Source organism: Aliidiomarina quisquiliarum, assembly GCF_023922585.1.
Lineage (GTDB): Bacteria > Pseudomonadota > Gammaproteobacteria > Enterobacterales > Alteromonadaceae > Aliidiomarina > Aliidiomarina quisquiliarum.
Map to the genome: position 1 here is coordinate 285,925 of NZ_JAMFTN010000014.1, position 57,671 is coordinate 343,595.

General features: G+C 44.2%; 50 protein-coding genes, 1 tRNA gene and 3 pseudogenes (2 of these 54 only partly in view). 20 read left to right on the top strand and 34 right to left on the bottom strand.

The window, feature by feature from the left end; translation table 11 throughout:
* The 6 genes from M1L23_RS04050 to ccoN all read right to left on the bottom strand — a co-directional run.
* Positions 1-2,249, bottom strand: the 5' portion of a protein-coding gene (locus M1L23_RS04050) for a heavy metal translocating P-type ATPase (RefSeq protein WP_252625839.1). It extends 154 nt beyond the left edge of the window; only the first 2,249 of its 2,403 coding nucleotides appear in the window; it begins with the start codon at positions 2,247-2,249; its stop codon lies off the left edge, out of view.
* Positions 2,250-2,261: 12 nt separating this feature from the next.
* Positions 2,262-2,774, bottom strand: coding sequence for a FixH family protein (locus M1L23_RS04055; protein WP_252625840.1), 513 nt, complete (start codon positions 2,772-2,774; stop codon positions 2,262-2,264).
* A gap of 78 nt (positions 2,775-2,852) precedes the next feature.
* Complete coding sequence (gene ccoP, locus M1L23_RS04060) at positions 2,853-3,803, bottom strand: cytochrome-c oxidase, cbb3-type subunit III (protein ID WP_252625841.1); 951 nt, start codon at positions 3,801-3,803, stop codon at positions 2,853-2,855.
* A complete protein-coding gene (locus tag M1L23_RS04065) occupies positions 3,796-3,990 on the bottom strand; it encodes a cbb3-type cytochrome oxidase subunit 3 (RefSeq protein ID WP_252625842.1) in 195 nt (64 codons plus the stop codon). Before M1L23_RS04065 ends, ccoP begins: the two co-directional genes overlap by 8 nt.
* 12 nt (positions 3,991-4,002) lie before the next feature.
* Positions 4,003-4,611, bottom strand: coding sequence for a cytochrome-c oxidase, cbb3-type subunit II (ccoO, locus tag M1L23_RS04070; protein WP_252625843.1), 609 nt, complete (start codon positions 4,609-4,611; stop codon positions 4,003-4,005).
* Positions 4,612-4,625: 14 nt separating this feature from the next.
* A complete protein-coding gene (ccoN, locus tag M1L23_RS04075) occupies positions 4,626-6,062 on the bottom strand; it encodes a cytochrome-c oxidase, cbb3-type subunit I (protein ID WP_252625844.1) in 1,437 nt (478 codons plus the stop codon).
* 196 nt (positions 6,063-6,258) lie between these two features.
* Here ccoN and M1L23_RS04080 point away from each other — a divergent pair, with 196 nt between their 5' ends.
* Positions 6,259-6,705: a hypothetical protein gene (locus tag M1L23_RS04080; protein WP_252625845.1), complete on the top strand. Its 447-nt coding sequence runs from the start codon at positions 6,259-6,261 to the stop codon at positions 6,703-6,705.
* An 11-nt stretch (positions 6,706-6,716) separates the two neighbouring features.
* Here the strand turns inward: M1L23_RS04080 and M1L23_RS04085 are convergent, their stop codons facing one another.
* Positions 6,717-8,354 (bottom strand): methyl-accepting chemotaxis protein, encoded by a 1,638-nt coding sequence (locus M1L23_RS04085; protein WP_252625846.1) that lies wholly within the window; start codon positions 8,352-8,354, stop codon positions 6,717-6,719.
* A gap of 164 nt (positions 8,355-8,518) precedes the next feature.
* On the opposite strand from M1L23_RS04085, the gene M1L23_RS04090 reads away from it, so the two are divergent.
* The 4 genes from M1L23_RS04090 to M1L23_RS04105 are packed head-to-tail and all read left to right on the top strand — an operon-like array spanning position 8,519 to position 11,301.
* Positions 8,519-9,424, top strand: coding sequence for a MaoC/PaaZ C-terminal domain-containing protein (locus M1L23_RS04090; RefSeq protein WP_252625847.1), 906 nt, complete (start codon positions 8,519-8,521; stop codon positions 9,422-9,424).
* Between the two features lies 1 nt (position 9,425).
* Positions 9,426-9,869, top strand: coding sequence for an NfeD family protein (locus tag M1L23_RS04095; protein WP_252625848.1), 444 nt, complete (start codon positions 9,426-9,428; stop codon positions 9,867-9,869).
* Between the two features lie 26 nt (positions 9,870-9,895).
* Positions 9,896-10,819: an SPFH domain-containing protein gene (locus M1L23_RS04100; RefSeq protein ID WP_252625849.1), complete on the top strand. Its 924-nt coding sequence runs from the start codon at positions 9,896-9,898 to the stop codon at positions 10,817-10,819.
* A complete protein-coding gene (locus tag M1L23_RS04105; RefSeq protein WP_252625850.1) occupies positions 10,816-11,301 on the top strand; it encodes an LEA type 2 family protein in 486 nt (161 codons plus the stop codon). The genes M1L23_RS04100 and M1L23_RS04105 overlap by 4 nt, the downstream gene beginning before the upstream one ends.
* A 372-nt stretch (positions 11,302-11,673) precedes the next feature.
* Here M1L23_RS04105 and M1L23_RS04110 read toward each other — a convergent pair whose 3' ends face one another.
* Positions 11,674-12,480 carry a MipA/OmpV family protein gene (locus tag M1L23_RS04110; protein ID WP_252625851.1) on the bottom strand — a complete coding sequence of 269 codons (807 nt, stop codon included), beginning with the start codon at positions 12,478-12,480 and terminating at the stop codon, positions 11,674-11,676.
* A 184-nt stretch (positions 12,481-12,664) separates the two neighbouring features.
* Here M1L23_RS04110 and M1L23_RS04115 point away from each other — a divergent pair, with 184 nt between their 5' ends.
* Together M1L23_RS04115 and fabA are read left to right on the top strand one after the other, a co-directional pair.
* Positions 12,665-14,683, top strand: a complete 2,019-nt coding sequence (locus M1L23_RS04115) for an AAA family ATPase (protein WP_252625852.1) — start codon at positions 12,665-12,667, stop codon at positions 14,681-14,683.
* 82 nt (positions 14,684-14,765) lie between these two features.
* Entirely contained in the window at positions 14,766-15,275 is a 510-nt protein-coding gene (fabA, locus tag M1L23_RS04120; protein WP_252625853.1) for a 3-hydroxyacyl-[acyl-carrier-protein] dehydratase FabA, read from the top strand.
* A 106-nt stretch (positions 15,276-15,381) separates the two neighbouring features.
* On the opposite strand, the gene rmf is transcribed toward fabA, so the two are convergent.
* The 5 genes from rmf to rlmKL form a co-directional block, all read right to left on the bottom strand.
* On the bottom strand, positions 15,382-15,558 hold the full coding sequence (rmf, locus tag M1L23_RS04125) for a ribosome modulation factor (protein WP_252626157.1): 177 nt from the start codon (positions 15,556-15,558) through the stop codon (positions 15,382-15,384).
* Positions 15,559-15,727: 169 nt separating this feature from the next.
* Entirely contained in the window at positions 15,728-17,419 is a 1,692-nt protein-coding gene (locus M1L23_RS04130; protein ID WP_252625854.1) for a DUF3466 family protein, read from the bottom strand.
* Positions 17,419-19,347 carry an ATP-binding cassette ATPase Uup gene (gene uup / locus M1L23_RS04135; protein WP_252625855.1) on the bottom strand — a complete coding sequence of 643 codons (1,929 nt, stop codon included), beginning with the start codon at positions 19,345-19,347 and terminating at the stop codon, positions 17,419-17,421. The genes M1L23_RS04130 and uup overlap by 1 nt, the downstream gene beginning before the upstream one ends.
* Positions 19,344-19,583 carry a glutaredoxin family protein gene (locus M1L23_RS04140; RefSeq protein ID WP_252625856.1) on the bottom strand — a complete coding sequence of 80 codons (240 nt, stop codon included), beginning with the start codon at positions 19,581-19,583 and terminating at the stop codon, positions 19,344-19,346. The genes uup and M1L23_RS04140 overlap by 4 nt, the downstream gene beginning before the upstream one ends.
* Positions 19,576-21,711, bottom strand: a complete 2,136-nt coding sequence (rlmKL, locus tag M1L23_RS04145; protein ID WP_252625857.1) for a bifunctional 23S rRNA (guanine(2069)-N(7))-methyltransferase RlmK/23S rRNA (guanine(2445)-N(2))-methyltransferase RlmL — start codon at positions 21,709-21,711, stop codon at positions 19,576-19,578. The genes M1L23_RS04140 and rlmKL overlap by 8 nt, the downstream gene beginning before the upstream one ends.
* A gap of 183 nt (positions 21,712-21,894) precedes the next feature.
* Here rlmKL and M1L23_RS04150 point away from each other — a divergent pair.
* A tRNA-Met gene (locus M1L23_RS04150) sits at positions 21,895-21,971 on the top strand.
* A gap of 349 nt (positions 21,972-22,320) precedes the next feature.
* Here M1L23_RS04150 and M1L23_RS04155 read toward each other — a convergent pair.
* Positions 22,321-22,548: a helix-turn-helix domain-containing protein gene (locus M1L23_RS04155; RefSeq protein ID WP_252625858.1), complete on the bottom strand. Its 228-nt coding sequence runs from the start codon at positions 22,546-22,548 to the stop codon at positions 22,321-22,323.
* Between the two features lie 147 nt (positions 22,549-22,695).
* Between M1L23_RS04155 and M1L23_RS04160 the strand changes: the two genes are divergently transcribed.
* The 5 genes from M1L23_RS04160 to M1L23_RS04180 all read left to right on the top strand — a co-directional run bounded on the left by M1L23_RS04160 (position 22,696) and on the right by M1L23_RS04180 (position 25,962).
* Positions 22,696-22,929 (top strand): hypothetical protein, encoded by a 234-nt coding sequence (locus M1L23_RS04160; RefSeq protein WP_252625859.1) that lies wholly within the window; start codon positions 22,696-22,698, stop codon positions 22,927-22,929.
* Positions 22,922-24,145: a site-specific integrase gene (locus tag M1L23_RS04165; RefSeq protein WP_252625860.1), complete on the top strand. Its 1,224-nt coding sequence runs from the start codon at positions 22,922-22,924 to the stop codon at positions 24,143-24,145. Before M1L23_RS04160 ends, M1L23_RS04165 begins: the two co-directional genes overlap by 8 nt.
* 2 nt (positions 24,146-24,147) lie before the next feature.
* Positions 24,148-24,408 (top strand): hypothetical protein, encoded by a 261-nt coding sequence (locus M1L23_RS04170; protein ID WP_252625861.1) that lies wholly within the window; start codon positions 24,148-24,150, stop codon positions 24,406-24,408.
* A 484-nt stretch (positions 24,409-24,892) separates the two neighbouring features.
* A complete protein-coding gene (locus M1L23_RS04175) occupies positions 24,893-25,165 on the top strand; it encodes a hypothetical protein (RefSeq protein ID WP_252625862.1) in 273 nt (90 codons plus the stop codon).
* A 2-nt stretch (positions 25,166-25,167) separates the two neighbouring features.
* Positions 25,168-25,962 carry a ubiquinol-cytochrome C chaperone family protein gene (locus M1L23_RS04180; protein ID WP_252625863.1) on the top strand — a complete coding sequence of 265 codons (795 nt, stop codon included), beginning with the start codon at positions 25,168-25,170 and terminating at the stop codon, positions 25,960-25,962.
* Positions 25,963-26,150: 188 nt separating this feature from the next.
* Here M1L23_RS04180 and M1L23_RS04185 read toward each other — a convergent pair.
* Positions 26,151-27,224, bottom strand: a pseudogene (locus M1L23_RS04185) (IS3 family transposase).
* A 284-nt stretch (positions 27,225-27,508) separates the two neighbouring features.
* Between M1L23_RS04185 and M1L23_RS04190 the strand changes: the two are divergent.
* Positions 27,509-28,481, top strand: a pseudogene (locus M1L23_RS04190) (IS30 family transposase).
* A gap of 160 nt (positions 28,482-28,641) precedes the next feature.
* On the opposite strand, the gene M1L23_RS04195 reads toward M1L23_RS04190, so the two are convergent.
* From M1L23_RS04195 to M1L23_RS04245, 11 genes are all read right to left on the bottom strand, one after another.
* Entirely contained in the window at positions 28,642-28,785 is a 144-nt protein-coding gene (locus tag M1L23_RS04195) for a hypothetical protein (protein ID WP_252625864.1), read from the bottom strand.
* 143 nt (positions 28,786-28,928) lie between these two features.
* Positions 28,929-30,455, bottom strand: a complete 1,527-nt coding sequence (locus tag M1L23_RS04200; RefSeq protein ID WP_252625865.1) for a hypothetical protein — start codon at positions 30,453-30,455, stop codon at positions 28,929-28,931.
* A 69-nt stretch (positions 30,456-30,524) separates the two neighbouring features.
* A complete protein-coding gene (locus M1L23_RS04205; RefSeq protein WP_252625866.1) occupies positions 30,525-33,680 on the bottom strand; it encodes a type I restriction endonuclease subunit R in 3,156 nt (1,051 codons plus the stop codon).
* A gap of 11 nt (positions 33,681-33,691) precedes the next feature.
* Positions 33,692-33,841, bottom strand: a complete 150-nt coding sequence (locus tag M1L23_RS04210; protein WP_252625867.1) for a hypothetical protein — start codon at positions 33,839-33,841, stop codon at positions 33,692-33,694.
* Entirely contained in the window at positions 33,810-34,301 is a 492-nt protein-coding gene (locus M1L23_RS04215) for a virulence RhuM family protein (protein WP_252625868.1), read from the bottom strand. Before M1L23_RS04215 ends, M1L23_RS04210 begins: the two co-directional genes overlap by 32 nt.
* Positions 34,302-34,315: 14 nt before the next feature.
* Entirely contained in the window at positions 34,316-35,254 is a 939-nt protein-coding gene (locus tag M1L23_RS04220; protein WP_252625869.1) for a COG2958 family protein, read from the bottom strand.
* Positions 35,251-36,669: a restriction endonuclease subunit S gene (locus M1L23_RS04225; protein ID WP_252625870.1), complete on the bottom strand. Its 1,419-nt coding sequence runs from the start codon at positions 36,667-36,669 to the stop codon at positions 35,251-35,253. Before M1L23_RS04225 ends, M1L23_RS04220 begins: the two co-directional genes overlap by 4 nt.
* Complete coding sequence (locus M1L23_RS04230; protein ID WP_252625871.1) at positions 36,659-38,374, bottom strand: class I SAM-dependent DNA methyltransferase; 1,716 nt, start codon at positions 38,372-38,374, stop codon at positions 36,659-36,661. The genes M1L23_RS04225 and M1L23_RS04230 overlap by 11 nt, the downstream gene beginning before the upstream one ends.
* A 538-nt stretch (positions 38,375-38,912) precedes the next feature.
* Positions 38,913-39,524, bottom strand: a complete 612-nt coding sequence (locus tag M1L23_RS04235; protein WP_252625872.1) for a hypothetical protein — start codon at positions 39,522-39,524, stop codon at positions 38,913-38,915.
* 233 nt (positions 39,525-39,757) lie between these two features.
* Complete coding sequence (locus M1L23_RS04240) at positions 39,758-41,254, bottom strand: SIR2 family protein (protein ID WP_252625873.1); 1,497 nt, start codon at positions 41,252-41,254, stop codon at positions 39,758-39,760.
* 135 nt (positions 41,255-41,389) lie between these two features.
* Positions 41,390-41,731: a hypothetical protein gene (locus M1L23_RS04245; RefSeq protein WP_252625874.1), complete on the bottom strand. Its 342-nt coding sequence runs from the start codon at positions 41,729-41,731 to the stop codon at positions 41,390-41,392.
* Between the two features lie 716 nt (positions 41,732-42,447).
* On the opposite strand from M1L23_RS04245, the pseudogene ltrA reads away from it, so the two are divergent.
* Positions 42,448-43,620, top strand: a pseudogene (gene ltrA / locus M1L23_RS04255) (group II intron reverse transcriptase/maturase).
* A gap of 46 nt (positions 43,621-43,666) precedes the next feature.
* On the opposite strand, the gene M1L23_RS04260 reads toward ltrA, so the two are convergent.
* Entirely contained in the window at positions 43,667-44,308 is a 642-nt protein-coding gene (locus M1L23_RS04260) for a hypothetical protein (protein ID WP_252625877.1), read from the bottom strand.
* A 432-nt stretch (positions 44,309-44,740) separates the two neighbouring features.
* Here M1L23_RS04260 and M1L23_RS04265 point away from each other — a divergent pair, with 432 nt between their 5' ends.
* A complete protein-coding gene (locus M1L23_RS04265) occupies positions 44,741-45,580 on the top strand; it encodes an MreC domain-containing protein (RefSeq protein ID WP_252625878.1) in 840 nt (279 codons plus the stop codon).
* A 10-nt stretch (positions 45,581-45,590) separates the two neighbouring features.
* On the opposite strand, the gene M1L23_RS04270 is transcribed toward M1L23_RS04265, so the two are convergent.
* The 3 genes from M1L23_RS04270 to M1L23_RS04280 form a co-directional block, all read right to left on the bottom strand.
* Complete coding sequence (locus tag M1L23_RS04270; RefSeq protein ID WP_252625879.1) at positions 45,591-50,924, bottom strand: tyrosine-type recombinase/integrase; 5,334 nt, start codon at positions 50,922-50,924, stop codon at positions 45,591-45,593.
* Positions 50,925-51,465: 541 nt separating this feature from the next.
* Positions 51,466-51,636, bottom strand: coding sequence for a hypothetical protein (locus M1L23_RS04275; protein ID WP_252625880.1), 171 nt, complete (start codon positions 51,634-51,636; stop codon positions 51,466-51,468).
* Positions 51,637-51,812: 176 nt separating this feature from the next.
* Positions 51,813-52,094 carry a hypothetical protein gene (locus M1L23_RS04280; RefSeq protein ID WP_252625881.1) on the bottom strand — a complete coding sequence of 94 codons (282 nt, stop codon included), beginning with the start codon at positions 52,092-52,094 and terminating at the stop codon, positions 51,813-51,815.
* A 369-nt stretch (positions 52,095-52,463) separates the two neighbouring features.
* Between M1L23_RS04280 and M1L23_RS04285 the strand changes: the two genes are divergently transcribed.
* Complete coding sequence (locus M1L23_RS04285) at positions 52,464-52,793, top strand: hypothetical protein (RefSeq protein WP_252625882.1); 330 nt, start codon at positions 52,464-52,466, stop codon at positions 52,791-52,793.
* 200 nt (positions 52,794-52,993) lie between these two features.
* On the opposite strand, the gene M1L23_RS04290 is transcribed toward M1L23_RS04285, so the two are convergent.
* Positions 52,994-53,284 (bottom strand): hypothetical protein, encoded by a 291-nt coding sequence (locus M1L23_RS04290; RefSeq protein WP_252625883.1) that lies wholly within the window; start codon positions 53,282-53,284, stop codon positions 52,994-52,996.
* A 317-nt stretch (positions 53,285-53,601) separates the two neighbouring features.
* On the opposite strand from M1L23_RS04290, the gene M1L23_RS04295 reads away from it, so the two are divergent.
* Both M1L23_RS04295 and M1L23_RS04300 read left to right on the top strand, forming a co-directional pair.
* A complete protein-coding gene (locus M1L23_RS04295; RefSeq protein ID WP_252625884.1) occupies positions 53,602-53,883 on the top strand; it encodes a type II toxin-antitoxin system RelB/DinJ family antitoxin in 282 nt (93 codons plus the stop codon).
* Positions 53,883-54,161 carry a type II toxin-antitoxin system RelE/ParE family toxin gene (locus M1L23_RS04300; RefSeq protein WP_252625885.1) on the top strand — a complete coding sequence of 93 codons (279 nt, stop codon included), beginning with the start codon at positions 53,883-53,885 and terminating at the stop codon, positions 54,159-54,161. The genes M1L23_RS04295 and M1L23_RS04300 overlap by 1 nt, the downstream gene beginning before the upstream one ends.
* Positions 54,162-54,266: 105 nt before the next feature.
* On the opposite strand, the gene M1L23_RS04305 is transcribed toward M1L23_RS04300, so the two are convergent.
* Positions 54,267-55,351 (bottom strand): IS3 family transposase gene (locus tag M1L23_RS04305; protein WP_420840622.1). Its coding sequence is split into 2 segments (ribosomal slippage): positions 54,267-55,090 and positions 55,090-55,351, totalling 1,086 coding nucleotides; the frame shifts between segments, so codons are not numbered across the junction.
* Between the two features lie 142 nt (positions 55,352-55,493).
* On the bottom strand, positions 55,494-56,513 hold the full coding sequence (locus M1L23_RS04310) for a DUF2157 domain-containing protein (protein WP_252625887.1): 1,020 nt from the start codon (positions 56,511-56,513) through the stop codon (positions 55,494-55,496).
* Between M1L23_RS04310 and M1L23_RS04315 the strand changes: the two genes are divergently transcribed.
* Complete coding sequence (locus M1L23_RS04315; RefSeq protein WP_252625888.1) at positions 56,499-56,813, top strand: hypothetical protein; 315 nt, start codon at positions 56,499-56,501, stop codon at positions 56,811-56,813. The genes M1L23_RS04310 and M1L23_RS04315 overlap by 15 nt on opposite strands.
* A 116-nt stretch (positions 56,814-56,929) precedes the next feature.
* Here M1L23_RS04315 and M1L23_RS04320 read toward each other — a convergent pair whose 3' ends face one another.
* Positions 56,930-57,671, bottom strand: partial view of a choice-of-anchor U domain-containing protein gene (locus tag M1L23_RS04320; RefSeq protein WP_252625889.1) — the end only. The gene runs 1,019 nt beyond the window's last position; the window shows 742 of its 1,761 coding nt (coding positions 1,020-1,761); its start codon lies off the right edge, out of view; its stop codon occupies positions 56,930-56,932.

A 57,671-nucleotide genomic window follows, 5' to 3' on the forward strand; every position in this document is an offset into this window, starting at 1 on the left:
TGCCGAATTACTTTGCGCACTTGGGTAGCCGTGTCGAATAAACGCCGAATGGCCAATAATTCACCATTTAAAATCACCACGTCGGAACCCGCCTGAGCAAGATCAGAGCCCGAAGCAAAGGTGAACGACGCATTCGCTTGTGCCAATACCGGCGCGTCGTTAATACCGTCGCCAACCATAAGCACCGGACCATGCTGTTGCAGGGTGCGTAATAATTCTAACTTGTCGGTGGGTTTTAATTGCGCATGCACGTTGTCGAGGCCAAGCTGGTTACCAATAAACTGGGCCCGTTCGTGGTTGTCGCCTGTAAGCATAATGGTACGAAACCCTTGTGCATGACACCACTGAATGGTTTCTTCAGCATCGCGGCGCAGCTCATCGTCTACTCGCCAGGCAGCAATTAAGCCTTCTTTGCTGGCTAAAAACACATTAGCTTGTGGTAATGGACTTTCTATTTCGCCTAGCAACTGCTGAATAAACTCTAGGCTGCCAATACGGTATTGCTCGCTGCCAACACTACCTACTACGCCTAAGCCAGGTATGTTGGTGACTTCATTTAGCTGTGCAGGCTGGGCTAAGCGCCGAAAAGGCTGAGCAATAGGGTGTTCCGAGGCAAATTCAAGTGCAGCTGCTATGGCTTCGTTCTCGGCTTGCTGGGCTGGGTACAAACTCCAATGGTTTAATATGCTAAAGCGACCTTCTGTGAGTGTGCCGGTTTTATCAAAACAAATGGTTTTAATTGGCGGTAGCGCAGCTAACACGTTGGCTTGCTTCAGTAGTATACCACTTTGGTTTAACCGGCTTACAGCGCCGCTCATGGCGGTTGGTGCCGCTAACGACAGGGCACAGGGGCAGGTTGCTACTAATACGGCGAGCACAGTCCAAAAGGCTTTTTCTGGGGCGACAAAATACCAACCGATGTAAGTGCCAGTAGCAATAATAAGTGTGGCCAACACGAAATACTTACTAACCCGATCGGCCAGCTGCACTACGCGGGGCTTTTGTCCTAAGGCTTCGTCTTGTAAATGAATAATACCCGCTAACAGCGTGTTTTGATGGGTATGGGTTACTTCAATGCGAATGGGGTTTTCTTGATTAATACTCCCCGCATAAATAATATCGCCGGCCCGTTTAGCAATAGGCCGACTTTCACCAGTAAGCTGAGCTTCGTCGCACCAGCCTTGATCAGACAGTAACAGGCCGTCGACGGGAATGGCTTCGCCTGGGCGAATTTGAATAATATCGTTAGGCTGTAAATGCTTCACCATTACTTTTTGCCAGCCTTCGGTGGTTTGTTTTTCAGCAATGGCGGGAATTAATTTCATTAAGTTGGCGGCATTGGTAATGGCTTTTTGCCGCGCGAGTAATTCAAGGTAACGCCCCGACAGTAAGAAAAAAGCAAACATGGTGACACATTCGTAATACACTTGGCCGGTGTCGGTTATGGTGGCGTAAAAGCTTGCAAAAAAAGCAAAAATAATGGCTAGGCTAACGGGCACGTCCATATTCAACGACTTCGACCGCAGTGCACGCCAAGCGTTTTTAAAGAAGGGTTGGCAGCTATACACAAATACGGGCGCAGTAAATAACAACGACACCCACCAAAAATACAGCCGGGTGGTGGAATCGATGTCGTCGTAATACAAGCCAACGGCCACCATCATGGTTTGCATAGAGGCAATGCCAGCTACGCCTAAGCGGCGAATATAACTGCGCCGTTGGCGTTCGTATTGCTCTTCAATGTCAGCTTGCTGAAAGGGTAAGGCTTTGTAGCCCACCCGATGAATCGATTTCAAAATAGCGCTTAAAGTGGTGTTTTCAGATTCCCAAGTAACATGTACACGGTCGGTGGTAGCGTTTACCACTACTTTTTCAACCCCAGCATGATTACCCAATTGGCGTTCAATTAACCAAGCACAAGCGGCACAGGTCATGCCTTCAACCGCTAGCGAAGCAGAACTATGGTTGTTTTGGGTAAGCACAAATTCTTTTTGTATTTCAGTGTCGTCGTAGGCAGCTAATTGTTCGTCTAAGCCGGCTAGCTCTTCCGGAATCAGTGCCGGGCCTTGGTTAGCGTCTACGTCGCGGTATTTATAAAAATGCGTTAAACCTTGCTCAACAATGGTTTCTGTTACCGCTTGGCAGCCATAGCAGCACATGGGCTGGTTGATACCAGCTACTTGTGCGGTAATGTTGACACCGCGTGGAATAGGTTGAAAACAGTGAAAACAATGCTGAGCGTTGTTCATAGCTGAAAAACCTTAAAACTCAGGAACAATAAGAATACTTTTACTGAAAGGCAGGTTAATTGAATTGCTAATACGCCATTCTTGATCAAAGGGTTCAATATCTATTCGCCAGTGGCCGGTAATGCCGGTTGGAAACTCGGTGCGATAAATACCTGCCGAAGCGTGAGGTACTAAAAGGTCGAAGTCGCGATCATCAAGGGTAGGGTGGTAAAACATAACCCTTAGGGCCGTACGTTGCGCAGGCTCGCCCGACACAAACTGTAATGTAAATATACCGTCGACCACGTTTGCCTGTAACTTTATGTCGAGTTCTAAAGCACGCTCTTTGCGGTCGAGCTTATAGTTAATGGCTCGGCCTTCGTTGTAGTAGTCGTCGATAACCATTGAGGTGGGGTTTTTTTTAACAATTACCGCGGTAATAACAATAGCGGTTAATACGGCAAGCTTCATGAAAACAATATACCAAGGCCAAAAGTGTTTGTACCAAGGGCCGGTGTTTTTGTGGTTCATCTGCTTAGTCGACATAAGCAACCTCATGATGTTAGGTGATACAAAAAGCCCCTAACAAAGTAGGGGCTTCCAATGCGAGTGTTGCTGTCCTTGCTACTCGGCGTTTAAGCTAAGTACATAGCCGGCGAGAATTTTAACTTTATCTTCACCTAAAATATGTTCCCAAGAAGGCATCACACCGTTACGGCCGTGGCGAATGGTGTCTTCAACCGCTTTTTGTGAGCCGCCATACAACCAAACGTTATTGGTTAAGTCTGGCGCGCCTAGCGCCGTATTACCTTTACCGTCGGCACCGTGGCAGGCGCTACAAATTGCAAATTGTTGTTCACCCGCACGAGCTGCGTCGCGGTCAACGTTGCGCCCATTCAGGCTTAACACATAAGTAGCTACCTCAACTACACCTTGTTCACCTAAAGCGTCTACCCACGGCGCCATAACTGCATTACGACCCTGCATTATGGTAGTGAAAATTTGGTGCGGTTCACCGCCCCAGTTAAACACACCATCGGTTAGGTTGGGAAAGCCTTGCGAGCCACGGGCGTCTGAACCATGGCACTGAGCACAGTTTTGTAAAAATAGGCGCTGACCAATTTTTACCGCTTCTGGCTCTTTAGCAATGTCTTCAATGCTTAAGCTGGCATACTGTTGAAAGATAGGTCCGTACTTGTCGTCTGCATGCATACGTTCACGGTCATACTGAACGTTCATACCTTCGGCACGGGCTTTTTCTACCGCCAAGCGCGACTCTTCTAAGGAAAGTACGCCTTGGTTTGAACTTGTCCAACCAAGCAAACCTTTGTAATTACCTAAGCCCGGATACAAGGCAAGGTAAATAAAGCCCCAAGCAAAACATAACCAATACAAAATGGTCCACCACTTAGGTAGTGGGTTGTTTAGCTCTTCAATACCGTCGAAGGTATGGCCCATAGGCTCGCCTTCTTCAATACCGGTATAGTTGGTCATATTCCAGCGCAACAAAATCATTAACGCTATTAAGGTACCGAGGGTTATGACTATTATCCAGGCACTCCAGAAGCTACTCATTATTATTTGACTCCTGCTTGCGACGCGACTCTGGTTGTTTCACGTCGGTTGAATCATCGTCTACAACAGACTTAGCAATACTGTCGTAGCGGTCTTTATTTTTCGGACGGTAGGCCCAGAGGATCACTAAAATAATGATCCCGAAGACAACGAGTGTGTACCATGCTGTGAATGTAGCTCCACTCATACTATTCCTTCCTTACCGTAGGGCGGTGCCAAGTGACTGCAAGTAAGCAATCAAGGCTTCCATTTCTGTGTGACCAATAACCGCTTCAGCGGCACCCGCTATGTCTTCGTCGGTATAAGGCACACCTAAGGTTCTAAATGTGCGTAGTTTGCGCTCGGTAAGGCGACCATCTAACACGTTCTCAGCTAACCAAGGGAATGCTGGCATGTTCGACTCAGGTACTACAGCGCGTGGGTTCATTAAGTGCACATAGTGCCACTCGTCTGAATAACGACCACCTACTCGTGCTAAGTCTGGACCAGTTCGCTTTGAGCCCCATAGGAATGGAAATTCCCATACGTGCTCACCCGCTACTGAATAGTGGCCATAACGTTCTGTTTCGTGGCGGAACGGGCGAATCATTTGGCTATGACAGCCAACACAGCCTTCACGAATATAAATGTCACGACCTTCTAATTCTAATGCCGTGTATGGGCGCAGATCTTTCACTGGCTCAGACATTTGGCGTTGGAACAGTAGGGGGGTGATCTCGGCGAGACCACCCAATGAAATTGCAATAATAGCAAAAACAGCAAGCCAACCGACGTGCTTCTCTACTAACTCATGTTTGTTTTTACTCACGACTCAGTATCTCCTTACGCGGTTTGAGCTGCGACTAGAGGTTCGCTTTTACGAACAACATCGCTACGGGTAGTTCTATATACGTTGTAAGCCATAATAAGCATACCGGTTACAACAAACAAACCGCCAATAAACCGTACAAAATAGAACGGGTAGGAGGCTTGTAAGCTTTCAACGAAACTATAGGTTAAGGTACCGTCAGAGTTCACTGCACCCCACATTAACCCTTGTGTTACGCCTGAAATCCATAACGCTACGATGTACAGAACAACACCAATAGTGTGTAACCAGAAGTGTGTGTTAATCAGCTTAATACTGTACATACGCTGGCGGTCGAACAAAATAGGGATTAAGTGGTAAATGGCACCAATAGAAATCATGGCAACCCAACCTAATGCACCTGAGTGTACGTGGCCAACGGTCCAGTCGGTGTAGTGCGAAAGGGCGTTTACAGACTTAATCGCCATCATTGGGCCTTCGAAGGTAGACATGCCGTAGAACGACAGTGACACAATCAAGAAGCGCAAAATAGGGTCGGTACGAAGTTTATGCCATGCACCTGAAAGGGTCATAATACCGTTAATCATGCCGCCCCACGAAGGAACAAACAGAATAACCGACATAACCATACCTACACTTTGCGCCCAGTCTGGCAACGCGGTGTAGTGTAAGTGGTGCGGGCCTGCCCAGATATAAATACAGATAAGTGCCCAGAAGTGCACAATCGATAAGCGGTAAGAGTACACCGGGCGCTCAGCTTGTTTAGGTACGAAGTAGTACATCATTCCTAAGAAGCCAGCAGTGAGCAGGAAGCCAACGGCGTTATGCCCATACCACCACTGCATCATGGCATCGACAGCACCCGAGTAAATCGAGTACGACTTCATGAACGACACAGGAATGGCTAGGTTATTACCTATATGCAGCATAGCTACGGTAATCATAAAGGCACCGTAGAACCAGTTCGCTACATATATGTGCGACGTTCTACGATTCGCCATAGTGCCGAAGAACACTACCATGACCCCGATCCACACTACTGCGATAAGAATAGATATCGGCCACTCAAGCTCCGCATATTCTTTGGTGGTAGTGAAGCCCATAGGTAAGCTGATGACAGCCGCTACAATTACCGCTTGCCAACCCCAAAAGGTGAAGGCCGCTAACCGGTCGGAAAACAACCTAACGTGACAGGTTTTTTGCACGACGTAGTAAGCAGTAGCAAATAATGCGCTAGTGCCAAAAGCAAATACCACTGCGTTAGTATGCAGTGGGCGTAAACGGCCGTAGGTAAGCCATGGAGTATCGAAGTTTAATGCCGGCCAAACTAACTGGGCAGCAATTAATACACCAACACTCATACCTACAATGCCCCATACGATGGTCATAATCGTAAATTGTTTGACCACCTTCAGGTTATAATCAACAGGTTGAGAATTCGTTTGGTTCATTTTCTTATTATCCGCTCGAGGTTGCAGAACATGCAAAAAGGCAAAACCTTTTTACAAAGTTTTACCGATAACGCTCTAGATTGTACGGATTATAGCGAAAGAATACAGCTGAATGTAGAGTTTTTATGACTCTAATCAAATCGGCGGGTATTATATCAACGATTTTGCAGTATTCCTGACCTTCCGCGGTGAAATTATGACCAGAGTAAGTTTGTACCTAACTATTTTTTTGTTAATAACCACTTTGGTGGCTTGCAGTAAAGTAAAACAGCCAAGTGCTACAGTTGGTTTTTGCGCCGTAGGGTCTATTCCATCGGCCCAGTGCCAACATGATGTGGCAGGGCAAACCATGACGCTTTATTCTTCCTCGCCCGCTATGCCAGAAGAAACCGCCATCGACTTGTATGTGCAATTACCTTCAGCTTGGCACATTAACCGCAGTGTCTTGTCGGGCGAAAGTATGTATATGGGTACCATACCGGTGGTGTGGGAATACTTAGAGAAAGGACGTTGGCTAGCAAAAATTCGCTTAGGCGCCTGTACTGATCCACAGATGGTGTGGCGTTTAAGCTTTGCTATAGAAACCGAACAAGGGCCAACCACAACCGACATTAGCTTTCCGGTTGCGGCTTACCCTAAATAATATATGACCGCTTAAGTTTTAAATTGACGGGCTAAGGCCGCTAAACTGTGGCTACTGTTCGACATCGACTTACTTAATTCGCCCAGCGATTTATTGTTGCTTTCATTATCGGTTGAAAGGTCGCTAATACCAACAATAGTTCTGCTTACATCGGCAGTAACTCGGCTTTGCTCGTCGGTGGCATTGGCTATTTGAATATTCATGGTAGAAATGTTTTCTACTGCCTGGCTAATGTTACGCAAGGCGGTTTCAGCGCCACTTACTTCGGTGCTGGTGTGCTGCGAAGCCTGTTGCACTTGCTCAATAACAGTAGACACATTGGCAATAGCCGACTGTATATTTTCTGTTAGCTGGCTAATTTCATTGGTTGACTGTTGGGTGCGTGTGGCTAAGGTGCGCACTTCGTCGGCTACTACGGCAAAACCTCGGCCGGCTTCACCGGCTCTGGCTGCTTCAATAGCTGCGTTTAAAGCCAATAAATTGGTTTGCTCGGCAATATTTACAATAACCTGCAAAATGTCGCCAATACGGTTCGAACTTTCTTGTAACGCCTCGGTTTGAGTAACTGCTGCAGCTAATTTGCTTGCTAATTCGTCGATACTTTCAACGGTGTTATGCATTATTTCTGCAGAGGTGTCGGCCTCTTGGTCGGCTTTATTAGCAAACTGCGCCGCTTGGCGAGCATGGTCAGCCACTTCCGCTGCCGAGGCCGATAATTCGTGTACCGCCGTAGCTACCGACGAGGCTTCGCCGGCAAGTTCGCCAGAAAGTTGGCTGCTTGACAGGGTTAAGCTGGCTAGCTTTTGAGCGGCGGCTTCTTCATTGCTGGCGTTTTCTTGAATGTTTTTAACGAGCACCTGCACTTTTTCAACAAACTCATTAAAACCAGCACCCAAGCGAGAAACTTCGTCGGACCCTGAAGCATTTAAACGCAGGGTTAGGTCGCCTTCGCCAGAAGCCACGTCGTCCATAGCCGCTATAGAAGCCCGCAGTGGTACCACAATGCTACGTATAATTAACACGAAAAATAATAATAAGGGCACCGACAAACACAGAGCAATTACAAACAAGCGCCAAAATTGCTTCAATAATTGCCCGTTTATATGGCTTAGTTCAACAGCGTTACCTAATACCCAGCCCCAAGGTTTAAATTCCACCACTCGAGCAATAACCGCCGTTTTTTTACGACCGTCGGCGCCCGCTGTAACGTACTGCAACGTGGCCGAGCCGGTTTTTTGGCTGCTAGCAAGCATGTTGCTGTAATAGGGTGTTCCTTTCGTGTCGGTTACATTAAGTACATTACGGCCGCGTTCATTGGCATTGGGGTGTTGTAATAAAACACCGTCGCGAGCTAAGGTAAACATATACTTATCGTGGTCGTAACGTATGGTGTCAAGCATGGCCAAGGCGGCCGACTTTGCATTTTCCGAGCTAAGCTCGCCGGTTTGAGCGCGTTCGTAATACGTATTTATTTGGGCTAGGGCAATTTCGTTGACAGCGTTTAACTTTGCTTGTGCTTCTTCCATGATAAAGCTGCGGTCGTTAAATAACATAAAGGCCACCATTAACGATGTGCCTAACGCAGCAATACAAAGCAATAAAAATAAACGAACACTAATGGTGAAGCGTTGTAAAAATCGATTGAGCATACAAGTTACTCGCAAAAATTTAAAAAAAGACTGTATTACTTGTTTTTATCGGCAAACCAGTACATTACAACAGCCTTAATACAGTTAAATAGAACTACGCCATGCAGACTATTTTTGATAACCTACCGCTTAGCCAAAACTGAAGTGGTTCCGTGGAGGATTAGATGGCACAAGGATATCAGGTTAAACATTCACATGCGAAAACTCTACCCGACTTACCTGGTATGCTTTTTCGCGCACTATCGACGGTTGCTCGTAAAGGCCAGGTAAACGATGAGCTTAAGGCATTAAATAGTCAGTATACAGCCCCAGCCATTGATACAGAACATTTAACTGCCTATAAAAAGCAACTTGCTGGCTTTATAAGCAACGTGCCCTTAACCTATTATTATTTGCTTGCCCAGCGGGCTCATTTAGCGTTAATGCTCGACGACCGTTTCCCTTGGCCTATTTTAGGCATGGTGCATGTGGCCAACCGTATGGAATACTTTGCCAAAGTAGACCTTAACTTACCTTTTACCTTAGACGTGCAAATTGAGTTTCCCGCTCGAGCTGCAACCCGCAAGCGGGTACGGCCAATGTATTTCGTCGACTTTTACCAAAACGACACCTTGGTAGTACGCTGTAATAGCGCATACCAAGTGGGCGGTGGTAGCAAGTCGGTTGAAAGGCGCAACCAGCAAGCAACCAAGCTAGAACTAAGCGGTTGGCTTGAAAGTGCTGCTTGGTCTTTGCCGAGCGACTTAGGCCGTTCCTATGCCAAATTGTCGGGCGACTATAACCCAATTCACTTACACCGCTGGTTGTCGCGCTGGTTTGGTTTTGCGCGCCCCATTATTCACGGCATGTATTCTGTGGCCCGAGCCCAAGCCAGCTTAGAAACTACCTTTCAACAAGAAATTCAAATGCTCGACGTTGGCTTTCGCCGCCCGGTGGTGTTGCCAACGGAACTGAAATGTTTATACCAGCCTGAAGAAGGGCGCGTTATGGTGGCCGATGCGCGCTGTAAACGTAGTTTTTTAGAAGGTACTTTTGCTACCTTTACGAACGAAACAACCAAGGGGAACTAATATGTCGACCGGCTTAATTTGGATAGTAGTTGGTATTTTACTTATTGTGTCTGAACTACTTGCCACCAGCATTGTTGCTGTATTTATTGGTGTTGGTGCTCTGGTTACGGGCATTTTAATGCAACTGGGCATAATTGAGTCTTCGGCGGCGCAATATATTGTGTTTGGTTGTGTCAGCTTAGGTTCTTTACTGCTAGTAAGAAAACGGTGTAAAACTTGGTTTGTTGGCTTTACCACTGACAAAACCAGTAAACAGCAAGAGTTTCAGCAAAGCATTGGCGACCGGGTGGTGGTGAAAACAACCTTTAACCAAGGCCACGGCAGAGTAGTGCTAAATGGCGTGCAATGGGACGCAAGAAGTACCGACGAGCTCAACGCAGGCGATGTTGCTTGGGTAATAAAAAATGACGGCATTACTATTGTGGTAGGCCGTAACAAGCCTTAATTGGGCATTAAGTAAAGGAGTTCGGAATGGACAGTTTAGCTATACTTTCGTTAGGTTTTGCCGTGTTTGTTATTGTTATTATTATAAAAACGGCCCGCATTGTGCCACAGCGAAGTAATTACGTTATAGAACGTCTCGGTAAGTATTCACGCACGCTCGACTCAGGGTTTCACATTCTTATCCCTTTTGTCGACAAAGTTGCTTATATACACACACTTAAAGAAGAAGTAATCGACGTAACTCGCCAAGCTTGTGTTACTAAAGACAACATTCAAGTAGGCATTAACGGTGTACTTTATATTCAAGTGATTGACGCGCACCGTGCCAGCTATGGCATTAACGACTACCGCTATGCTGCGTCGCAATTGGCGCAAACCACTATGCGTTCTGTTATTGGCCAAACGTCGCTTGATAAAACCTTCGAAGAGCGCGCCATGATCAACGAAGCAGTAGTAAATGCACTCGACGAAGCAGCAGCGCCTTGGGGTATTAAAGTATTACGTTATGAAATTTCCGACATTGAATTACCCGCTAGCATTCGCGACGCCCTTGAACAGCAAATGCGCGCTGAACGTGAACGCCGTGCTGCTATTGCGAAATCGGAAGGTGAACGCCAAGCTTTGATCAACGTTTCAGAAGGTCAGAAGCAAGAAGTTATCAATATGTCTGAAGCAGAAAAACAAAAGCAAATTAACGAAGCTGAAGGGCGGGCAGAAGAAATTGAACTTATTGCCACCGCCACCGCTGAAGGCTTACGTAAAATAGCCATAGCTATAAACGAGCCAGGCGGCAAAGAAGCCGTTAACTTACGTGTTGCTGAACAATACGTGAAAGAGTTCGGCAATTTAGCCAAGGTGAACAACACCATGATTATACCTGCCGAGCTTGCCAACATTGGCGGTGCTGTAGCTAGCATTACCGACATTGTTAAGGGTATGCGCAGTTCATGAAACAAGTAGGCCAGCTGGTAATATTTGCCCTAGCTATAAGCATGCTTTACGGTTGCACCACGCTAAAACAACAGCTAGCCGATACGGTTAAGTTTCGGCTAGAAGGCGTCGATATTACCATGGGCGTGCGTCGTGGTAATAATATTGTTCCCGACATTACTGCCGATTTAGCGGTACAGGTAGAAGTGAACAATAACAGCCCAATAGCGTTAACGTTAATGCAAATGAACTACAACGTGTTTGTTGGCAATTCGCTGGTTGGCCAGGGTGCTAACCAAAACGAAGTTAAAGTGGCGGCCCAAGGTGGGCGTAATTCAATAGTGCTTAACATTTCCTTAAGTGCCAAAGAGCTGCTTGCCGAAGGCATTCATTTAAGCCGCGACAAAACCATGCCGCCATTACGCATTGAAGGTTCAGGCGTAGTGAACTCGGCCATAGGAAGTTACAACATTCCATTTACGCTGCGTTACAACGACAGCTAATTATTTAACAAAAACAAAATGAACTAAATAGCCGTAGCTTGCAAAAGCTGCGGCTTTTTTTTACCTGGGTTTTGTTAAAGAAGAAACGACGGGGAGCTTGCTATAGCGTTATCTTAATAGTAATCCGATTTAACATAAGGGGGCTTGCTATAGCGTTATCTTAATAATAATCCGATTTAACATAAGGGGGCTTGCTATAGGGCCACCTTAATAATAATCAGATTTAACATAAGGGGGCTTGCTATAGGGCCATCTTAATAATAATCCGATTTAACATAAGGGGGCTTGCTATAGGGCTATCTTAATAATAATCCGATTTAACATAATATATATTATGCGTACCATTATGTGTATGTAGATAAGGGCTAAGCCCTAAAGCTGATAGCTTAAAAATACAAAGGCGCTGGTGGTATGTGAACCCTCAGTCATTGGGCTGTTGCGTATTTCGTTGTCTATAAAGGTGCGTGTTACCGATCCAGCTAAAGTCCAGCGGGCGTTTAAGCGCATGAAGCCTTCAAGGCTTAGTGTGGTGTTCCAGCTATTTTTACTTTGGTATTCACTTAAACCCGAACGCTGTGCTTCAGCCGCACTAATGCCATAAAAGTAATCGGCAAAGCTGCCACTGATGTAGCTTACGTCAATGCGCGGGCCAAACTGCCAAATGTGCGGTTGTTTACTAAGCGAGTAAAAATAGCCAACCGACGACCGATAACCCGTGTCGAAGTCGCGTACGTTTACTAAGGTTTCTGCAGAAATACGGCCATACTGCGTGTGCTGGTTGTACTTCAAACCGGTTTCTATACGAAAGTCGCGCTGGTCTAATAGCTTTAATGCGTCTATGCGGTTCTTTTTAGGCTCAAACCGAAACGGTGCCACGCTAGCCACTGCGGCTAATTCAGCACCTTGCTTACGATACAGCCGAAAACCTAATTCAACGCCACGAAAATAAACCTTTTCACCTTCGTAACCAACCACCGGAACCACAAAGGTTTCGTTGTTACGGCCCTTGTAAGCAGCGTCGACACTTGCCACCGCTAAGCCCACCCGCCAATTACTGGGTTTCTCGGTTTCTTCTGCAGAAACAGCCGTTCCGGAAACTAACCATAAAGCACTACAAGCCTTTATTAGCGGTGCTTTAAGGGCTTTCAATGAGCTGAAGGCTGGTTTTCTTTTTATCACGTTATCATTCCTTTTGGTAATCTTAATTTAGGCCGTTACTGCCAATTTTATACAGTATTAACGTACAATTTACTTAGAATACGCAGCCACAAGCAAATTAGATTACCCGTAGCCGCCGTAACTGACGTTTACACACAAGCCTTTTAGCGTATCATACCGATTGATTTTATTGAGACGCCATAATATGCCGGACAGAACAGAATATTTAAGTGCACCTTCGTATCAAAAACTAGGTGCCGACGACTTAAGTGCAAACCCAACCCGTTGGTTACATGCTTATGCAGCTATGCCAAACGGTACGGTTCAAGGCACTGGTACTGCGCAAGTGTTAGCAGGCCAGTCGCGCGCCCTACTTGCTTTGCAACAAGCCATTCAGTCACGCTCTAGCTATAGCAATGCTTATATGGCATTACCGCCAGGCTTAGTAGCTGAAGACGTAATTCGGGCCGTCGCCAAAACACAAAACTGGTCGGTACGCCACCAGTACGACTGGGTGTATTTAGCTAACCCAGCCGACGCCAATGCACCTATATGTGTGTGGCTACCTTTAGGCAGTGCTGAAAACGCCCTTACCGGCTTATGGGAATTACTGAATACCGAGCCCAGCGAGCGCGCGCCTATTATCGATCAATTGAACGGTTTATATCCCTCAACTAGCTTTAGCCGCTACCTTGAAGCCATTCAATTTAAAACCTTCGACGACATTCCGGGCAGCGAACTTGCCAATATTATTGTGTCGCATAAACAAGGCGCTGAAGCCTGGGTATATTGCGACAGGGTTACCCGCGAACGGTTGTTTGGCGACATTCGTATTCAGTCGGTTGAAGGCACCATTAGTTCTGAACTGCACCTTATTCGCCCAGGCGATTTACTACAGGCAAACGGCGGCATTTTGGTTATCGACGCCAATGAATTACTGCTTGAACCTAAGTTATGGCGCCAATTAAAACATGTTTTACGGCGTAAACGCTTCGACTGGGCACAACCAGGCGAAGGCCAAACGGCTATATTTTATGCGCCCGAGCCAGTGCCCCTCGACATTAAAGTTATTTTAACCGGCGACGCCTCGTTATTTAGCCAACTCGACGAGCTAGATTCTGATTTCAGCAATTACTTTCCGTTCTTTGCCGACTTTTCTGGCATTTTTCAGCCCAACAAAGACAACTTTACCGATTACCTCGACTTTTTAACCTACGTACGCGACCAAGTAGGCCACCGACCATTGAATGAAAGTGGTTTAACCGCCCTGCTACGTTATTCTTCTAGCTTGTGTGAACACCAGTCGGAACTCAGTTTAGACGCCGTACGCTTAATGCAATTACTGGAAGAAGCTGAAAACCTTGCCAACGAGCAAAAAGCCAACTTTATAACAGCCGAGCACATACATAAGGTTGAAACACAGCAACGCGCTCGGGCTTCTCGCATTGCCGAAATGAGCTGGCAAAATATTATTGAAGACCAAATACAAATCGACACTTCGGGCAATGTGGTGGGCCAAATTAATGGTCTTACGGTGGTGTCTGTAGCTGGTGCAGAATTTGGCGAGCCCTCGCGTATAACTGCTTCGGTGCATTATGGCGACGGCGACATTATCGACATTGAGCGAAAAGCCGAATTGAGCGGTAACATTCATACTAAAGGCGTAATGATTTTAACCGCCTATTTAGCCAATTTATTTGCCCAAAAAGAGCCCATGCCCCTTTCGGCCACCTTAGTATTTGAACAGTCGTACCATGAAGTAGACGGCGACAGCGCTTCTTTGGCAGAGCTATGCTGTTTATTATCTGCCCTTGGCGACGTGCCCATAAAACAAAGTTTGGCGGTTACCGGGGCCATTGACCAATTTGGTAATGTGCAAGCCGTAGGCGGCATTAACGAAAAAATAGAAGGTTATTTTCAGGTGTGCCAACACCGCGGCCTGAATGGCGAACACGGTGTAGTGCTACCCGCTTCTAACCGTATGAATTTACATTTGTCGCAACAGGTACAAGACGCCGTAGAACAAGGTAAATTTCATATTTATGCCGTTAAACATGTTACCGAAGCCGTCTACTTATTAATGAATATAGCTTGTGGTACGCCGCTTGATCCGAACGAAGAGCATCTCTTTGGCCGAATTCAAAAACGCTTGCGTGAAGTGCAAGAAATCCCCGACGACGAGCAGCGTAGAGGTTTTTTCGCCCGATTATTTGATCTGCGATAACAGCTTTCAACTGTTCGGACTTGTTCAGCGTACAGCTGTTCGCTAAGCTACGCCAAACATTTACTTTAACGAAGGTTTATATATGCAGTCATCTTATACGCGTGAAGAATTATTAGCATGCGGTCGCGGCGAAATGTTCGGCCCTGGCAATAGTCGGTTACCCGCTCCTAACATGCTAATGATGGATCGTGTTACACGCATGGAAGAAACCGGCGGTACTCACGGCTTAGGCTATGTTGAAGCAGAACTCGACATTCACCCCGACTTGTGGTTTTTCGATTGCCACTTTATAGGCGACCCTGTTATGCCTGGTTGCCTTGGCCTCGACGCCCTTTGGCAGCTGCTAGGTTTCTTCTTAGCTTGTTCGGGTGGCCCAGGTCGTGGCCGTGCCCTTGGTGTTGGCGAAGTGAAATTTACCGGCCAAGTATTACCTACCGCTAAAAAAGTAACTTACCGCATTAACTTTACCCGAGTTATTAAACGCAGGTTGTTTATGGGTATTGGCGACGGTGAAGTTGAAGTAGACGGCAGGGTTATTTACACCGCCAAAGATTTAAAAGTAGGCTTGTTTACCGACACCTCAACGTTTTAATAGCTTGTACTATTACCGCACAAATAAAAAGCCCGGCTAAATTTTGGCCGGGCTTTTCTCTAAAATCTGCACTAATCAATTTTCTTGTTGACCAAAAAATGTTTTCTTAACGATTAAAATAGCCGTCGTTACGGGCTTCCATGGCGTCTCGCCAGCCACCCAGCCATTCAGAACGAACATCGTTACCTTGGTATGGACAAAGCTCTTTAGAGCGGCCTGCAACACCAGCTTTAAAACCTTGGGAGTTAGCTCTTTCTAAGCGATCTCTTTTCTGTCTTTTCATTCTCATGTGCACTTTCCTCTTGTCATATCTCAATAACGTGCCTTTTTTATGAAGCACACTTACTGTGATAACCATTATGGCCGGAAAGTTCAATCATAAAAAAAGCGATCTCAGCGGTTATCACTTAACCAAATGAGATCGCTATGTTTTTCACTTAGAACAAATAAGCTTATTTTTGGGTTTTACGGCGGCGCCTGGTTATATAGAACATTCCGCCTAATACAAAGGTTATAGCAAGCTGAATAGGGCTAATTGCCGCAGCTTTGCGCTCTTGTTTATCGCTGGGATCGCCACAGGCTTCAACGTTACTGCTGGCACGAACAAGCACCGGGCGCACGTTTAGGGCAGTGTATTCCCGCCCGTCGATAACACGGGTTTCTTCCATGTTCGCTAAAGCAATAATGTCGCCGTTGTCGTTAATGCTTACCGCATCAAACAAGTCATAGCCAGAATTACAACCCATAAGCGAATTAAGGTCTACCGTAATGTCTTTGTCAATGTCATACATAAAGGCCACCGTACGGCGCTGTTCTACTTGCGTTCTGTCGCGCTCGGCCCGGCCCACTACTTGGTTTAAATTATTCATAGCCCGTGGACGCCAGCTTGAATCAGTAAAAAAGCCACTCGGAAAAGTTACTTCACGGCCGTCTGTATGGGCAATAAACAAGCGTTCACGTGGGTATTGCAAGTTTACTTGGTAAGTGAAACCAGTAATAAAGCCGTTATTGTTAATTTGCGTTGCTTTACTTTGGGCATACCCCTGCTTGGTGTTAGGAATAATCCACTCGGCCTTACCTTGGTTATAAATAGTGGCGTAATTCAGCGCAAAAGGGCCATTAAAAGCGGTAAAGCCTACAGCAATGCCAGCGTCGTTCACGTCTAAGGCTTCACTTCTTACTGTACCTTCTATTTTGTCTTTGTCTTCTTTGCCTTCATTGTCGTCCAGCGCAGTTGGCGCCATACCTAACGAACGCTGAGCAATAACATTACCGGTGGCGTCTAGTTCCCACATATAAGCGGTTTCTAAATATAACGGCGAACGTATAGCGGCTTCATATTCAGCACTGGCCCATACTCCATACATACAAGCGTCAAGGGGTAAGTGCGCTGAAGTCGACTCAGGGTTCTGGCAATTAGCATAAGCCGTTACTACCCGTGGGGTGTCTTCAATAGCGGCAAAACCAACCACTTGGTTATTGTCGTTAATTGCATAGGCCCGCGAAATTCCGCTATAGGTAAGGCCGCTTTCGCCCGCTAATTCAACGTGGTCAACACCATTGGTCCACAGTGCTTGTGGCATGCGGTCGCGCACAAAATAAATTGCCGGGGCGTTGTTTTCGTCGCTACCGTTTACTTGCAAGAAAGGCGCACGAAACTCACCAACCGCTTGGTTGCTATTATTAATACCGTGCAAAATTACGTCGTTGCTGCGGGTTAATAGGCCCGTAACCGGTTCAATTACGTCTAAACTATTATTTAGCGTAGTCATGGCGCCGTTATACCACAGGCCACTGAACTGAGTTACTTTTTGCACGGTCGGGCTGTTTAAGCTACCACCGCGGCCAAACAATGTATTTCGCACAGTAATATATTCTGCAGCACTTAGGTTATTTAAGTCGTCAATCGACTCAAAGTCGTCTGGGTTCAACAGGTCTACGCGCAGTGGTATGTCTACAATATTATAGCCAATGCCAACAAAGTGACCTTGATCATTCATGTCGTTAACCGTTGCCGAAAGCGCGCCTGGCACATGGCCAAAGTCAACTACTTCATAGCCTTGCGCGTGTGCAGCACTAGCCATAGCTGAGCTAACGAAAAGTGCGGATATGGCTATAGCCAAATACTTCTTTTGTAATCGCATTAGTTTTCCTGCAAGTTCTCTAAATAATCCCAACGCTCAAGCGCACTCACTAATTCTTCTTCTATACTTTGAATGCGCTCTAACACGGGCTGCGTGTCGCCAATTGGCTGTTTAAAAAAGTCCTGGTCTGCAACTTTTTCCTGTAATTGTTCTAGCTCTATTTCCAGTTGTTCAATTTGTGCTGGAAGTTGCTCAAGTTCGCGTTTCAATTTGTATGATAACTTGTTCGGCGAGCGAGCTAAAGTCTGCTGTGCTTGAGAGTCTCGAGTAGCGGCAGAAGTTCCCGACGGTGGCTTATTTGCGGCATATTTCTGCTCGCGTTCACGTTTGGCCTGTTGGTACATGGCCACTTCATGAAAACCACCCACAATTTCTGTAATTTGGCCATTGCCTTCAAACAGCAATACTTCGTCGGCGGTGTTTTCAATAAATTCACGGTCGTGGCTTACTAACAGTACCGTACCTTTAAATTCCGCCACAATACTTTCCAGCAATTCGAGTGTTTCCACGTCTAAGTCGTTGGTCGGTTCGTCTAGAATCAACAGGTTACATTCTTTTAGTAATATTTGCGCTAACAGTACTCTATTTCGTTCACCACCCGACAAGGCTTTTACTGGCATACGTGCTTGCTGTGGGGTAAACAAAAAGTCTTGCAAGTAGCTATAAATATGGCGCGTACGGCCACCAAAGGTTATGTCCATTTTGCCTTCGCCAACGTTGTCGGCAATCGACTTTTCCGGATCAAGTTCAGCCCGGTGCTGATCGTAATAAGCCACGTTCAGCTTAGTGCCCTGCTCCATGGTGCCAGCGGTAGGCTGTAAGTCGTTTAAAATAAGCTTTATTAAAGTACTTTTACCAATACCATTGGGGCCTACTAAAGCAATTTTGTCGCCACGCTGCAAAGTAAACGAAAAGTCTTTTATCAGCACCTTGTCGTTATATTGGAAGCTAATGTTATTGGCACGCCAAACAATTTTACCCGAACGCTCGGCGGCTTGGGCTTCAAAGCTAGCGTTCGACTGCTTCGCTCGGCGCTGTTTACGCTCTTCCCGTAACGCTTGTAAGGCACGCACCCGCCCTTCATTACGGGTACGGCGGGCTTTTACGCCTTGGCGAATCCACACTTCTTCTTCCGCCAGCTTTTTGTCGAAGGCCGCATTATGGGCTTCTTCAATATCAAGTTGGTTTTGTTTTTCCACTAAATAGTTAGCGTAGTCGCCCGGGAAACTGGTTAATTTACCGCGATCTAAGTCAACAATTCGCGTGGCTAAAGCCCGTATAAAGGCCCGGTCGTGGCTAATAAAAACAATTGAACCGTTAAAGTCTTTTAAGGTTTGCTCCAGCCACTCTACGGTTTCAACGTCTAGGTGGTTCGTGGGCTCGTCTAGCAACAGCACGTCGGGGTTAATAACCCAAGCACGCGCAAGCGCCACCCGGCGTAGCCAACCACCCGACAAACTGTTCATGGTGGCGGTACCGTCTAAGCCTAAACGGGTTAAGGTTTGTTCAATTTGCTGCTGTACTTCCCAACCGTTGTTTGCTTCCAACTTTTCTTGCACCCGAGCCAGCTCGGTTAAAACCTCATCGGAAGAATCGTCGGCTAAACGCTGAATAAGCTTTGCGTATTTGGTTAAATGCTCTTGTAAGTTAGCAAAAGCACCGGCCACAAAGTCAAACACCGCCATTTCAGTTTGTGCGGGTGGGTCTTGCGGCAGCATCGACACTTTTAAGCTGGCGTCTCTTTTCAGCTCACCGTCGTCTAGCTTTAACTGGCCATTTAGCACCTTTAATAGGCTCGACTTACCTGCCCCGTTTCTACCCACAATACAAAGCCGCTCGTCGCGCTCAATAATAAGCTGGGTGTTGTCCAACACTGGCGCGGTACCAAAGGCTAACCGGGCATTTTGTAAACGAAGTAATGCACTCATTGTTCGAGAAAAATCCTTAACTTGTCGTCTGCGAAGGGCCATTTAATTTCGGCATCGTCGCGTTCTCGTACCAACACCGGTACTAGGTTGCCATATTCTTCGAGCAGCTCGGGCTGGCTCGCAATGTCCACCATGTGCAGCGCTACCGGCTCGTCAAGAGCCACTTCATGTATACGCTGAATGGCCACAGTACATAATGGACAGTTATCTTTAATTAATAGGTAAAAGTTACGCATGTTCAATGTACCAGCAGTAATGAATAGCCCGCTGGCGTTTAAAGTCTTCCGACGTGGTGGCGTGGGTGCGATCAACCGCCGTTAAATTCATTCGCTCAAGGCCTTCATAGTCAAGCTTAAAGCGGCGCTTGTTGGTAGAAAATATAAGCAACCCACCGGGCGCCAACAAGGTTCGCACCTGGCGAATTAATTCAATGTGGTCGCGCTCTATGTCAAAGGTGTCGTCCATGCGCTTCGAGTTCGAAAACGTTGGCGGATCTAAAAATATTAAGTCCCAGCTTTGGCCCGAACGCTGCATTTCTACCAACCACTTTAAGCAGTCGGCTTGCACAAACTCATGGTTGTCTAAGGTTAAATGGTTTAAGCGGAAGTTGTCTTTGGCCCAGTTTAAGTAAGTGCGCGACAAATCAACCGTGGTTACTTGCTTCGCCCCACCTAACACCGCATGCACCGACGCACTGCCCGTATAACCAAACAAATTCAGCACCCGCTTACCTTCGGCGCGTTTTTGTATGTCTTTACGCACCAAGCGGTGGTCTAAAAATAAACCCGTGTCTAGGTAGTCGGTTAAGTTCACCCAAAATGCCGCGTTGTATTCCTTAGTTTGAAAGCGTACCGAATCGGCTTCATCGGTAGTTTTCTTGGTGTATTGGGCTAAGCCCTTTTGCTGGCGACGTTGGCGCGTATGAATATTTTCCGAATCTACCGGTAACACGGCCATAACCGCGTCAATTAAGTCCCAGTAACGGTTTTCAGCCACGTGATCAGGAATGTCTGCCGGCGCAGCATATTCTTGCACAACCAAGTGATCGTTATAAAAGTCGATTGCCGCGTTGTAGTCAGGTAAGTCGGCGTCGTAAACACGGAAGGCCTCAACGCCTTCGCGCTTGGCCCACTTGCTCCGTTGTTGCCAGTTTTTCTTTAACCGGTTGGCAATATCGGTATTGTCTTTGCCACCAAACTGCTGCTGCCCTTCTAACTGAAACACACCCAATCGAACCGGCAACGGGCCATTGTTAAAGTTATATTTTTTCCATGCCCGCAAACGTAACGACTTCAGCAACACGTCGCTGGGCGCTAAAATGCCCGCATTCCAACGGCCCTGTAACTGATACAGCATGGCGCCAAAATTACGGTACAACACCCGCGCCGACAATGGCGTTTCTAACCGTTCGCCATAAGGAGGGTTAGCTATGAGTAAGCCATTTTCTTGCTCACCAATAAAATCGACTAACTCGGTACTGGTGGCATCGACTCGTTCAAGTTTGAATAAATCGGCTAAACCCAGCGCATGTGCCGCTTGGTTCGCTTGCGCAATTACTTTTTCGTCTAGGTCGCTGCCGTAAAATGTTGTGGTGCAGCTTTCTTTACCTACCGCAAAGCGCTGTTCAGCTGTGTCTATGGTTTGCTGCCACAAGGCTTGATCATGGGCCTTCCAACCAAAGAAACCCCACTGCTCGCGTAACAGGCCTGGCGCGCAGTCGGTTAATAGCATGGCGGCTTCCATTAATAAGGTGCCCGAGCCACAAAATGGGTCAACCACAGCCGTTGGCTTAGGGTTGGCCAGCGAATTTAAGCTCCGCAACACAACCGCAGCGGCTAAAGTTTCACGAATAGGCGCCGGGCCAGTACCACGGCGGTAGCCACGCTCGTGCAAACCCGAACCCGACAAGTCTAAATAAAAGTTGGCATTTTCTTTACCTAACTGCACCACCACCATAACGCCCGCTTCGTCGCGGTCCACCGGTGGGCGTAAGTCGAAGTTGCGCCAATAGTCTAGGTAACCGTCTTTTACCACCTGAGCCGAAAAGCCCGTGTGGCGCAACGCTTCGTTCATGCCACTAAAGCGCACCACAAAACTTTCGTTACCGTCAACAAAACTACCCCAAGGCACCTTGGTCGACTCAAGCAATAACGACTCGCGGTCTGAAACTGGGCCTTCATGCAAATGCAATAACACCCGGCTAGCCGTGCGCAAGTTTAAGCACATGCTATAGGCAGCCGCTAATTCACCCTTACACAACACCCCACCGTGGGTAAGCTTTACCTCGGTAACAGGCTGCGTAGTAAGTTCGAAAGCAAGAAGTTCTTCAAGGCCATGGGCACAAGAAATATAGAATTGGTACATAAGGCCATCCGTTCAATTTAATGGCGCATAGTATACCTGTTCGCTAAACCGATGTCTGTTATAGCTTCCACCAACATTTGCGCACATAAACAGCACAACGCTTACTTATTGCGCGGTTGAACGCTATTTCACAAAATAGGCTTGCCATCGCACCGGCGAATCTCTATAGTGCACTCAATCGGACGCGGGGTGGAGCAGTCTGGTAGCTCGTCGGGCTCATAACCCGAAGGTCGTAGGTTCAAATCCTGCCCCCGCAACCAACACTTTCAAAAGAAAGCCCGAACAGAAATGTTCGGGCTTTTTTGTGTCTGCAACTCCTCACGGCACCCCCTACCCTAAGGTCGCCTTTTTCCACATATTGTTTTGTTTATACGATATGGGAGACCTTCGGGCAAAGAGGCCGGCTTTTGTACTCCTATGGCAAGCCAATACAATAAAGCCTTAAATACTTCCAAGAAAAAGTAGTCAAGCTAAGCGATTAAAAACACCGCTAAATAGATAAGAAAAGGCTATGTGACAATCTGTGACAGATTCCGTGACAAAACACACATTTCAGATCCCATTAAAATATTAAAAGAGACCTTAAGGCTAGTTTTCAACGAACAAAGATTATTCATTCTCTTTTATATGAGTCACTAAATCTTCAATCTCACAATCAAAATAAGTACAAAGCTTATCTAGATTATCTGTCCCTGTGTTATGACCGGGGTGGTTGATAATCTTAGAAAGAGTCATTCGATTTATCCCTGTAGCCTCTGCAACCTCTGCCACAGTAACCCTTCGTTTCTCAGCAAACTCTTTGTCTGCAATAAGTTTTTTTAAATGAATTTGAAGCATAGCCCCTCCCAAGCAAGCAATAAGCATCTAATGATAAATATAAGTATCAAAAGATGCTTGCATAAATCACTGCATGATATATATTGTAATCACACGCTAATTATATTTAGCAGTTGATTGATTTAACTACCACCTAAGGATGTTCGCATGAAAACAACCTACCTGACAACTGAAGAGTTGGCTTCACGTATTAAATACGATGTAAGAACAATACGAAACTCGCTCAAGGATAGCGTTTTGCTCGAAGGACGTCATTACATACGCCCTTTTGGTGGACGTAAAATATTATTCTTATGGGAGCCTATAGAAAAAGACATGGTGCAGAACTCTCAGCAACAGCTGACTATTCCAATGGCTAATGGAGGAGTTTGCCATGGCTAAAGTAAGAGTGCGCAAAGAAACAGGAAAGTTGTACTTAGACTTTAACTTCAAAGGCATTCGCTGTCGTGAGCAGACATCCATGTTGGACACGAAGGCTAATATGGCAAAGGCTGAGAGCTTATTAAAAAAGGTACAAGCAGAAATTTTATTGGGTATTTTTGATTATGCTAAAACCTTTCCTAATAGCAAAAACTTACAAAAGTTTTTACCTAACAGCAATAAACACGGTGCATCAGAGATGCCTGCTAGCAAGAAAAGTAGCCATCAAAACCTCAGCACACCAAGCTTTAAAAGCTTCGCTGAGCAATGGTTTGTTGAGCGTAATATCGAATGGCGCGCCTCACACACCCGTAACATACGAAGTTTACTTGATAGCGCACTAATACCTGCTTTCGGCTCTAAACAGCTACATACAATCACAAAGTCTGACTTACTAAAGTTCCGTTCAGAGCAAGCAAAGTTACCTGGGCGTAGTGGTAACAAAACCATTTCGGCTAAAACGCTAAATACTCGCATGGGCACGTTAAAAATCATATTAACCGAGGCTTCAGATCGCTTTGGGTTGGAAAACCCTTATCGAAATATTAAGCCATTGAAGCTTAAAAAGACTCATATCGAACCTTTCTCATTAGCCGAAGTAAATAAAATCATTGAAACGGTTCGAGAAGACTATCGAAACTACTATACGTTACGTTTTTTCACTGGCATGCGCACTGGAGAAATAGATGGCTTACAGTGGAAGTATGTAGATTTTGAACGCAAACAAATTCTAATACGCGCAACGCTCATAGCTGGCAAAACTGAATACACAAAAACTGACGGCTCTCAGCGTGAAATACCCATGCTTGGCCCTGTATATAAAGCTTTAAGGCAACAGTATAAAAGCACAAGGAAAGTGAGCAAATACGTATTCTGCAACACGGCAGGTAAGCCGTTAGAGCATAATAATGTCACTAAACGAGTGTGGTACCCCCTACTGCGCCACTTAGGCTTAGAAAAGCGTAGGCCGTACCAAACTAGACACACAGCAGCAACCTTACTGCTTGCTTCAGGAGAAAACCCTGAATGGGTAGCACGGCTGCTCGGCCACTCTTCAACTGAAATGCTATTTAACGTTTATTCACGTTACATCCCGAACGCGACCCGTCAAGACGGCTCAGCATTTGATCGTTTAATACAAGAGCAAACACTCTCTAAAGACACAAGAGGTAACTAACTATGTACTCACAAAAGGACTTCGAACATATCAATAATTCAGAACGTGCTACATCAATAGCTCACTGGTTAATAAATTATTATGAAATACAAGCAGGCTATGGTTTATCAATGTTTTTAGGCATTAACCCTGCACGCCATAACTATGACGCCATACGTATTTGGGTACAATTGCAAATATCCATATTACCGAAGCGCTATCGCACTTTAGGAGAGCTTCGTAAAGCATTTGAAAGCCTGCTGCCTATAGAAGCACTTTCTTGACATGAATAAACTGCTTGATTTCAGTGTTACGGAATTAGTGGGGAAGCTACTAGGGATAGTTGCCCCCACCATCTCCAGGAAGGGCATTAATATACCTTTAAATTGCAACTTTTACAGATAAAGGATTGTAGCTAACAAACAAGCTATGTTCATCATAGTGTAGTATTTAACCAGTAAAGGCAAAAACAACAAATTTGGCCACCAATTTATCGGGCAATGTCAGCTTCTAAAATGATTTTCCAGCGGTACTTTTTTAGCATCTCCAAACTTTTAATCTTTTCAGCAATAGAGTGCCTGAAAAACTAATGAAGCGGATGCAGAGTATCTAATGAACTACTCGTAATTCATAAAGTGTCAATTAAGCTCTCTCAAGACCATGTATCAATCCAATATAAGCGTTGACTCCTTAAACCCCATCGCGTATCATTTCGTGACAGTCACGAAATGATACGCGATGGGGTTTAAGTGTTAGGAGAGGCAGTATATGGCGATGACGGATGCAGAAAGGCAGCGAAAACATAGAGCAAAGCTGAAAGCTGAAGCTAAAAAGCTTATTAAGGTCAGGGGTTCTAATGGAGAGTTTGATGAGCGATTAAGGGTAGCCCTATCTATTCGAGAGCTATCCCTATCCAATCAACTCTCTGATGATATCGTAAAGTTGATAGCGAAAACTTCAGAAGATGTCTTCCCCACTAAAGATTTATTAACAAAAAAGTACATAAACAAATTAGTATTAGACTATTTAACAAAGGAATGATAATGAAAAACACTTCAATTTTTGATAAAGATCTAAACCCAGTTTTAGAGATTGCTTCTGATGAGGATTTAGAAACGCTAGTCGATTACCTTAAGACAAAATTATCAGAAACTTTAACGACTCATGAGTCTTATAAACTACATGAACCATCTCACTCTGAGTATGCAGATTTAATTGCAAAAGAAATTAGAGATATGGGCGGAAACTCATTTGCTAACCTCTTTAGAGGTAGTGAAGGCCCTAGCTATCACGAAATAGTTTGTGATGTAGCAAAACAACTCAAAGTTCCTTTTAATAAAGATAAAGACATTGAAGATATTGAGAATGCAATCTTTGAAACAGTCTTAACTGAAGCATTAGATAAGATGTCTGATGAAGATAGATTAAAGCTTATGGACAATATGGGAGCTAAAGGTCGCTTAAATAAAGGTGGAATTGCTACATCAGCATTTATTGCTATTTTTAGGTCTGGTGGATTTTACTCGTATCAATTAACAGCTATTATTGCGAACCAAATTGCAAAGCTAATTCTTGGAAGAGGCCTAATGCTTGCTACTAATGCTAGCATAATGAGAGTAGCTTCTATCCTAACTGGACCTATTGGATTGGCGATTACAGGCTTATGGGCAGCAATTGATATAGCTGGCCCTGCTTATAAGGTTACAATCCCGTGTGTAATTCATATAGCGATGCTTAGAAAGAAACTTAACGCTATAAATTGTGACAACTGTGACGCTATGTTATCTGATATAACAATGAAGTTTTGTCCTGATTGTGGGAATAAGGTATCAACCTAAAATCAGATATTAACTGCAAGACTCATGCAATTGGAGATAGGTCGAGAAGGTCAGTTGCCCTAATTTGGCAGCCTCACCTTCCGACCAAAAAGAGCGTGTTCCAACCTAATTTACTGCAAGCCGACCGAAGGTCGGAAATACTGACCTTTCCCCTGAAATAACACCATATTTTCAATGAGATTTCAGTTTTATGCCACCTGTTTTGTATATTCCGATGGCGGTAATTACTATAATGAACTTTGGGGGCGTTCTTCGTTGTAATGTCGCTGCCACTGCTCAATGTCGTACCGTGCTTCTTCGAGTGTTCTGAACCAATGCTGATTCAGACATTCGTTTCTGAACTTACCGTTCAGATTTTCCACAAACGCATTCTGTGTCGGTTTGCCTGGCTGGATAAAGCTCAGGCGAACACCTTTGGTTTTACTCCAGAAGAACATAGACTTGCTGGTAAATTCGGTGCCGTTGTCGCAAACAATCGAATCCGGCCTATCGCGAGTCTCAATGATTTGCGATAAAACCGCGCGACTTGCTGCCCTGAAATCGACGCTCATACCAGTTGTCCAACGACTTCGCGACTGAAATCATCAACAACGTTTAGAACCCGAAAGCGCCGTCCGTTAGCTAATTGGTCAGAAACAAAGTCCATCGACCAACGTTGATTTACCGCGGTTGGAGCGTCCATCACAACACGTGGTCGCGTTAGTTTCTTACGCTTTTTAGTGCGAAGCTGGAGTCCTTGCTCTGTATACAAACGATACGTCCGTTTCTTGTTTTTAACTAATCATTCGCGCTTCAGAAGGCCGTGCAGCATCAAGTAGCCATAACGCGGATACTCGACTGCCAGTTCCTTTAAACGAGCCGTGACAGGCTCATCTTGGCGCTTTTTAGGGTGATATCGATAAGCGGTTCGACTCAGCCCGACCAACTTGCACGCCAGGCGCTCACTAAGATTAAACGTGGTCACTAAGTGCTTTACCACGAGCTTTTTGCTGGCGGGCTTTTCCACTTATTTGATACGACATCCTTCAAAGCTTCCGTCTCCAGCATTTTTCCGCCAGAAGTTTCTTCAGCTTGGTGTTCTCAGTTTCAAGCTCGCGCAAACGCTTCGCTTCATTAACTTCCATGCCCGCATATTTACTGCGCCAGTTGTAGAAAGTGCCATTCGATATGCCCAGGCGACGGCAAATGCCTTCAACCTTGGCTCCGACCTCGTGCTCTTTAATGGCCTTGATGATTTGTTCTTCGCTGTAACGTTTCTTGATTTTGAGATCTCCACTTGACCCATTTTAATGGATATCTCATCGATGTCATGGTTCTATTTTTGGGGGAGAGGTCACACCCAGTAACGATAGCTACACGAATAGCTTGACAGTTTCCGGGTGCCTAATAATTTGATGAAAAGCTGATTAATAAAGTTTTACTTCATAATAACGAACCCTGAATTCAGATAATAACCGCAACACTCATGTAATGGGATAGGTCGAAGAGAGGTCAGCTACCGACATGTGGTAGTCTTACTTTTCGACCAAAAAAAGCGAGTTCCAACATGAGTTATCGGCAGCTGACCGAGGGGCAACGATACCAGATTTCGTTGCTTCTCTCAGAGAAATTTTCACTAAGAAGAATTGCAGAAAAACTGGACGTTTCACCATCGACGATAAGCCGAGAGCTTCGACGAAACTCAGTTACACCAGGTTGCTATGAGCCCTGCCATGCTCATGATAAAACGAAACAAAGGCGCTCGAACAGTTACAAGCGAGGCCTCTGCAAAAGCACGGTAGCGGCTGTAAAGTTACTTCTCGAATGCGACTGGAGCCCAGAGCAAATCTCTGCTGTGTGTAAGCGTATAGGCCGACCCGTGAGCCATGAATGGGTTTACAGTTACATCATTCGGGATTTTAAACGCGGTGGTCAGTTGCATGAGCACTTAAGACACAGACTCAAGCGCTACAGAAAACGAATGCATAAGCAGCGTGGCCGCATTGTAGACAGACGGTCTATCCACGACAGACCCACTGTTGTCGAAACACTGGGGCGTTATGGCGACTGGGAAATCGATACCGTCATCGGGAAACAAGGGACCGGCGCTATCGTGACAGCCTTGGAGCGCAAAAGTCGCTTCTATGTTACCCGTAAAGTGCTCAGTAAAAACGCAACCGAAGTTGCTGATGCGTTAATTGATATTGTTGAAGCCTTTTCAATCACTTGTGCACACAATAACGGCTGATAATGGTTTAGAGTTTGCCGAGCACAAGCGTATCGCAGCCGCTGTAGATGCGGATGTTTACTTCGCCGACCCGTACGCATCGTATCAGCGTGGCGCGAACGAAAATGCCAACGGCCTATTGCGGCAATATGTTCCGAAAGGAACAAGTTTACGGAGCTTAACCAATGAGTTGTTGAGCAAGTTCCAGCAGCGAATTAATCTAAGACCTCGAAAGGTTTTGGGGTTTAAACAACCCGATGTAATTTTTAAAGAGCAATTGCAGTACGCGCAGAGCGAGTGTTGCAGTTATTAGTTGAATCTAGGAACTTTACATTACAACTTGCTAGTTATAAAAGTTTTAGCTTGGCTAGTGGAAGTTGAACATGCCGTTTACAAATAAAATATGATTAGTTCTTTAATTTCTTTTTAGGCGGTATCTGTTAAGCAACTTATTGTTTTCATCTGCACTTTTTTCATCTGCACTTCTTACATTGGCTTTGGTTAGTTACACCACCGCTTTGAGTTCTATATCCAAATATCTTATCTAATTCAGGTTCTGTTTTAGCAACAGCACCACACTTAGGGCATTTATGAGGTAGTTTTATTTTTCCAGCCATGGTTTAGTCCCTTTATATGTTTTCAATTTATTAAGTGGCATAGCCACTACTATTTACTTTATTCACTTCGAATAATTGAATCCTTATCTCAATCGGATCATATTGTTTTTTTGCTATTGCTAAGTCAAGTACAATTATTGTATTTAAAAGGCTTTAGATATATTCAAGTCTGAGACAGAAATTTTACCATCTAAAATTTCGTGACGTATTAGTCGGTTATTTACTACTGCTGACTTTTCAGGGTAGTCTATGAAACGATCGTTGCTAATAACAAAAGTTGAATTATGATCACCAGCTAGATCCAGCACCGTTTCATCCGCTGCAACCCCTGTCGCTACAATATGAACTTTTATACTACCTCCAAATATTTTGCGAATATAGCTATCACTAGATTGCAACCTCGCCCTAATTGAAGCATCAAATACCAACTTCACCTCATACGAACTCTGAATTTCTGGAATCAACGCTCTCAAAGCAGCAAGCCCAATGAAGTCACCTCCCTCATAACAAAGGTTGTTCCCATCAATAATTATAACGTCAATTTTTCTAATTGCCTTTTTTATTTCGTGCTCTGCCCGCTTCGTCAGCTTATTTAAATTACGCTCTAAAGTAAGTATCTCAGTTCTAGCTTTATTAATAACAGTATTAGGGCTTCCTACTTTAAATTCTTTTTCACATTTTTTATGTATTTCGCTTCTTTCATAACTATTGGCAGCATTTGATAATTTTACATTAAGTTTTTGTGCCCGATTTATATTGTATTCTGCCCGACGCATCCTGTTTTTATGTTTGTTAAATTCAATTGTAATTGGTACAAGAACATCATCAAGCGAGCGCTTTCGATCTATTAAACAATCTAACTCAACTCTTTTCCTATTCTGCACTTCAATTATATCAGAGCGACGTCTTTCCTTAGACTGCAAATCAAAGCTTAAAAAAATATTGATGTTTTTTCCTGCAGTATCAATAGCTGATTCGACTTCAGAAAGTTTATTTTTGTTTCTTATTAAATCCGCCTCTAAACCCCTTTTTAACATTTCGCCTGTAGTTAATACGTCCTTAGTTAAATATTTACTAACTCTATTTAAAATGCTAGATGGACTCCAGCTATGCTTTTCTTTCGTCTCTGTAAAATCTTTATTGCTATAAAACAAGTCTTTTAACATTTCAGACGTCTTCGTGATTTTAGTTTTTAAATCTTTCCTCTCTTGTATAAGGCTTCCAAGCAACTCTTCTAGCTCATCAATACTGCTATTTTCGTACCACGTTAATTCGTCATTCAATATTTCTAACTCTTTAGATAAATTATCCAGTTCATTTTTACCATTAATAACTTTTACTGAAAAAGGGTTTGTAATCTTTTCATTAACATAAGAGTCGCCATTTTCGTGCCACGTATACTCGTCAATTAATATTTCTAACTCTTTGGATAAACTATTCTGTTCATTTTTACCATTAATATCCTTTACTGAAAAAGGGTTTGCAATCTTTTCATTAACATAAGCATCACCTCTATAATGCGTATTATTGGGTTGTCTTACGTTCTCCTTACCTTCTCTAAACGATGGGTTTAAATCTGGCTTAGAGCGGACACTATTACTAGGCCCAGATTCAATCATAAGTTCGTCATCGAAGCTTATCTTTGTTTTATTCAAAAAAGGGTCTCTCATTTGCGATCCTCCTGGTTTTAGATTTTCTAACTGTTTAACTTTCCTAAAATAAGTTGTGACTCTACAGAATCACCGCGTCCACGCATTCGACAGCACTTCTGCTTGCTGCATTATAAGCTCTATGGCTTCCGGCGCTCTGTCTGGCGGGTATTTGTACTTTTGCAATGTTCGGCGCACGAGAATTCGTAAGCGCGCACGCACGCTTTCACGCACTTGCCAGTCGACGGTGGTAGATGCGCGAAGCTTGTCTGTTACTTCAACGGCTATGGCTTTTAAGGTTTCATCGCCAAGCTCGCGTACAGCGCTTTCATTTGTGGCTAATGCGTCATAAAAAGCGACTTCGTCGGGGTTGAGTCCTAATGCTTCGTCACGCTCTAGCTCTGCTTGGAACTCTTTGGCCATGGCAATGAGCTCTTCTATCACTTGCGCTGCTTCAATGCCTCGGTTGTTGTACTTGCGTAGGGTTTCTTGCAAGCGGTCGCTATACTTCTTTTCTTGCACCACGTTGGTACGTGTTTTGGCTTTAATGTCGTCTTTTAGTAATTTTTCCAGTAAGTCGACAGCAAAGTTTTTGTACGGCATTCTGCGAACGTCTTCTAAGAACTCGTCAGACAATAAGCCAATATTGGGTTTATCCAAACCACACAGTGCAAATACATCAGCCACTCCCTCTGCGACAACGGCATTATCTAGTATTTGTTTTAATGCGGAATTCCTATCGGCTTCACTCAGTTTCTTATCTGGGCTTGTAGACTTTGCAATAGCGGACTTTACTGCTGAGAAGAATGCGATTTCTTTATGGTATGCCCGCGCTTCATCTAAGGTGCCACATAGTGAATAGGCTTTACTCAATGCTAAAACGGTGTCCAAAAAGCGTTTTTTGCCGTCTTCAAGACCAAGTATGTGGTTGGCAGCAGGTATCAGTAGTTTGTTCGGCTCTGTTTCAAAGCCTGAATAATCAAAACCTTTACCATTTGAGCCGGTGGCAAACATGCCGTGAATCACATCAAGCTTTTCCAGTAGTATGGCGTAGGCTTCTTCGGCGCTATGGGTGGGTGTACCTCGGCCTTTTGAGTCCGTGTAAGTTTGTAGCGCTTGCTTTAACTCGTTGGCAATACCTATGTAATCCACCACTAGGCCACCTGGCTTGTCTTTAAACACCCGGTTCACACGGGCAATGGCCTGCATTAAGTTATGCCCTTTCATGGGCTTATCGATATACATGGTATGGCACACAGGGGCATCAAAACCGGTCAGCCACATATCCCGTACAATCACCAGTTTAAGCGGGTCGTTTGGGTCTTTAAAGCGTGCTTCTAAACGCTTTTTGGTTTGTTTGTTATAAATATGCGGCTGTAGCAAGGGTTTGTCAGAGGCCGAGCCCGTCATCACTATTTTAATAGCGCCCTTCTCTGGGTCTGTGTCGTGCCACTCAGGGCGTATGGCTACTATTTCGTTATAAAGCTGCGCACAAATATCACGACTCATGCCCACTATCATCGCCTTACCGTCAATGGTCGCCGTGCGCATTTCAAAGTGTGCGACTAAATCCTCTGCCACTTGTTTTAAACGAGGCTCTGCACCCACTAGCTTTTCTAACCGGCTCCATTCACCTTTGGTTCTTTCCCGCTGGCCCACGTCTTCTTCATCTTCAATCACTTCTTCAACTTGGTCTGAAAGCTCTTCAATTAAGTCGCGGTTCAAATCAAGCTTGGCTAATCGAGATTCATAATAAATAGGTACGGTGGCGCCATCATCAACGGCATCTTGAATGTCGTAAATAGACACGTAATCACCAAATACGGCGCGGGTGTCTTTGTCTTCATTGGCAATAGGGGTACCTGTAAAACCAATAAACGAGGCATTTGGCACTGCATCACGCATATGTTTGGCATAACCGAACTTGTAGCTGCCATCTTCTTTTAAGGTCGCTTTCAAGCCGTATTGGCTGCGGTGAGCTTCATCAGAAATCACCACAATATTGTGGCGGCTGTTCAAAATGGGGTGCCCTTTTTCATCTTCTAACAGCGCAAATTTCTGTACTGTGGTGAAAATAATACCACCGGACTCTCGCTCTGCGAGTAATTGACGCAAGGTGTCTCTGTCTTCCGCTTGTATAGGCTCTTGTTTCAGTAACTCTTTGGCCGCACTAAAGGTCGCAAAAAGCTGGCCATCGAGATCATTGCGGTCGGTAACGACTATTAAAGTGGGGTTGTTCATTTCGGGCTGTTGTAACAGTTTCCCTGCATAACAGCACATAGAAATACTTTTCCCAGAGCCCTGGGTATGCCACACAACGCCAGCTTTTTTACTACCTTGCACTACATTGTCTGCATAGGTGGCGCGAGGATCAGCTGCCATATTCATTTCAGGTGCTTGAGATGCAATGACCGTCGCCCTCACCGCTTCACGCACCGCGTGAAACTGGTGGTAACCAGCTATTTTTTTAATGAGCTTGTCTGAGTCTGTTTCAAAAATCACAAAGTAGCGAATGTAGTCGAGAAAGAGTTCACGGTTGAAGAAGCCGCGCACCATGGTTTCGAGTTGCCATTCTAATAAAGGTTTATCGTCTTCATTTTTAATGGTGCGCCATGGCATATAACGCTCTTGGGTGGCCGTTAAAGAGCCTACACGTGCGTTGTAACCATCACTAATAATAATTGCCTCATTAAAAGCGAATAACTCAGGTACTTCGTCTTTGTAGGTTTGTATTTGGTTGTAGGCATCCCAAATATCGACATTTTCAGCGGTTGGGCTTTTTAATTCGAGAACGGCCAACGGCAATCCGTTAATAAAGCAAATCACATCCGGGCGGCGTAACTGTTTGCTCCCTTCAAGGGTGAATTGGTTTATGGCTCTAAATCGGTTGGCGGTAATATTTTCAAAATCAATTAGGAAGGCTTGGTCATGAACTGTTTTTTCATCTCGTTTATACTCAACCGGCACCCCTTCAAGTAATAGACGATGAAAAGCACGGTTATTCACCACGGCATCTAAGCTCGCCGGTTTGCGAACAACGTCTACCACTTGCTCAATACAGCTTTCAGGAAGGTGCGGATTAATGCGGCGTAAAGCGGCTTCTACATCCGCCAAAAGCAATACCTGACGGTAGTCACTTCGCTCAGGAGCCGCCCCATCATGGGCAATATCCGGGCCATGGCCAACTTCCCAGCCTTCTTCAGCAAACCAGGCTAGGCATTCTTGCTCTAATTGATCTTCGGTCATTCCATTTGTCCTTAACCCTGGGGTGGCTCCTTCAGCAAAATAAAGTGCTCAATCAACCGAATCATTAAGCTTTTCTGCTCAGGTAAGCTTTCTGCTACTAATAAAGCTAAGGCTACCAGAGTATTGTCGTTAATCAATTGTTCTACTGGTTTCGCCTTCATTGCTCACCAACCCTTGGTTGGTTAAGGTGCGACTCAGTAAGTGTACCGCTTGTTCAAATTCAATTCCGCGCTCAGCAAGGCGGCGTTGATTAAGGGTATAACCTTGGACCAAATGGTCTTTTAAGGTTTTTGTCGCCCACTGCCGAAACTGGGTCGCTCGTTTCGAGCTGACTCTGTAGCCCACTGAAATAATGGCGTCTAGGTTGTAGTGTTTAATGCGACGGCGAACCTGTCGCTTTCCTTCCTGGCGAACTACCGAGAAATCCTCGGTAGTTCGATTTTCATCGAGTTCACCTTCTAAAAAAACATTCTTTAAGTGTAAGCCGACGTTATCAGTAGTGGTATCAAACAAAACAGACATCTGACTTTGATTCAGCCAAACCGTTTCTTGCTCAAGTGCAACTTCTAGCTGCGCTTGGCCATCTTCGCTCATGAATATTTGGATTTGCTGGTCAGCCATGGCTTAACCCTTTCTTATTTATTCCACACACTATTCACCAAACGCCCGGTTTGGCTATAAATCCCCACCTGCTCAATAAAGCGGTGGAAGTCGGTATTTTCACTGACAATGCGATTCACCGACTGCCAATCAATATTGGTACGCTCACGGGCGGGGATCAGTATTTGGCTATCGAATAAAGAGTCGGTATTTAGTATCAGCACGCCAATGCCATGCAAGCTGGCAAGCATTTGTAGTTCTGGCTCTACATCGTTGTTTAAACCAGTAGCCACCAAGTAACCAAAGCTTGCCCAAGTAGAGTTAGACACCGCTTGGAAAAAGCACTGCCGCACATTGCCTTTAGTCAGTTGCTTTTTCACCTCAAACGACCACAAGCGAACCGAGCTGTCGTTGCCATGACGTACGCAGTCTTTCACCACAGCATCCCAATGCTGGTCAAGCGGCTCTAACGCAACAACATCCGGGTGTAACCAACGGTTACCGCCGCTACCATGACTATTTTTAGAGGTTTTCTCATCAATACGTTGGCAGTACAGACCATGCTCTTTATGTAAAAACTCAATCAGCAAGGGATACAGCTCGTGCTCACTGTAACTAGGTGTGAGCACGGGCAGTTCAAGCTCTTGTTCGTCGCCTTCTGCATCCGCACCATTATCAAACTCAACGGCTTGCTGGGGGTTTGCATCCCAGTAATAAAGCCTAGGTCTGGGTTTGTCTTGAGTCGCCACATTGGCGCACAGTTTTTTTGCTCTGACAGTCCGCTCACCGCCAATTTCGGCGGCCAGTTGCGCCAGCAGTTTTTCTGGCGTGTCGTAGCGCGGATTGCTTTGCTTCTCGGCGATTTCTGCCGGGTAACGCTTTAGAAACTCAGCGGCTAAATCGCGTGCGGTGAACTTTTTATTAGGATTATCGCGCAGGGTTTCGATAATCATTTGTACGCGGGTTTTACTCATGCGTCAGCCTCTGAATTATCGGCTAATGCTGAAACATCGAGCTCACCGGAGAGGAGTTTAGGGAGTAAGGTATCTCTTAATTCTTCTAACGATATACACTCAACTTTATTAGAAACAATTTTTTGAAAAATAGGCTCTAGGACATCGCTGCAAATATTTAGTAATTCATTGTTTGGTTCTAAGTAAGTAAAACCATCAATATCGCCTTTTCCCAAATGTATTACAGTTGTTGCCACTGCTGTAAGTTCAAAAAAACGCAATTGAGCACTAATAAACTCTCTAATTAGCGCAGCAGAAAGGTTTCTCTTTGGCTTGAAAGTACAGACTCGTTGATTCATCCATGCTTTATGGCCGCCCCAAATATACGGCCGAAACTCACCATCCATACCTACAAGCAAATCACCATTTTGTATTAAGTAGCCTCTTGGATGCACTTCTGGTGTTGAAACGCCTGGCCGTTCTTGTTTCAAGTCTCTGATCCTAACTAGAGGAAGCCCATCACCATCAGTATTAAAGAGTTTAGACTTAAAAGGAGCCCCATATATGACTTCAGCAATGTCATATATCGGATTCACACTCCACCCCTCTGGAATAATATTATATTGTTGAGCTAAGCCTCCTTCCTTTAACTCCACCAGTGCATTGGGGAATAAGGCGGCGGTGGTTTTTAGTTGGTCGGGGTTGATGCCGGTGGGGTTGGCTTGGTTTAGTTTTTGCTGGATGCTTTGTTCTAGCCAGGTGCTTAGGGTTTGTGGTTCGGTATCTGCCAGTTGCTCTAGTGTGATGGCACCGCAGATAATCGCTTGGGCGGCGAGTTCTTGGGTGGCGCTGTTTGCGCCCATGTCTTGGGCGATGATTTTGGCGCGGGTGGGCTCAAAATCGACAAACCAGCTTTTGAAAATCGCTTGGGCGATTTGCTCTAGGGTTTGGTTGGTCTGGCGGTTGAGTTCGATTTTGTTAGTAAAAGAATTCAACACTTGATTGATAGCTAACCTACTATGCATAGGTGGAATTGGCACTTCGATGGAGTCCAAATTTCTTTTGTTTAGCTTAGGTTGAACCGCACCAGTAATGTATGGAGTCAAGTCGAGATTAGAGAAGTAGTACTCTAAATAATCGAGAATTCCTTCTTCTTTTTCTTGTAAAATATGAGCATGGTTATTAACCCAGAACTTACCATTAGCCTGAAATGCTATTGGTGTATTTCTTGTTCGTAAGTTTTCACCATCTTCAGAAATAAGCAAATAATTACCATCAAAAATATAGTCGTCTATCGAATCAACAATCCCTGATGCTCCATAATAGGGGAAGCCTCCTTGGCGCTTGTCTCTATCTAAGCTCTTAAGGGGTACTCGCTTATGGTTTAAAAAATCTGCAACTTCAGAAAGTCTTTTTAAAGGCCAGTCAGCACTCATAACCCAACCCCGCTAAGTTCGTCTTAATCTCGGCTTCTAATCGGTCGGATTCAGCAAACTGTTCTTTTAAAGTGCCGGTTAGGCGCGCCATTTTATCGGCGAAGGGAATGCCGTCGTCTTCTTCTGCTTCTGCACCTACGTAGCGGCCGGGGGTGAGTACAAAGTCGTGTTTTTTAATTTCATCGAAACTTGCCGATTTACAAAAACCGGCAACATCCTCATAACCTTCGCCCTTTTGCCAGGCATGGAAGGTGTCGGTTACTTTGGCAATGTCGTCGCTGGTAAAGTCGCGAAGTACTCTGTCTTTCATATAGCCAATATTGCGGGCATCAATAAACAGAATTTCACCTTGGCGGTCGCGTTTTTTCTCGTTGCGTACAAGCCCGTTGGCTTTGTCTTTAGTTAAAAACCAAATACAAGCGGGTATTTGGGTGTTGGTGAACAATTGCCCCGGTAAGGCGACCATACATTCCACTAAGTCTTCTTCGATTAAGCGTTTGCGTATTTCACCTTCATTATTGGTGTTCGAGCTCATCGAGCCGTTAGCCAATAATAAGGCCATGCTGCCTGTTGGTGCTAAGTGGTGCAGCATGTGTTGCATCCAGCCAAAGTTAGCGTTGCCCTTGGGCGGTGTGCCGTATTTCCAGCGCACGTCATCCGCTAGTGACTCGCTCCACCAATCACGAATGTTAAACGGTGGGTTGGCCATCACAAAATCGGCACGTAGGTCCGGGTGCTGGTTATCTAAAAAAGTATCGGCGTTTTTCTTACCGAAATTAAAGTCGATGCCACGAATGGCCATGTTCATGGCCGCGAGCTTCCATGTGGTTGGGTTCGACTCTTGACCATAAACAGAAATATGTTTCTTTTGCTCTTCTGCATCGTAATGCTGCTCGCTGGCATGCTCTTCGATAAACTTATCACTGGAAACAAAGAACCCACCGGAGCCCATGGCTGGGTCATACACGCGGCCAGAGTATGGCTGGAGCATTTCAACAATTAAGGTCACAATGCTTTTTGGCGTGTAGTACTGACCGCCCTGCTTCCCTTCAGCTAAAGCAAACTGGCCAAGGAAGTATTCGTACACATGGCCGAGAATGTCTTTACTCTGCAAGTTAAGGGGCTCACCGTTTAGCACGGGTTTGGTGAACGAGGTATCTGAAAAGGTGTTAATCAAACCGAGTAGCTTTTCGTTATCAAGCTGATACTGGCTAATGCGGTTTAGAATGCCCTTGAGCTTTTTGTTGTGTTTTTCTATTTCTTCCAGCGCGTTGTCGACCAACCAAGACACAGAGCGTAACTTCACGTCGTTGCTCGCGTCGTCTTGCCAGAGGACAGTGCCTATTGGCAGTACCGCTTTTTCACGAAGCGTACTCCAACGAGCTGCTTTGGGAACCCAAAACACGTTCGCTTCACGGTAGTAGTCCAACTGCTCTAATTCGTCTTGCAGTGCTTGGTGGTAATCTTCTTCGCTGTCGAAATCGTCTCTCGACATGAAATAAATATTATCGCCGCTGTCAGTTTTAAATAGCTTCAGTAGCTCTTCTTGTCGCTCTTCAAAGGCATCTGAAACGTACTTCAGAAAAATAAGCCCAAGCACCACGTGCTTATAGTTCGCCGCGTCCATGTTTGCGCGAAGCTTGTCCGCAGCCTTCCATAGCTTGTTATCAAGCTCCTTTAAAAACTTCTGTTCCGTATTTTGCATAGCTCTCTCAATAGTTATCTCTTTATATACTTACTGGTTGCCGCTTTAGGCTTCATTCATATTTAGCGACAAAAACTTAGCTCGGGCTAAAATAAAAAATATCGTTAGTAACAGTATAAATAATAGCACGACACTATTTGACGCTTTTGCTCTGTAAGGCGGGCTTTATTCACTTTGCACATAAAACATACCTACACCACTGAGGGTATTGTATTGAGAATGATCGGTAATATGGCTGATTCTATAACCCTACACTTAGCGCTAGCTCTAATATCAATGTTACTTACTTATCATCGTGCTTATTGTTACGTTTTTTACAATCCCGCAGGTTCATCCAAATGGCAAATCCAACACCACTAAATAAAATTGTAAACGGTATAATTATAAGCATGCTCTCCTGTAAAGACATCTGACGCTCCTTTGCTTTGACAATGTCGAACCACTTCAACACCGTGATTAAATTTTAACAATCTAACTACTTTTATTCTCTTTTAAAAAAACATACCCCTCAACGAGGCGCAGTTACAGATGTTATCTATTAAAAGGTATGGTTTGGTAGTTTATTCAAGAAACGCTTCCCTTTAGAAGATTGAAAGCAATAGTCAAACGTACTGCTAACTTCTGGAGTAACAGTAGATACTTGCTGAAATATACTAGAAATACTTTTCATAAACTCTTTAAAAGCTATGCACTCGATGCCATTATTTCTAGCTCGTACAAAGGCACTTGAGGAATTAATAAAATCCTCTCTATGCTTATTTTTGATACCAGATGAGCCCTCTATTATCCCTCCTACAAACTGAATAGGATCTTTGCTTTCCTCATTAAGTTCAACTGAAATTATTCTCTCGTTTTCCTGACTGAGTTTCGGAATAATAATTGCGGTGGTCATATTCAAGAATTCTAGTGGATATTCATTTTTAAACCTATCCAAAAACTTCTTATCAAGATTTTTAGTTTGAAAACGATTACTTATACGCTCAATGACTGGTTGTAGGCCACATCCAGTGCAAATTGAATTAGATGTTTGAATCAGCTTTGTTGATTGATGAGCCTGTTTTATATCAGCAATACTATTTCCTATCGAAACTTGCCTATCTACTGCAACAAAAACATACTCGTGCAAATCAACGCTCATAAACATAGTCATAACTTAGTCCTTGTAACGTCGCTCGATGAGTCAAGAGAGTATAAGTATATAGCTCCTCCCTCTGCAGAAGCTTAGGAACTCCAGCGAGCAACTTCAGTTCCAGTATATTGTTAAAACTATAAGCCACTAACTGATGCGATCTCGTCAATATATTTATTGAGCCAAGTCTGGGAAATCCCAAGTTAATGGCTCATTCAGCGGCTTGTCCGCTGAAATGCTTTGTTATAACCACATTACAGGTCATATTTTTTGATATCATAGGCACACAGAATTCTTCTGTAGGGTGTATCCGATTTTTTTTGAAATTTTCTCAAATATTCCTCGACTTCTTCCAGGTTTAGGAACCCTTTGTAAGTAGCCCAAAGAATTGCATTATCTTTATTACTGCCAGTAATGCTCTCGTCCCCCATAATATCGGAGATAGAACGGTGCTCCGTTTGGCAAGGTACCGTTAACGATTCCAACGCTGACTCTACCTTTGCCTTTTGCCTTTCCTTCAGCAATTCGAGGTTATCTATTTCTGAATAGATCCGACTGAAAGCAAAAACAGGGAAATATTGTGTGCTCTGAATTGTGTATTTATTAATTAATGTAAGGATTTGAGAGTTTGATTCGTCAATAATCTTGAAGTAATTACCCATCATTTCAGCAGATGTTTGATATTGATACTGAATTGTTTTTGACGAACCAATTGCGATTATCTTGTCACTATTATTTAGTGAATCTAGGTCCTCCGTGACGTTGACTTTAATGCTGCCTCCCGCATAAATTTCTTTAACTACATTTTGCACCTTTCTGATGTCCATAGCTGAGATAGGTAACTCTAAATCAGAAATTGCAGAATATACCTCTTTGAAATCATCAGTTTTGATCTTGTTGATACGTATTGTAGAAAACCCTTCAAGGTCTATATCATGCTCAGTTATATCGTGGGAATGTGAAGCTTCTTCATGCTCCACTAGTAAAAAATTATCTCTAATTTTCTTTGCATTTTCTGAATTTGGCTCTACATAAGTAAAAATCGTCTTTAGAAGACTCTTTATATTCTCATCGCCAATTCCGTAGCCCATAAAAACGATCGGGTTATGTATAAAAATCGATAGTAATTGCGCACGAATCAACTCATACTTTGAGTCGAAATTTTTGTAATCATCTTCTGTAATTATAATTTTAGAAGGATTGCTTACGCATCCATGTATTTTGTATACAGCACCATAAGGATTACTCAATAGAATGTCATTTCCAATCAAAGGTTGAAATTCAAATGTTTCCTCAACAAATCGGTCATAATTAGTCGTAATAATTGAAGCAATATTTTTACGAATTTTTTTTAGCTCAGAAATTTCATCTTGCATGCTTTCTCGTATTTCTAATGAACCTAGTAAGCTCGAAATATATATCTTAAATCTACTTTGGTTTATTCCTTGCTCCATTCCTTCGTAGAATAAATCATTTGTCTCTTTGAACTTACCATTCCTATCTTCCAAGAGAGCCTGATTAAAATCGTTTTCTATTAGGCTGGCCATCTTAAGGAAGTCGTAGTGCCCTTCGTCTTCACAGCTCGCTTTGATATCAAGGTAGTATTCTGAATTTCCTTTTAGCTCAAAAGAAATGTGCCGAAGTAACCCATCCCAGGTAAATGAATTTTTTAAGTATCTCAGGCTAACCCCTGCTCCTAGGAACAGTACTGGATGATTCCGGTAACCTGATATAAATTCTCTTACTTTCATAATATTCCTTGGTTATGGGAAAACTGACGACCAGCTATAACGCCAACAGCATGCGCGGCTACGAAATGAAGGCGAAGCCGCAATGTAGTGGGCGTCGCCGTGCCTGTGATTGTTAGCTGACACAGGAGCTGATCATTAGTCGATGTCTTCAACTTGATTTGGAAATAAATTGGTCAAGTCAAGCTCATCTTGAGTAATAGAGGCTGTCTCTATTTCAAACTCTTCGTATTCGGCTTCACGCAAACTCAGGTTGTAGTGAGTGAAGACGTTTCCGTGGATACTCGTACTGAGTACCAAGTCAAACCCATCACAAAATGCAATAAATAGAAATCCAGCATATAGCTTGCCGTCATCAGGATATCGACTCCAGTCGCCACCTTCCTCTAAGCCAAACTGACTTCCGTCGACAGTAATTGTATTCTTATCACCCGTCGCCTTTTCCAGCTCAACCTCTACGTAACCTTTAATGCTTCCCATACCTATCTCCGTTGTGTATCAAGTCAGACTTAAGCAAACGCCGTTGTAACCGGCAAAAATTGTTGGCTAAAATGTGAAGCGAAGCGTAACAGCCAACAAGTTTTTTGTCCGCGTTGACGACCTTGAGTACGCCCAGCATGGGCATGAACTAATGAGGTGAAAGTCCTCTGTAGGAAAGTCACCGTTTACATAATTTGTTGGTTATTAAACGTTAACTACTAGTGAATGGCAAGAGCTAAACCGCGAGGGATAGTTTGAAGGAAGCCGGACGCATAAAATGGTATGGAACCATTTTGAACAGCTTTAGCTGGCCTTTGATGAAATGCATGGATGCATTTCATAAAACTGTGAGCTGATGAACAAGAACATCATATGAGGCGTAGGCTGAAGGCGAGTTGGCACAAGACAACGAAGCCATATGACTTAACGGCCAGCGTAAATGATGCAGTAGTGCAGGGAAAGTTTATGCTCTTATCTGGGGAGATCTGCTTAACAAGCGAACGGTAGCTAACCAGTCAGGCTCTGGTATACAAGTGCCTTGGCTTTCCAATGTCATCGATTGGAAAGAGTGAACAAGATGAAAACCGGTAGCGCTTTCAAGAGAAACCTTGTCAGTGATTAAGCAGAAGTCAGCAGACGGCATAGTAGCCAAATGCCCATCGTAATGGTTGGGACACGGTGAAGGCCTGAACATTTAGAACAAAGGAGGAGCCTTATTGAACTTGAACACACGAATACCGACCGGTAGTGACGTGACTCAGCGTATTGATGAGAAACCAGCCTTTAGCCCAGAGCTACTTGGACTCGCCTTGCAAACAGCCAATATTCTGGCTGCCTGGAAACAAGTTCGAGCCAACAAAGGGGCTGCTGCCATTGATGGCATGTTCATTGATGACTTCCCCGCTTGAGCAAAAACGGGGGAATTGGAAACGTATTATGACTGAGCTTCGCTCAGGGCAATACCAGCCATCGCCTGTTAGACGCGTGGAAATTGATAAACCCGATGGTGGTAAACGCCAACTAGGGATCCCCACCGTCACTGACAGAGTTATCCAACAAGCTATTGCTCAAGTGCTCACCCCCATATTCGACCCAACCTTCTCAAACAACAGTTTTGGGTTTAGGCCACATCGAAATGGGCAACAAGCAGTAAAACAGGTACGAGACATCATCAAGACGGGACGCCGTTTTGCCGTAGATGTCGATCTGTCTAAATTCTTTGACCGCGTTGATCACGATTTACTAATGACCAACCTTGGCTATAAAGTGAAAGATAAGGCATTGCTTAAATTGATTAAACGCTACTTGCGAGCTGGGGTTATCGATAATGAGCTTTATCGTGAAAGCCGAGAAGGTGTTCCACAAGGCGGGCCGTTATCGCCGCTTCTGGCGAACATCACGCTCGATCCGTTGGACAAAGAGCTTGAGAAGCGAGGCCATAAGTTTGCTCGTTACGCGGATGAGCGCGTCCTTAACAGTATCAGCAGATTCCTGAGTTACCGCTTGAAACTGATCGTTAACTCGGTCAAAAGCCACGTTGTTAAGACCAGCGAAAGTAAATTCCTTGGATTCACATTGAAGGGAGGACGCGTTCAATGGCATCCGAAGACAGTGCTAAAGTTTAAGCACCAAGTTCAGCGGTTAACGAATCGCAATTGGGGTGTGTCGATGCATTACCAACTCTTTAAACTCAGCCAATATTTACGTGGTTAGATAAACTACTTTGGTATTGCTAGTGGATATCAACGATGCGCAGATCTAGATCATTGGATTAGGCGCAGAGTGCGAAAACTCTGGGGATTAATCAGGCTTTATCACTCGATTACTTAAAATCCGAAGGGCTTTATTCACTGCGTGATAGTTGGGTCGCGCTTCACCATCCTAAGTGAAACGCCCTGTGCGGAGCTGCATGCAGGGTGTTGTGGGGGCTTGAGGTTAAAGACCTCCGGCTACCCGATTGGGCGTACTCTCAGCTTTCTCTATTGAGAAGGGCACGAATTGGTGCTCGCCCTCCTGCTTCCCGGAAAGGAAACCTTTTACTTCATGCAATATTTTCAAGTCAGCAGTAAACTTCCTCTCCAACTCATTCCTTAATAAGGCTAGGCGCTCATATCGCTCTTTCCCAAGCAGAATAAGATTCTCGTCATCGGTTGATTTGAACGACAAATCAAGCAGCTCATGATTTATTTCCACAAGAGAATTCTGCACCGTGTCACTTAGCCAAAGACCACGCGACATTGCTCTCGACATACCGGCCATAAAATGATGATATTGCTCGTACCCATAAGCGAATATTAAGTGGTACGGTTGTCCGTCTTCATCAAGACAACTGTTTTTTAGTAACACTATTTGGTTTTCTACCAGTTCGTATGCTTCGACACGCTTACTTATAACGGTTTTGTAGTATTCGTCCGCGTAATCAAGCTTCTTCAATACTCGGTTTACAATTCCGCCAAGAACAGCTGTAGTAACAGAAGCTAGAACCGAGCTTGACAGTACTACTACAATTATTTCCCCTAGCGTCATTTTCTGGTTCCCCTGTCTTAGTCCGGCCAGCATTGTATTATTAGGCTGCATGGTGTATCTATCAGGCTAACTACCCGCAAGGCACTATAATTAAAGGCTTTTGCTCACCTGCACGCTTAAAAAGCGAAGGTGCAAACGCCCATGCACGTATGTCACATATAACGCACATGCGTGTTAACAGGTTGTAACAATCGATATTATCGGGGCTGTAAGCAATAGGCAAGTGGATACCGTGAGGTGCAATATGCAAAACATAAAGGTTATGAAGTTGGTCAACGACTCTTACTACGGCTCATTGTTTATCGTGTTTCAATTCTACTAAGCAACTCAAAACCACACTTCGATCGTTTTTTGTACAATAAAGAGACTAAAAAAGATTTAGACCCCAAAAAAGGCCCCTCTAATGAAGCCAAAAGCTCTAAAATATGTGGATAATAGGATACCTGATCTAATTTATTGAACTATAGAGAAGGTAAAACCATCATGAATAGTAACAAGAATTACAAAAGCATATTTCAGTTCACTGTGCAGGGCTCTGAGTTAAAAGCTGTGGAAAATGGCGACCTAGAGTTAGAGCTTCCTCATCGTTTTCAATTTTATAAGAATTTAACACTAAACATTGCATCTGCGGCTGATGAGTACCTAAGCCATCACCACCCTACTATCATGGCTAAATTCCAAGGCTCTGGTATGTTAAGACCTTCAAATATCGAAAAAAATAATGTTTATTATAGCGTCTTTACTACTAACCAAAATGTAAGCGATGATATTTTAAAAGAGCTAGAGGCTTTGTGTCGTAAGCACCTAGCAAGTTTATTTGTTTTCGATAAGGTACAACAACAAGACTTATTTACAGACTCATCTCAAGGCGTTGATATTGCAGACATCGATATTAACTGCCTTCAGGATATCCGCGACGACTTTATTCAAAGCGATAAAAACACCGACCTTAAAACACCTATTACCATCTTCTCAAGCTTTGGCCAAACGCCTCAGACAGTTCACGGGATGCTAAACAAGCCCAAAGTAAAGGCAGTTCAAGGGGATGCAAAGCCCCAACTGGTTAAATTTCAGCTTAATAGTATAAAAAGAAGCAATCGAAAAGTGAGTGCTTTTTATATCTCTAGCTATGATGAAAAACCAACTTCTGAACAGCTTATTGCTGAAGACGATACCGTTATAAAGATGCTCTTTGAAACTGCTCAGAATGACTACTTCTTCGTAGGCACGGTCGTTGAGAGAGGAACATCGGACAGTCCTAAGTTAACAAAATATCTTACTCAAATTGAGCACTGGGAAGGTCCTAAAGGCCCATTGGTCTAAATAGGACTTATCATAACGCTTGCATGTAACCGATGAGCAATACCATCAGTACAACTTCGTAACTGTTACGGAGCGTGCATGTCACCCGGTCATTAAGCCAAAAAGCAGTATAGTTCCTATGCGGACCAATGGATTGATCCGCCATAGTCCACTGCATAATGTCTATTTGCTTGCCACTCTTATCCAGTGCATCAACCAACCCATACTCACTTAAGTTGGCATAGGCTATGGGGCTGCCCTTATAAGGCTGAACTCTGTAGCTGTGCGTGGGTATTTCAAAATAATCGATGAAGCACTTAATAAACTCATAGTGTTCCGCCGTTGCCATGAGTATCTGACGCCGCATACCAATTAATAGTGGTAGCTCGGATAACGTGATGGGTTGATTGAGCTTTACTAACAACTCTTTAGTAATGTGTGATTGTAGTCTAAGCCAAGCGCTTTCGGGGATATGGCTCAAAAAATGGCGTGCAGAATAAAGGGTGTCTGCTTTTTCTTGCTCCTTGCTTTCTCCGTTGGCCACGGTCGCAAATAGCCCCTGTAATTTCTCACCATGCTCTGGGCTTAAGTCTAATGATAAAGCGGCCTGTTTAAATGTTCGCCCTAAACCGACTAAACGGAGCAGCGCTGTTAATGATTGTAAGTTTGGTGTTGAATAGTCGATAATACGTTTCTTATCCAACTTCTTCCTTTTCCATTTTTGCCAATCATTCATTTGTACTACTGTCTCAAGCCGGTAAACTCGGCTGCTGACAGCAGGTGTTAATTGGTCAGCCCACTCACTGATAAGATGATTATAACTTTTAAGACCAACCGAAGGATGTGAATGACCCATCAAAATACACAACGCCATCGAAGAGCGCCTATTAATATTGTTTTGCGGCCCTAAAATCATGGATATAATTTTCTCTTCGTCCAAATGGCTTTTCATGCGTTTTGTTATTGCTGTATCAATACCAAATAAAACAGCTGCCAATTGGTTATAGAATGCGTGACGTGCGCTGTGTAAGACTAAATGCTGATTTCCTGTCACCTCTCGTATAATAGCAATAAGCTCTCTTGAAGCCTGATAGCAAAGGTTACTTAATTGAATGCTCCCTTCTTTTATTTCTGAAAGCAGTAAATAATTCGTATCGTTTCCAGCAATAGTTTCATACCTATTCAGCACATCTCGAATCACTGTGTGCTCGGCTTCTACGAGCTCAAAAAGCAATGGAACTGCACGCCTACTGCTCTGAGCGCTCTTAAGCTGCCTATATTTATTGTTTCGGACCAAGATCCACGTATCATTCTTATTTGTAGCCCAGTCTTTTCTCAAAAGCCTTGTTGCCTCTCCCACTCGCAAGCCAAACCTGAAGCACAGTAAAAGAATAAACTGCAACATGGTTGCTGATGTTTTATCAGCATAGTGATACCTGATAGCCTCTAAGCACTTTAAATAGTCGCACTCCGTTATTACACCGGTCAAAACACCTCGCCTGCGGCTTTTAAAGTCGAGCTCATTCCAGTCAATTTCAGGAAGCCCTTGTTTCACGTAATACCGGTGAAACATTTGTAGCCGCTTCCCAAAGTACTCAACGTCTGACTCTTTGTCTTTTTTGGTCAGTAGCATGTTTTGGTATAGTGCCGTTATCTCGACTTCTGAAAGAGAAAAGAGATCAATCTCATACGCTAAGTCTTGAAATACATTCATGAGCGTACTGTAATAGGTCGCAACTGTTCCTTTGGCTAGTGGAACTGGCGTTTTTCGACGGCCACTATACTTTCCGATAACCACTACATGAGCAATCCAATAGCCAACACTTAATACTGCGCTCGACACCTTATCTACATAGCGCTTACAGTGTTTATGTATCTCTTTTGCTGTCTCTTTGTATTTAGACTTTTGATAAGCATTGATGGTTGTGGTGATGTCTTTATGAAAGCGCCCTGCTTCTTCCCTTAGCATCTCGCTAGACTCTGAGTGCCACCTCACGCTTATCGGCACAAGACCTACTGTGGGTTGTGCTGTCTCTTGCTCCTTCACTTGAGGTGGCAATAGCGATTGGTTTTTCTGGATCCTAGCAATGTCTTGAAAAGACAAGCTCGTTGGCGGTTGTCGCTCACTGAGGCCTGCAGCAACAATCCCTGGTAGTACGATTAAGTTTGCTTGTTCGATAACCCGGCATACGCTATCAATCAAGTCATAAAACGTACTTGTGGCATCGAGGGCTAAAAGCAAACGTAACTCTTCTAATGCGCCGTGAGTTAGTTTATTACTAACATTCAATTTTCTTCCGCTTTGATTGCTGTGATCAAAAAAACTAGCAGTTTTATAGTCAATTCGATGATGCTGTGCAGGTGCGCTCCAGTCTTCTAGATCCAGCTCCTCGCTATACCTTAAAAATATTTCTTTATCGAATTGAACAACTACGCAGTTCTCACCCTCGGCAATTTCTTTCAACATAGACGCGTAGCTAATTTGTTTTTCAATACTAAAAATAATCGTAGCCAGTTGGGCGCATTGTGCTTTTGATAATGCGCTGGCAAACAGCTTTCTTTTAGTCTTTTGACTCCAATCTTGCATCTGAGCAAACAAGCCTAAAGCCGTGGCAGCCTCTTTCTTCAGGTAGCTTCTTTCTTGCTTAAGACGTACATAACGGTTTTTGGCGAAATGTGCGTAATGCGAGCCTGCTTCTGTTAGTGACGAGTATAAAACAGCAATTCGCTCTAATGGATACGACAAGGCAATCGACTTATTGTCTGTTATCAGTGTGAGCATAAATGCTTCAAACTCATTTGGCTCAATGTCGTCCCATCTCCTGCTACCCAAGTATTGGTTGATTTTGTCTTGGGTAATTTCCTTTATGGTCTCTATGGTTTTTATTTTCTGTACTTCACGCTTTGCCGCACCAAATACTTTCCCTTTGCGCTGTTGCCAACGTGGCTTAGAGCCACTCAAAGGAAGCGTATCTAATGAGACAGTAATCAGTTGAAAATTTAGCGAACTGAAAGAAGCCTCTAGCTCATCCATAAAATGCTTTGCATCATCGAGCCAACACCGCGGCGAATAATCTCCATAACACGCAACACCTCTTTCACCATGACCCATCCAACCTTCCAAAATATCGCTGGGAACCTGAAGTGAGGATAAAACTTGCGCAAACCTGTGACGAAACAAATTCGGTGGTAAAGGCCAATTCATTAGTTGCGCTTCATCAAAATGCTTAACAGACAATGAATGCCATTGGAGGTTGTCATCGAGGGTGAAAAACAAGGGCAGCTCTTTTGTTGTGCCTTGACTTGTCTTGGTGATGTGAGCAGCTAGCTCAGGAAAAGGCTCTTTTAACAGCTGAGCTAAGCATTCGAGGTGATCTAGATAATTGAGTAAATGTTTTACAGCTGACGGGCATAACGGTACAAGTCGCCCACTGTGGATGTCATCGTCTTTATCATTAATGAAGACAAAACTAACAAATGCTTCTTTTGCATTTGATATATAAAAGTATTCGAGTGATTCGAAGGGGTAGACTAAGTAACGAGCGCCCGTTGCAGCATATAGTGCCTGTGCAACATAGTAGACAAGGTTATTATGAAGCTCTATCACTGTCTTGGAATTACGAACCTTATCTGTTTGCTCCTTAATGGCCTTAACCAGTAAAGATTCGACAGGAAGGAGCATGCTGCCAATAAGTGAGCTATCAGCTCGCTGCCTCGCTTTACTGGTTAATTCCTGGCCTTTTTCAATTGCAGCTATATCCCAAGTACCGTAACCACAAGCGGCAGGCAATGCATTGTTTGCATACGATGAAAGTAATCGAGCTAATGCCGTATCCCCTGCTTGGTCAAAGATAGATTGCCCTAGGAATGAAGCGAGCATGCTAGATGTTACACGCTCTAAACGCTCCGGCTTATATGCATTAAACCACTTAAATAACGTAGTTTGACTATGTGCATGCCAAAGAGAAGATAGCTTCTTTGGCTGTATTGATTGACTGGCAGCAACCAAACAATCCGTCACTTGCGCTGGTAGCTTCACCTCAATGCGCTCCCCGAGAGGGGAAACCCACTCTTTACTGGCATGAGTGGGCTTCCAAGCGGAATGTCTCCGTATAGGTAGCCGTTGAATTGCTGTGTAATCAGATGTCAGAGTCCACTCATTCGACACTTCAATGCCAATACCAAGACCCAATACAGTATCTAAGGAGCGACCGAAACCTTTGGCAATCCAGATTATGGCCGCAGCTAAAGCATGCTCTAAAGAGTTTGAATGCAGCCCGTCCTCAATCCACTCTTCCAATAACTGAACTTCAACCGGTAATATTTTATCCCAGCCCCATGCACAAAAATGAGCCTGCTCAGCACGCTGTATGTAAACACCGGTACCTGCTAAAACTTGTTCACCGTCAGTCTCCGATGGAGAGATCCCCACACCCAAAAGTGTGTTGTCATCATCATGTGAAGACTCGGCTGCTTCTAAACTAGGTAGCTCTTCGAATTTGATATCATTTAACGCTAGGGAAAAGTCTGGTTGTATCGTTTTTTTTATAGGCTGGGAGTAGATAAAAGAAATGGGATCACCTGTTTGTCCTAGCCCATTTATTGGGGTTAACTCAACATCAAGTCGAGCTACTCTGGCGAGCCTATTCAAAAACTGCTTCTGATTTTGCTTTAAATGATCCCCTTCTACTCTCAGAATACGGTTTGCTGTTGAAGCAATAACGTAATTACATACTTCAAATGAATGCTCTTTATCGCCTAGCTCTATGTGAAGCTGCTCAATAAAGAACTCAATGACATTCATTCGCTCTTGGTCATTAAGCTCAAATATTGTATACCGAGTAGCAAAGCTTAAAACGCTATCGTGCGCAGCATGGCTTTCCATACGAATAAAGCCATGAACAATAAACCAAAGACGGAGCATGGTTTGATAATAAATCGTCGTATCTTTATTGTTCAGACTAAAGGGCTGATGCAAACTTAAAGCGAGGAGGTAACCAGAAGATACTAAATCCTTTACTTCTGCACGCGCGGCACGAGCGCTAGAGTGCCGACTGATGTTTCCATATTCCATTCTAATATGCGGTGCGCTTTTTAGCTCAAGATAAAACTGGTGTAACCTCTGAGCAATTACTTCGTCGCTCCAACCTGAAAGGATTTCAGCACCACAGGGTAAAGTCAGTTCAGCATATATCCTGAATGGATCTATTAGCTTTGGTGACTGCTCAAAAACATGGTAATTTAGCTCTACAAGATCAGTTAGGTTTCGTTCATCTGCCCACTTAAAAAGAGAAACGAAGTCTTCCCCGAAAGCATCAGCAATTTGGTCTTCATACGTTCTCGCTATGAGAGCATCTCCTGCCATGCTACCTCCAAGTACTTACATCAAAACCGAATCTAATGCCCTAAGGTCACCCCAACTGCACACTCGTTGTGACAGAGCGAATGGACTTTAATGTATCTAATGTGTCTTGTCAGCAAAGAGAAGTCAAACTAAAAACAGCCCTATTCATGTACTTATAGGTCAATTTAAGACATTTTGAGAAATATAATATATCTGAAAATCTTCATTCTCATAACCGTCGTAGGTTCAAATCCTGCCCCCGCAACCAAGTATTCAATAAAAGCCTGAACAGAAATGTTCGGGCTTTTTTGTATGTGTAATTTGGGATGTGGGTTTGTTGTAGGTTGTATTGTCATGTGAGCATGGCCGTACAGATGCACCGGGGGGTCGTCACGCTTTACGTACTGCTGTGCAGTACCTACTTCATGTTAATAACAACCACCTGTAGGTACGGCAGTGCCGTACGTTGCACTGCCTGCTGTTCAATACGGTTTGGCGTTGTTGTATGTTGCATTGTTGTACGTGGGCATGGCCGTACAGATGCACCGGCGGGTCGTAACGCTTAACGTACTGCCGTGCAGTACCTACGCATGTTAATAACAACCATCACCGTAGGGCAAGGCACTGCCTGCCGTTCAATACGGTTTACCGATTGCCTGTCTATGTTGGTTCGTTCACGTTCTGGAATTAAAGTTTGGCTGTCGAATAACGACTCGATATTAAGAATATGCACACCAATACCATGCAAACTCGTTAGTGGTTATTAATCAGCCAATGCGAACCGGCCAAGGTAATTGACGCTGAATATCTAGTACTGGCTTGTCGTGCGTTAAATACTACAACCGAGTACATCAGTTCATCACTCAAGTGTTTTTTTAAGATGTTTAAGAAGTTAGAATTTACAGGAAGTTAGGCAAATAAGATTGGAAAGGTTGCATCTTGCCTCATCAACTCATAAACACTTTTATCGTAAGAAGACCAGCTAAGCCATAGTATCTTGCGTTGGCAACTGCTTTTGTATGTAAGAAATCTAAATTTATGGCCGTGAACAGCCGTGCCATGCATTTCATTAATAACAAGCTTTTCATTTGACCAAACATTCCAGTCTCCTGAAGCAGCTTGTGCGGTTCCAAAAAAGCCGACACTAAAGCAAGCCAGGCATAATAAAATAGAAGGGAATAATTTAAACATGTGCGCCATCCTTAAACCGTTGCTTTACTTTTATGGCAGGCTCATGTGCCAAGCGCCATAAAAACACTCATGAACAAATAATCGAAACTTGAGTGTAATAATTAGGCGAGTCAGTTCATGACGCTGGATAAAAAAAGAACCTCAATGATATGTAAACCATTGTATTGTTGAGACTTTATGCTTTTACTCTAAAATAACCGTATGCGTAAAAAATTTATTTTGTTTTTTCGTGTTTTTCCCTGCGTAAATTTAAAAGTGTGAGAAGCTCTTCATATAACTTGTTAAAAGCCAGTTGTGTTCACCGGCTCAGTGCATTGGTTCGAACGCATTCAGTTGGTTTATTTTATGATGCAAAAAGGAGAAGTGATAATGTTATCTATTTCGCGGAGAATTGGTGAAGCTGTATTTATAGATGGTATAAAACTCACCGTGGTTGAAACAAGCCATGAGTTTGTTATTTTTGAGCTAAGTAACGTCACCCTATCGGAACTGCACCTAGATGCGCGCAAACGCCTCACTTCCAGCTCGCCAATGCGATTCAAAATATTCAATAAAGAGCGGGTTTACCTGGTTACTTCAGTGCTACTTGATATCGTTCGAAATAACTCAGCGAGCACACGCGTACGCATTGACGCCGCGCGCTATATTGAAATTCTGCGAGAAGAGTTAATTAGCGCCCCCGCATGGTGCACGATTTAAGCGGCCCTGTGGCACTACCTGCATACTCTCCATCGGTCGCCATAGAGCCATATAAGTACAAGCCGTCATCATATTGAAAACCTCAAGATGAAAATCACAGAAAGCAACTCCTGTCCTAAGTGTGGGAGCGCCATGGTGTTACGAACAGCTAAACGAGGGGCAAAATCAAGAGAGCATTGCTGACTGAACTTAATATAGTCTTAGCTGGTTTGATCAGGAGTTGGGTACAAATCAAACTTAGCTTTACAGCTGGGACATGAAGATGAAGACTCATAGACTGTAGCGCTGCACTCAGAGCACGTAAACGTACATATTGGCTCTGTCTTTGGTATATGCCCACCGAAAGGTAGCCCATTCTGTTTCTTTAAAAGACGTAGAATGTCAGCTCCTGCGCCCGCAATGCCAACTATCAAAAAGAATGCTGCAATTGCTGAAAGTAATCCTTCTTTACCACCCTCATAGGCGATGATCTGTTTTTTCTTAGTAGCCATAAGTTAACTCCTGAAACGCCGCTTTAAGCGACATGGAACGGTTAGGTTAAGGTCAATCAGAGTGGAATCAGCCCTCTTTCCTAAGCCAATAAAAAAGCCCTGAAAATATTCAGAGCCCTTATCTTTTTTAAAACTTTTCCGAATGTTTTAATCGCGCTTCTTACTCGCCAACCAATACCCCAGAAGTGCGCATGGGAAGTACGCTAGTATTAAGTCCATGGCTATTGACATTGGAGATCTGACTTAAACGCTTCGTTAGTTGCCCTTGCCTGACGCTGGTGCTAACATTTGTGTGTACAATTATTTAGGAGCAACGCATGGACACTAGAATTCAATTTCGTGTTGATGACGAAACGAAACGCTTAGCTCAGCAAATGGCTGAGAGTCAAGGACGCACACTTAGCGATGCTTGTCGTGAACTTACTGAGCAAATGGCTGAACAACAACGCAAAGCATTATCGCAGGACGCTTGGTTAACTGAACAAGTAAACAAAGCATTTGAGAAGTTAGACTCTGGAAAAACTTCATTTATTGATCATGACTCAGCAAAAGCACGAATGGCTGAACGAAAAGCAATGGTTCGTAGCCGAGGTCAATAATGATTTTATGGGAAGAAGCATCGCTAAATGATCGTGAGAAGATCTTTGAATTTCTTTATAACTTCAACCCTGAAGCGGCAGATAAAACGGACGAAATGATCGAAGCTAAAGTAGAAAATTTACTTGAGCAACCCCTCATGGGTGTGCAACGTGCTGGTATTCAAGGACGATTACTCATTATCCCCGAAATCTCAATGATAGTTTCTTACTGGATAGACGGCTCAGCAATTCGCGTCATGCGAGTATTACACCAGAAGCAAAAATTCCCAACCGACTGAATGTGCCGGTGGGCAAAATAACGCCCATGTTTACAAAACCGCCGAGCGCCACACCTATAATAATGTGTAATCCCCCCATTTATAACCGAAGTTAAAAGTAGAGAGTTAAGCCGCGTCCAGTAAATACCTTGGCGGTACGCGACCAATGGCTGTGTTTGGTCGTTCGTTATTGTATGTCCAAAGCCACTCTGTTGCCAGGTATTGGGCTTGTTCAATTGTTTCAAATAGATGCAGCGCTAGCCATTCGTGACGTACTGTTCGGTTAAATCGTTCAACGTAAGCATTTTGTGTCGGCTTACCGGGTTGGATATACATCAGGGTAATCTGGTGTTTATTCGCCCAGTCAATCAACACCTGGCTTACATATTCAGGACCATTATCACAGCGTAGGGCCGCCGGTTTACCACGCCATTCGATCACCTGCTCAAGTGAGCGAATCACTCGCTGGCTTGGCATTGAGAAGTCCACATCAATGCATAAGCCTTCGCGATTGTAGTCATCAATCACGTTAAACGTTCGGATGCCTCGACCATCCTGTAATGCGTCGGACATAAAATCCATTGACCAGACCCGGTTGATGGCCATCGGTACGCTGAGTGCATCAAGTTTATCGCGTTTAATCCGGCGCTTGGGCTTAATCCTTAAGTTAAGCTCTAACTCTCGGTAAATCCGATAGACACGTTTGTGGTTCCATTCAAACTGTTTCACATTGCGCAGGAAGTCAAAGCACAGGCCGAATCCCCAGCCTTTGTGTGTGGTGGTTAAGCGCAATAACCAGTCAGCAATAACGGCGTTTTCATTCGCTAACTTGGGTTGGTGGCGATAGCAGGTTTGGCTAATACCGAAAATATGGCACGCAAGACGAATGCTGATGCCTTTTTGTTCGACGACCTTCTGCGCCATCTCTTTGCGTAAAGATGGCTTTACCACTTTCCCTCAAGTGCCTCCTGACGTATCTGGGACTTTAGGCATTCTTCGGCATACATCTTTTTGAGCCGACGGTTTTCATCTTCGAGTTCTTTTAGACGCTTGATCATCGCAGTATCCATGCCACCATATTTTGCACGCCATTTGTAAAATGTGGCGCTGCTAATGCCGTGTTCTCGGCACAGGTCAGGCACTTTAATGCCAACTTCGTTTTGCTTCAAAATCGCCATGATTTGGCTGTCTGTAAATTTTGATGTTTTCATGCAGAATCTCCTGCGTTTTAGTTTACGAGAAAATTCTACTTTTGACCCCGTTTATTTTTCGGGGGGATTACACTATGGCCTCTAATTTCACACCGTGCAGAGGGTTATTTGGTTGTACTTGGCTCATTTTTCACTCTCTTCGTTAGTATCGCTCACGTTTATCTAATACCTTCTGCAACCCTCTGGGCAACACAGCACGCGCCTTTTGGGTTATTTCTTTCTCATGCTTTTGCCACAGTACGCCTAAATATATAAGCCCTAAACCTACGGCTGTCAGCACAATAACAAATGCCCAGTTACTTCTGAAAACATCAAAGGCAAGGTAATTAAAGTAACCAAAAGTGCCCATCACCCCTAACACAACGAAGACGCGACGCACTAATAGTACACCAACAACGATGGTAATAAGGTTTATTATGAAGTACAGATGCTTAGAGAAGTCATCATCAACTACTTGAAAGGTTAAGCCCCACCAAAATGCAACACCGCCAACCATATAAAACCAAAATGCATAATCGGCTTTTGCTGTCGTGCGTAACTCAATCATAAAAGCGCTTAGTATTAAGATGAGCCCACAGTATAAGGAAACAAGGTTCTGCAAGTTCCAAGTGTTGGCGTCATGAAAAACAAAGGCCACCAGTTCAACACTTAAAAACCAACAGGCTACAGCTAAGGGCAAGGTAATAAATGGTAATTTGTATTTCCGGAGTAATACTGCAGCAGTTAGAACTGCTGATAACTGTACCAGCACAGCATGCCAGCTGCCATTTACCCACTGCTCCTTTGGCCAAATTCCAGCCCATTGCATGCTTCCATAAATCGTTATAGGTGTTAAACAAACCAAAAATGCAGCACAAATACCCGCCGGCAATAAATGGTGCTTACTTAATAGCCGTCGCATTGCAAACAGGCCTATCAAGCTATAAAAAATGGATAACAACACAATCCAGGGCGCACCAAAAGACTCCCACCCCAGGCCTAATAACAACATCATGGCCCCCATCGCAAGGAACCCACCTAAATAATACAACAGGTGTGAAAAAGTGAATGTTGGCGTTACTGCACGTTGCTGTGCAAGAAAATGCGCCAAGTCTTCCGCTTGCTGCGCAGAAAGCACCCCCGCCTGTACCGCATCTTTGAGTGCTCTTTGTGTAAGCTTCATAAGTTATTCCGATCTATTCCCCCTAAACAGGGCCATACTGATATTCATGATGACGCCATAAGTGAAACAAATGAAAAAGATAAGGTATCTTTTTTAAGTTTTGAAGGTGTATCACCACGAAGCTATAATATTTTTTTTAGAAAAGCGGGTAAAGTAAAGAATACTAAAGGAATTGCTATCGATATCGTGCTCGAAAGTGAGCCTGTTGTATCTAAGCAATTTCTAGATAGTTATAGGGATATTGAAGATAAAGTATCAGAAAGGGCTCTAAAAAGACTTGATTTGAATCCACAAGAGTAAAATGTACAGTGGTTCCTTGCTCTCAAAATCGGTAGGTCGCTAGTTCAGTCTGGATAAAAATATGCGTGAGGCATAGAGCCGAACCTGTAATTCCTTTTACAGGTTCGACATAACTACTACGAGCGTTTGGTTAAGAAACGTCTTCTTGCTAGCAGGGTGAAGCCTAGCAATAACCATAGTGAAGTGGAGCCTAAAAAAGCCTTGTTGCGTTTTTCAGGCGTTCTTTCATTGTTGCTGCCACCATCGCCACCGTCACCGCTATCACTAAGGGCCGCAGGGCCTACAGGGTCAACAATAGTTCCGTTTTCAATTCCATCTGCGTCGCCTTCTCCTCCGTCTGTGAGCGTAAGTGTTACTTGGCTTCCGTTAATGACGGCAGACTCGAATTCGACATATCCAGCGTCGTCGGAATATTTAAATATACGTGTTCCTGCTGGTAGGTTAGCGGGATATTCTAAGTTTACCGTAATGGAGTCACCAGGGTTAAGATTTACTACTTCATAGCTCACAAGGTCGTATGGGAAGTCGTAATTTTCTGGACGACCTTCTTGGTTGCTGGTTTCCTCTGGGTCGATTAGCTCAATATCACGGAATTCACCATTGTCGGTTGCGATATCCATTGTGTTACCACCACCAAGATTTAACGATGCTTCGGCAGCGTCATAAGGTGAGGTGTCTATGCAATCACTAATACCATCACCGTCGCTATCGAGACTATCGTCGAGTGTGGTTGAGGTAAAGCTAGCTTGCACGCCTCCCACCGTAAGAACGGTAGTGGTTTCGGCAAGGCAACCGAATGCGGAAACATGACTTACACAAACGGTTTGTTGGTTTTCTATTTCGCCTGCGACATTGGTT

Bases quoted from the DNA above. Each gene is read 5' to 3' on its own strand.
- M1L23_RS04310 (WP_252625887.1), bottom strand. From the start codon at position 56,513: ATGAAGCTTACACAAAGAGCACTCAAAGATGCGGTACAGGCGGGGGTG.
- M1L23_RS04180 (WP_252625863.1), top strand. From the start codon at position 25,168: ATGAAAAACACTTCAATTTTTGATAAAGATCTAAACCCAGTTTTAGAG.
- M1L23_RS04160 (WP_252625859.1), top strand. From the start codon at position 22,696: ATGAAAACAACCTACCTGACAACTGAAGAGTTGGCTTCACGTATTAAA.
- M1L23_RS04155 (WP_252625858.1), bottom strand. From the start codon at position 22,548: ATGCTTCAAATTCATTTAAAAAAACTTATTGCAGACAAAGAGTTTGCT.
- M1L23_RS04300 (WP_252625885.1), top strand. From the start codon at position 53,883: ATGATTTTATGGGAAGAAGCATCGCTAAATGATCGTGAGAAGATCTTT.
- M1L23_RS04130 (WP_252625854.1), bottom strand. From the start codon at position 17,419: ATGCGATTACAAAAGAAGTATTTGGCTATAGCCATATCCGCACTTTTC.
- M1L23_RS04260 (WP_252625877.1), bottom strand. From the start codon at position 44,308: ATGCAGCCTAATAATACAATGCTGGCCGGACTAAGACAGGGGAACCAG.
- M1L23_RS04195 (WP_252625864.1), bottom strand. From the start codon at position 28,785: ATGGCTGGAAAAATAAAACTACCTCATAAATGCCCTAAGTGTGGTGCT.
- M1L23_RS04225 (WP_252625870.1), bottom strand. From the start codon at position 36,669: ATGAGTGCTGACTGGCCTTTAAAAAGACTTTCTGAAGTTGCAGATTTT.
- M1L23_RS04085 (WP_252625846.1), bottom strand. From the start codon at position 8,354: ATGCTCAATCGATTTTTACAACGCTTCACCATTAGTGTTCGTTTATTT.
- M1L23_RS04065 (WP_252625842.1), bottom strand. From the start codon at position 3,990: ATGAGTGGAGCTACATTCACAGCATGGTACACACTCGTTGTCTTCGGG.
- fabA (WP_252625853.1), top strand. From the start codon at position 14,766: ATGCAGTCATCTTATACGCGTGAAGAATTATTAGCATGCGGTCGCGGC.
- M1L23_RS04105 (WP_252625850.1), top strand. From the start codon at position 10,816: ATGAAACAAGTAGGCCAGCTGGTAATATTTGCCCTAGCTATAAGCATG.
- ccoN (WP_252625844.1), bottom strand. From the start codon at position 6,062: ATGAACCAAACGAATTCTCAACCTGTTGATTATAACCTGAAGGTGGTC.
- M1L23_RS04175 (WP_252625862.1), top strand. From the start codon at position 24,893: ATGGCGATGACGGATGCAGAAAGGCAGCGAAAACATAGAGCAAAGCTG.
- M1L23_RS04270 (WP_252625879.1), bottom strand. From the start codon at position 50,924: ATGGCAGGAGATGCTCTCATAGCGAGAACGTATGAAGACCAAATTGCT.
- M1L23_RS04290 (WP_252625883.1), bottom strand. From the start codon at position 53,284: ATGGCTACTAAGAAAAAACAGATCATCGCCTATGAGGGTGGTAAAGAA.
- M1L23_RS04240 (WP_252625873.1), bottom strand. From the start codon at position 41,254: ATGAAAGTAAGAGAATTTATATCAGGTTACCGGAATCATCCAGTACTG.
- M1L23_RS04265 (WP_252625878.1), top strand. From the start codon at position 44,741: ATGAATAGTAACAAGAATTACAAAAGCATATTTCAGTTCACTGTGCAG.
- M1L23_RS04215 (WP_252625868.1), bottom strand. From the start codon at position 34,301: ATGGCTGACCAGCAAATCCAAATATTCATGAGCGAAGATGGCCAAGCG.
- M1L23_RS04165 (WP_252625860.1), top strand. From the start codon at position 22,922: ATGGCTAAAGTAAGAGTGCGCAAAGAAACAGGAAAGTTGTACTTAGAC.
- M1L23_RS04210 (WP_252625867.1), bottom strand. From the start codon at position 33,841: ATGAAGGCGAAACCAGTAGAACAATTGATTAACGACAATACTCTGGTA.
- M1L23_RS04200 (WP_252625865.1), bottom strand. From the start codon at position 30,455: ATGAGAGACCCTTTTTTGAATAAAACAAAGATAAGCTTCGATGACGAA.
- M1L23_RS04170 (WP_252625861.1), top strand. From the start codon at position 24,148: ATGTACTCACAAAAGGACTTCGAACATATCAATAATTCAGAACGTGCT.
- rlmKL (WP_252625857.1), bottom strand. From the start codon at position 21,711: ATGTACCAATTCTATATTTCTTGTGCCCATGGCCTTGAAGAACTTCTT.
- M1L23_RS04100 (WP_252625849.1), top strand. From the start codon at position 9,896: ATGGACAGTTTAGCTATACTTTCGTTAGGTTTTGCCGTGTTTGTTATT.
- M1L23_RS04280 (WP_252625881.1), bottom strand. From the start codon at position 52,094: ATGTTTAAATTATTCCCTTCTATTTTATTATGCCTGGCTTGCTTTAGT.
- M1L23_RS04230 (WP_252625871.1), bottom strand. From the start codon at position 38,374: ATGCAAAATACGGAACAGAAGTTTTTAAAGGAGCTTGATAACAAGCTA.
- M1L23_RS04115 (WP_252625852.1), top strand. From the start codon at position 12,665: ATGCCGGACAGAACAGAATATTTAAGTGCACCTTCGTATCAAAAACTA.
- M1L23_RS04295 (WP_252625884.1), top strand. From the start codon at position 53,602: ATGGACACTAGAATTCAATTTCGTGTTGATGACGAAACGAAACGCTTA.
- M1L23_RS04140 (WP_252625856.1), bottom strand. From the start codon at position 19,583: ATGCGTAACTTTTACCTATTAATTAAAGATAACTGTCCATTATGTACT.
- M1L23_RS04080 (WP_252625845.1), top strand. From the start codon at position 6,259: ATGACCAGAGTAAGTTTGTACCTAACTATTTTTTTGTTAATAACCACT.
- M1L23_RS04205 (WP_252625866.1), bottom strand. From the start codon at position 33,680: ATGACCGAAGATCAATTAGAGCAAGAATGCCTAGCCTGGTTTGCTGAA.
- M1L23_RS04285 (WP_252625882.1), top strand. From the start codon at position 52,464: ATGTTATCTATTTCGCGGAGAATTGGTGAAGCTGTATTTATAGATGGT.
- rmf (WP_252626157.1), bottom strand. From the start codon at position 15,558: ATGAAAAGACAGAAAAGAGATCGCTTAGAAAGAGCTAACTCCCAAGGT.
- M1L23_RS04095 (WP_252625848.1), top strand. From the start codon at position 9,426: ATGTCGACCGGCTTAATTTGGATAGTAGTTGGTATTTTACTTATTGTG.
- M1L23_RS04055 (WP_252625840.1), bottom strand. From the start codon at position 2,774: ATGTCGACTAAGCAGATGAACCACAAAAACACCGGCCCTTGGTACAAA.
- M1L23_RS04220 (WP_252625869.1), bottom strand. From the start codon at position 35,254: ATGAGTAAAACCCGCGTACAAATGATTATCGAAACCCTGCGCGATAAT.
- uup (WP_252625855.1), bottom strand. From the start codon at position 19,347: ATGAGTGCATTACTTCGTTTACAAAATGCCCGGTTAGCCTTTGGTACC.
- M1L23_RS04245 (WP_252625874.1), bottom strand. From the start codon at position 41,731: ATGGGAAGCATTAAAGGTTACGTAGAGGTTGAGCTGGAAAAGGCGACG.
- M1L23_RS04090 (WP_252625847.1), top strand. From the start codon at position 8,519: ATGGCACAAGGATATCAGGTTAAACATTCACATGCGAAAACTCTACCC.
- ccoP (WP_252625841.1), bottom strand. From the start codon at position 3,803: ATGAGTAGCTTCTGGAGTGCCTGGATAATAGTCATAACCCTCGGTACC.
- M1L23_RS04235 (WP_252625872.1), bottom strand. From the start codon at position 39,524: ATGACTATGTTTATGAGCGTTGATTTGCACGAGTATGTTTTTGTTGCA.